The sequence below is a fragment of the Alphaproteobacteria bacterium genome (assembly GCA_033344895.1).
Lineage (GTDB): Bacteria > Pseudomonadota > Alphaproteobacteria > UBA8366 > Aestuariispiraceae > Pacificispira.
In genome coordinates this window covers 2,041,805-2,092,500 of record JAWPMN010000001.1, presented here as the reverse complement: position 1 = coordinate 2,092,500, position 50,696 = coordinate 2,041,805, and the positions used below count along the sequence as shown (strand labels likewise).

Here is a 50,696-nt window from a genome sequence, read left to right as displayed (position 1 = left end):
TTCGTGCGACGGCCCCGGGATCGACGGGTCCTTCATACGGGCAGCCCAGGACACAGGAGATGTAACCGCGGACGCGGACCCCTTCGTCCAGCGCCCGGGCGCAGACCGGTGTAAACCGCTCGAGAGACTCCGCGATCGAGCAGTTGATGTTCCGCTGCGAGAAGCTTTCTGACGCCGCACCGAAGATCGCAACCTCCTTGGCGCCATGGGAAAGGGCGGCGTCCAGCCCCTTCATGTTCGGCGTCAGAACTGGATAATCGACCGTCGGGCGTTTTTCCATCCGGTCGAAAACCTCACCGGAATCCGCCATCTGCGGCACCCATTTCGGGGACACGAAACTGCCGGCCTCGATTGCGGTGAGCCCGGCCTCCGCCAGCAGTTCGATCAGCCGGATCTTCTGATCCGTCGTGACCGCCGCCTTCTCGTTTTGCAGCCCGTCCCGGGGACCGACCTCGACGATCTTGACTCTATCCGACATGACGCACGTTCTCCCTTGTCCTTCCAGTTCGCGAACCGATTCCCAGGCTACGGCACCCCCGTCAATGTGGAGCGGCCGGCCCCGGCCGGCAACGCCCGTCTCTTGGCGAGTTCAGCCGTCAGGCGTCATCTTCAAAGGTAACCAGGACCGCGCCGTCGCCGACCTGATCGCCCTCGGCATAGGGCAGGGTCGCGATGACGCCGTCGGCGGGTGCCTTGATCGTATGCTCCATCTTCATGGCTTCGAGGATCATGAGCGAAGTGCCGGCCGAAACCGTGTCCCCCTGCTTCACGAAGACAGCCGTGACCTTCCCGGGCATTGGGGCGGTCAGAGCGTGATCCGACTGATCGGTCCCCGTCGCCGCCGCAAGCGGATCAACACGGTCCAGGACATAGGTGTGGTCCGCGCTGAACAGCGTGAAGCGGTCGCCGGTGCGGTCCAGGGCGAACTGCAGCAGCCGCCCGCCGATCCGGACCCGAAGGCCGCTCTCATCCAGGCCGCGCAGCACCGCCTCTACGGGCTCGCCGTTTTCAACCCGGCACTGCCAGGCGCCCTGTTCGAACCGGGCCGAAACAGTCCGCTCGCCGTCAAAGTCGCGGAACCGGATGTCGACCGGTCCGGAATCATTGAGCCGCCACCCCGTCGCCGTCGCCCAGGGCGAATGCGGATCGCCCGCCGCGATGGCATGGCGCCGCGCCGAGACAGCCTCGGAATCCAGCACCGCAAGCGTCGCCGCAATCAGCTCGGCATCCCCCGCCCGCGCGCGTCCGGGCAGCAGGCTGTCCTCCCGGGCGGCGATAAAGCCGGTATCCAGCGTGCCGGCCTGGAAATCGGGATCGGCCAGGACGCGGATTAGGAAGTCGCGGTTGGTGGCGATCCCCGCGGCCTCGGTCGACCGCAACGCCGCAATCAGTTTCCGGATCGCCTCCTTCCGGTCGTCACCATAGGCGATCAGCTTCGCGATCATCGGATCGTAATGGGGCGATACTTCATCGCCCTCCCGCACGCCGGTATCGACACGGATATCGCTGCCCTCCGGAAAGCGCAGCCGATGCAGCGTACCGATGGACGGCAGGAAACCGCCATCCGGATCTTCGGCATAGAGGCGGACCTCCACGGCATGACCGAAGGAGAAGATCTCCGCCTGATCCATCGGCAGGGGCTCGCCGGCCGCGACCCGAAGCTGCCATTCCACAAGATCCTGGCCGGTCACCAGTTCGGTGACCGGATGCTCGACCTGCAGGCGGGTATTCATTTCCATGAAGAAAAAATCACCCGGCGTGCCGTCCGGTTGGGTCTCCGCGATGAACTCGACGGTACCGGCCCCCCGATAGCCGACGGCCTTCGCCGCCGCGACGGCCGCCTCGCCCATGCGCTGCCGCAGCGCCTCCGGCATGCCGGGGGCCGTGGCTTCCTCTACGACCTTCTGATGGCGCCGCTGGATCGAGCAGTCGCGCTCGAAGAGGTGAACCGCATTGCCGTGCGAATCCGCAAAGACCTGCATCTCGATATGGCGGGGGCGTGTCACGAACCGCTCCACCAGGACCCGGTCGTCACCGAAACTGGCCGAAGCCTCGCGCCGGCAGGAGGCCAGAGCCTCCTCGAAATCTTCCGTTCGCTCGACCAGGCGCATCCCCTTCCCGCCGCCGCCGGCCGAAGCCTTGATCAGCACCGGATAGCCGATGCGGTCCGCCTCCGCTTTCAGATGGGCCGGATCCTGGTCGGCGCCGTGATAGCCGGGCGTCAGCGGGACACCGGCCTTGTCCATCAGGGCCTTGGCCTCGGATTTCGACCCCATGGCCCGGATCGCGTCGGCGGGCGGCCCGATGAACACCACGCCGGCCTTCTCGCAGGCCTCCGCGAAATCGGCATTCTCGGAAAGAAAACCGTAGCCCGGATGGATCGCTTCCGCGCCGGTATCCTTCGCGGCCTGCAAAATCAGATCGCCGCGCAGGTAGCTTTCCCGAGCCGGCGGCGGTCCGAGGCGCACTGCATGATCGGCCAGCGCGACATGCATCGCCTTCGCATCGGCGTCCGAATAGACGGCGACAGTCTCGACCCCCAGGCGCCGCGCTGTCTCGATGACCCGGCAGGCGATCTCACCACGGTTGGCGATCAGGATTCGTTTGAACATGGTCTTGCTTCCCGGTTGGGTTATTCCGCGGCACAAAGCCTGGCGCTGATATCCGGCATCTTCGCCATCCAGTTCCGCGCATTGGGAATGGCCGCCGAAAGGTTGCGCTCGCGCCACTCCTCGAAGGACCAGGGCTGGAAATCGATCCCGCCATGGACCCGGTGAATCGCGTCGACATCCGGCACGAAGGCCTGGGCAAGCCGGCCGTCCGACGTTTCGAACCGCGCCAGCTTGTATTCATCCCATTCATACCAGGCGACGCGCAGCTGTTCCTCATAGGTCAGCCCGTCAATCAGCAGGCATTGAAGATCGACATCATCATGCGTCGGGAAAATCCCCGGAAAGTCGTCGCCGGCAATAATCCGTGCCAATTCATGGCGGTGCAGGATGACCGGCTCCGCCGACACGTCCCGCATCGGACGGCCGATCACCAGTTCGAAGACCTCCGGCGCGCGCAGGGATCCGTAGAACAGGCTGGGAAGGCCCAACGAATGCTGGTCGTGGGCCATGAAACTGGCGCGTTCGCGTTCTATTTGGCTTTGTTCCACGACGCCCTCCGTTTCTCGAGAAATGCGGTCATGCCTTCCTGTGCCTCCTCGGTCGCCCGCAGGCGGGCAATCCGTTGAACCGTATCCTCGATCACGGTGTCACTGACACGGCCGTCGACCGCGAAGACGAGATCCTTGGCTTCCGCGGCCGCGACGGGGCCGACACCGAGGATCGCATTCAAAATCCCGTCAACCGTGGCATCGAGTTCGTCCTCCGGCACAACTTCGTGCAGCAGGCCGAGCCGCAAAGCCGTCGCGGCATCGAAGCGTTCCCCGGTCTGGAAATAGCGCCGTGCGGCACGGGCACCGATCGCATCGACGACATAGGGGCTGATCGCGGCGGGGATGATGCCGAGCTTGACCTCCGACAGGGAGAAGCCGGCACGCTCCGACCCGATGGCAATGTCGCAGCAGGCCACCAGACCGACGCCGCCACCAAAGGCCGCCCCCTGCACCCGCGCGATCACCGGCTTCGGCAGGAAGTTCAGCGTCTTCAGCATGCGGGCCAGGGCGCGGGCATCCGTCACATTCTCATCAAAGGAATATCCGGCGACCCGCTTCATCCAGTTCAGATCGGCCCCGGCGGAAAAGCTTCTGCCTTCGGCCTCCAGCACCACGGCCCGGACGTCGTCCTCCTTGCCCAGGCCGTCAAAGGCCTCGGTCAGGGCGACGATCAGCCCGTCGTCGAAAGCGTTGTGCCTGTCCGGGTTGGTCATTCGGACGCGGGCGATGCCGCCGTCACGCAGGATTTCAAGTTTCACATTATCGGTCATGGCTGCCTCACATCCGGAAGACGCCGAAGCGTGTCGGCTCGATCGGGGCATTCAGCGCGGCGGACAGGCCGAGGCCCAGCACCGTTCGCGTATCCCGCGGGTCGATGATCCCGTCATCCCACAGACGCGCAGTGGCATAGTAAGGATGCCCCTGATGTTCGTACTGCTGACGGATGGGGTCCATGAAGGAGTCCTTCTCCTCGGCGGACCATTTCTGACCCTGCTTGACCATGTTGTCTTCCTTCACGGTCGCAAGGACATTGGCCGCCTGTTCCCCGCCCATCACGGAGATTCGGGCGTTCGGCCACATCCAAAGGAAGCGGGGCGAATAGGCACGGCCGCACATGCCGTAGTTTCCGGCCCCGAAGCTGCCGCCCAGAATGACGGTGAATTTCGGTACCGACGTCGTTGCGACCGCAGTCACCAGTTTCGCGCCGTCCTTGGCAATGCCGCCGGATTCGTATTTCGAGCCGACCATGAAACCGGTGATGTTCTGCAGGAAAATCAGCGGAATGCCACGCTGGGAGCAGAGCTCGACGAAATGCGCGCCCTTCTGAGCAGATTCCGAGAACAGGATGCCGTTATTCGCGACAATCCCGACCGGGTAACCCCAGATATGGGCGAAGCCGCAGACCAGGGTCGTGCCATAAAGCTTCTTGAACTCGTCGAACTCAGACCCGTCGACGATGCGGCCGATCACCTCGCGCACGTCATAGGGCTTCTTCAGATCCGATGGGACGATGCCGTACAGGTCCTCTGGATCCAGCGCCGGGTCCTTCGGTTCCCGGATTTTCAGGCTGGCCGGCTTCACCCGGTTCAGGTTGCCGGCGATACGGCGCGCGATGGACAGCGCATGCGTGTCGTTTTCTGCCATGTGGTCGGTCACGCCCGAGACCCGGGAATGGACATCGGCGCCACCCAGGTCCTCCGCCGACACGACCTCACCCGTCGCCGCCTTTACCAGAGGCGGGCCACCCAGGAAGATCGTTCCCTGGTTGCGCACGATGATGCTTTCATCCGACATGGCCGGCACATAGGCGCCGCCCGCCGTGCAGGAACCCATGACCACCGCGATCTGCGCGATGCCGTCCGCCGACATGTTGGCCTGATGATAGAAGATGCGGCCGAAATGATCCCGGTCGGGAAAGACCTCGTCCTGGTTTGGCAGATTCGCCCCTCCGGAATCGACCAGATAGATGCAGGGCAAACGGTTCTGCCAGGCGATTTCCTGCGCCCGGATATGCTTCTTGACCGTCATGGGATAGTAGGTGCCGCCCTTCACCGTGGCGTCGTTCGCGACGATCATGCATTCCTGACCAGCAACGCGACCGATGCCGGTTATGACGCCGGCCGAGGGCACCTCATCGTCATACATACCGTAGGCCGCCAGCTGCGACAGTTCCAGGAAGGGGGCCCCGGGGTCCAGCAGGGTCCGGACGCGTTCTCGGGGCAACAGCTTGCCGCGCGACAAATGGCGTTCACGCGCGCGCTCGCCACCGCCGACCTTTACCGTCGCCAGGCGTGTCTTCAGATCGTCCACCAGGGTCTTCATGGCGTCGCGGTTCGCGGCGGCCTCCTCGGATCGCGGATCGTAGGTCGTGGTCAGTACGCTCATGGCCTGTCCCTCAAAGTTTCCAAGCTTCGCGCCAGCTTTGCAGCATCAGCACGTTCCAGAGTTCGAAATGCCAGTTCCGATACCCTTTCAGATGTTCTTCCCAGGCCGCCCGGATCGGTTCCGGATCCAGGAAACCGCCATCCTGCAGGCGGTCGGACGAAATCAGCGCCTGCGCCCAGTCGCGCAACGGGCCGCGCAGCCATTCTGCCAGCGGCGGTTCGAAGCCCTGTTTCGGACGGTCCATCAACTGGCGCGGTACATGCCGGTCCAGGACCTTGCGCAGCACATCCTTTCCCCTGCCGTTGCGGAACTTGAAACGGCTGGGCAGCCCCCAGGCAAAACGCACGATATCATGGTTCAACAAGGGCGCGCGGGTCTCAAGCGACGCCGCCATGCTGGCCCGGTCCACCTTCACCAGCAGGTCGTCCGGCAGATAGCTGACCGCATCGCACAGCATCAGGCGCAGGTAATCGTCCTCGATCCCGGGGCGGCGCGTTCCTTCGACAAAGTAGCCGACCTGCGGATCACCGGTCGGTCGCTCAAAGACGCGCCAGCGCGACATCTGGCCTTCGTACAGCATCTCGATTGAGGGTTTCGAGCGGTCGGACAGCTTGCGCCACAGCTTGTCCCCGAAGCGGCCGGGCTTGCCGACGCCGGAGGAAATGACATTCAGCGGTCCGAACGGGATCATGTTCAGCAGCCCGCGTGAAAACGGGCGATCCCGTTCCCATTGTGCGACGGTCTTTTCATATCGCGGATAACCGCCGAACAGTTCATCCCCGCCATCGCCGGTCAGGGCGGTCGTCACCTGCTCCCGTGCCAGATGGGACAGTAGCAGGGTCGGCAACTGACTGACATCGGCAAAGGGTTCGTCATAGACGAAGGGCATCCGCTCCACCATGCGCAGCGTGTCCTCCGGCGCGACCGTGACGGATGTATGATCAGTGCCCAGATGCTGCGCGATGGCCGCGGCCTGCGGCGCCTCGTCGAACCGGCGGTCCGTGAAACCGATCGTGAAACTGCGCACCGGCTTCTCCGCCAGCGTCTGCATCAGGGCGACCACCGTCGCGCTGTCGATCCCGCCGGACAGGAACGCTCCCAGAGGCACATCGGCCACCATGCGGCGCGATATGGAGCGCAGCATCAGGCGTTCCAGTTCCCGAACCGCGGAGGCCTCGTCACCGTCGAAGACCGGGGCGTTTTCGACCTCTTCGATCGGGTCCCAGTACCGGCCTCGCGAGACGGCGGAACCATCGAGCGACAGCGTCAGGGTCGCGCCGGGTTTGAGTTTCTCAATGCCCTCATAGATGCAGGCCGGCGCCGGAATGTAGGAGTAGCGCATCATCGCGTCGACGGCCCGGCGGTCGATACGCGGTTCGAAGTCAGGATGCCGGGCAATGGCTTTCAATTCGGAGGCGAAAACGAAGCTCTTCCCCGCCCACCCGAAATACAGCGGCTTTTCCCCCATCCGATCGCGCGCTAACGTGACCGTCCGGGCCTTCGCATCATAGAGAGCAAAAGCGAACATACCGTCGAACCGGTCCAGCGCCCCCTCCATCCCCCAGGCGTCAAAGGCCGCCAGCATGACCTCCGTGTCGGAATGACCGCGCCAGTTCCGACCGGTCTCCAACTCGCGGCGCAATTCCAGAAAGTTATAGATCTCGCCATTGAAAATGATGGTGAAGCGCCCGTCCGGGGACAACATCGGCTGGGCCCCGTCTTCGCTGAGATCCTGGATCGCCAGTCGCCGGAAACCCAGCGCCAGCCCGACCGACGCATCGCACCAGACGCCGTCATCGTCGGGGCCGCGATGCAGCATGCTGTCCGACATCGATTTTGCGATGGCGGCCAGCGCTTCGGCATTGCGCCCGCGCGTCGTGTCGATGAAGCCGGCGATCCCACACATGATCCGGTCAGAGCCCCCGCCTTGCCTTGCGCTTGGCAGCGGAGCGGGCAAAGGCCTTTCGCCCCTGCTTCAGCCAGCGCCCGAAAGAGGGATGGGCCAGCCGCTGCATCTGCTGTAATACTTCCGGATGGACCAGCGGGACCGGCGGCAGCCGGGTCTGCTCGGCCTCTGCCTTAAGCTTCGGGTTATCCGCCAGCGCCGCGTCCGATACGTACAGCATCAGGTTCTGCTTGTACCACCAGCAGACCGTCGGATCGTTCCAGACCGCCATGCGCAACGTATCGACCGGCCGGTACCCCCGCGCGGCAAAGAGATCCGCCCAATATTCCGGCCATTGTTCATTGACGTGGTGATGACCGCCCTGCCCCGGAATCGCAGCCGAGAACAGGACGACCGGCGCCAGCGCGCAGAGTTCGGAGACGAACCCGGCGGCGCGTTCCGGCGGCAGATGCTCGGCGACTTCCAGGCTCATTGCCAGATCGAACCGGTCGGACGGATCGGTTTCGATCCGCGCGTCAATGCGACAGCGCCGGAAGCTGTCCTGCGGGATTCTCAACTGCGCGACATCGACCCAGGGTCCGTCCAGGCCGAGAACACGATCCGCGCCGCTCTCCAGAATGACCGAAAGCCATGACCCGTCGCCGCAGCCCGCGTCCACGGCACTGCGGATCGGGAACCAGTCGCGCAGCATCGGAACGATGGTGCGGGCCGACGGCAGCGCCGTGTTCTCCAGATCGGCGTAGAAACCGTGGTCATAGCCCGGATTGTAATTGCTACTGCCCATGGACCCGCCCCTCTTTGGCTTGTGTCAGCGCGCTGACATCCGCCGATTCATAAACCCTGCCGCAGCGCTCGACGAAAGCGGCATGCCCCCCAAGGATCGGCAGCCAGGCCATCGCCTGGCGCCAGAACACCGGGCTGGTCGGCCAGAAGGCGCGATTGGCACGGCGATGATACTTCCACGCACGGTAGGCCATGCGCCGTGAGATGTACTGACGCAACGCCCAGGGCGTATCGGGATAGTCCTCCAGGAAGTACTGCACCGCCCGGGTGACACGCTGAAGCTGACGCCCCTGATTGTTGGACAGGCGGGCACCGACGACTTCCGGCCAATAGGCGATCACGGCATCCAGTTCAAGGAAGTCCCATTGCCGCGCCAACCGCATGGTCAGTGCATATTCCTGGCTGAACACGACCCGCTCGTCACAGCCGCCGACCGCGCGCAACGCCTCGGTGCGCGCCAGAAACTGGGTCGGATTGAACAGCGACCGTGAAATCGCAGCACGCAATGGGCGTGCATGCCGCACCGGCATCGGCGTTTCCAGCGCGCCGTCCAGATCGAGATCGGCCAGGTTTCGGAACACGCTGTACCCGCCGAAGGCGAGGCAGGCCCGGTGATCGCCGTGCAGCGCATCCAGCAGAATCCGCGTCGCATCCGCATGCAGCAGATCGTCGGCATCGACAAACTTCACATAGGGCATGTCGGCCAATGCGATACCGCGATTGGTCGCGGCCGCGGATCCGGCATTGGCCTGGCTCTCGATGACGACATTGTCCCAGCCGTCGGTCTTCCGCCGGACGATATCCAGCGAGTCATCCGTCGACCCGTCGTCGACAAAGACATATTGCCGGTCGAAGTCGCCGCGCTGCGCCGCGATCCGGTCGATCACCGCCGGAAGCCAATCCGCCTTGTTGAAGACGGGGACGACGAAGGAAACACCGCGATCCGACATGGTTCCTACCAGCCGCCCCGCGTGATCCAGGCGGCCATCATGTCCATCCGGTCGACGCCCCAGAACGGCTCCCCATCGACGATGAAAAAGGGCGACCCGAAGACACCGCGATCCAGTGCAGCCTCGTTCTCGTCCTTCAGGCGGGCCTTGATGTCCGGAGACACCATGCCGGCGCCAACCGCGCCCCGATCCAGACCGACAGACTGGGCCGATGCCAGGACCGCCTCCGCCTGCCCGATATCGGCGCCTTCCGCAAAGGCCTTCCGGTATATCGCCAGGATCAGGGGAACGGCTTTCTCCGGTGCATGTTCCTGCGTCCACAAGGTGGCCCGCGCGGCCGTCACCGTGAAGACCGGGAACTCCGGCGGCCATTGAAAGGGAAGACCGTAATAGGCGGTGGAACGTTCTATGTCCCGGCGCGAATACGGCCCTTTCATCGGATAGGAGACCAGCGATTGCGTGCCTTCCCGCTTGAAGGCTGCCCCCAGCAGGAACGGCTTCCAATTGACCGAACGGTCGTGTTTCTCGGCAAACGCCCCGATGCGTTCCGCCGCGATATATCCGAACGGGGAGGAGAATTCGAAATAGAAGTCGATCGCGCCCGACATCGTAACCTCCTAGGCCCAGCCGCCGGCGGCCGGGATGACATGGCCGGTCGTGAAACCCGCCTTGTCCGACAGCAGGAAGGCAATCAGGTCCGATACTTCCTGAGGCTTTCCGAAGCGGCCCATCGGAATCTGTGACAGGATCTTCGCCTTTGCCGCCTCATCGGTCAGCAGTTCCTCAGAGAAGTAGGACGGGTTCTCCACGAAATTCGGCGCGACGGCATTGACGGTAATGCCGGTCCTGGCAAGCTCGCGGGCCAAGGTCAGGACCATCGAATTCTGCGCGCCGCGGCCGGTGACATACATGCCGTAATTGGACAGGCCGCGATACGGGACCGCCGATGTGGCCAGCACGATCCGACCGCCGCCCTGGGCCTTCATATGCGGGACGGCCGCCCCGATCAGGCGGAACGGCTCGACGACCATGGCCTCCAGTCCGGCACGCATATCTTCGGGCTTCGCATCCTCGACCTTTGCACGGATCGCCGGGAACCCATCATTCGGGACCAGCCCGTCAATCCGGCCCTGGCCCGCGATCACGTCGGAAACCGCGGTGGCAAGGTCTTCGGTTCCAAGGGCAATCGCCCCGGGATGGGCGCCTTCGAAGGCGTTTTGTTCCGCTGTATCAACGAAGGATGCGTCCTGCGCCACCACGACGGCGCCCTCGGCGAGACAGCTGTCGACCACGGCCGCGCCGACGAATTCGGTCACCTTGGTGACCAGGATCACCTTCCCGTCCAGGATACCCATTGCCCGCTCCTTCACGCGGCCAGAGAACGGGCGATCAGCATGCGCTGAATGTCGCTGGTGCCTTCATAGATCTTGGTCACGCGGACGTCACGGGCCAGCCGCTCCAGCGGATAGTCCTTCATGTAACCGTAGCCGCCGAAGGTCTGCAGCGCATCGGACACGACCGTCTCGGCCGTTTCGGTCGCAAACAGCTTGGCCATGGACGCCTCTGTCAGGCAGGGCAGACCGGCATCCTTCATCGCAGCGGCATGCAGGATCAACTGACGCGCGGCCTCCAGCTTCGCGGCGGCATCGGCCAGTCGGAAGCCGACGGCCTGATGTTTCATGATCGGCTGCCCCATGGAGGTCCGTTCCTGGGCATACTCGACGGCGTAATCCAGTGCCGCCCGCGCGATGCCCAGCGCCTGCGCGGCAATGCCGATCCGACCGCCCTCCAGGTTGGAAAGGGCGATCTTGTAGCCCTGACCTTCCTCGCCCAGCATCATGTCCGGCGTCACTTCGACGCCGTCGAAGCGCAGGGCGCAGGTGTCCGACGCGTTCAGGCCCATCTTCTTCTCGACGCGCTCAACGATGTAGCCTTCGCTGTCGGTCGGGACCAGAAAGGCGGAGATTCCACGCTTTCCGGCATCCGGGTCGGTAACTGCGAACACAATCGCCAGACCGGCGGAGGATCCGTTCGTGATGAACTGCTTGGCGCCGTCGATCACCCATTTGTTGCCGTCCTTCCGGGCGGTCGTCTTCAGGGCCGACGCGTCGGAACCGGCCTGCGGTTCGGTCAGGCAGAAGCATCCGATCATTTCGCCGCGCGCGAAGGGCTTCAGATACTTTTCCTTCTGCTCGTCGGTGCCGTAACGCAGCACCGGCATGCAGCCGACGGAGTTATGAACGCTCATGATGGCGGAGACCGACCCGTCACCGGCGGCGATCTCCTCCAGCGCCATGGCGTAGGAGACACAATCCGTCCCGGCGCCGTCCCATTCAGGCGGCACCATCATGCCCAGCATGCCGAGCTGCGCCATCTCGTCCAGCGCCTCTTTCGGAAAACGCGCCTCGCGATCCCATTCCTCCGCATGGGGGACCAGACGCTCCTGCGCGAACTGGCGTGCCATGTCTCGGACCATCTGTTGTTCTTCATTCAGGATCATCGTTTCCTCCGTCCGTTCTGTTGACCGCGCAAGGTCAGGCGTCGATGGCGGTGTGGCCGTGCGGCTCCACCCGCTCGATGACGCTGAACTGTCCGGTGCGCGGGTCGTGTGCCAGCAGGTTTCCGGTCTGAATGTCGAACCACCAGCCATGCAGGCGCAGCTTCCCGGCCTTCACCCGTTCGGTGATCCAGGGGAAGGATTTCAGGTTCCGGATCGACAGCTTGATCGTCGCCATTTCGACCGAGGCACCGGAACTCGGATCATCGGCGCCATGCATGGAACAGGCTTCCTGGGCGAGCTTCATCCAGTCGCCGATGAACTCGTGGTCATCCTCCACCTCACCGGAGACGATGGAGCGCATCGCCTGGATGCCGCCGCATTTGTGGTGGCCGAGAATGATGATCTCCTCGACCTTCAGGTCCTTCACCGCATATTCGATCGCCGATGAGGTGCCGTGGTGCCCGCCGTCCGGCTCATAGGGCGGGACGAGCGCCGCGACGTTGCGCACGACGAAGATCTCGCCCGGATCCGCGTTGAACAGGATCGCCGGGTCGACGCGGCTGTCGGAGCAGGCGATCACAAGGATTGCCGGATGCTGCCCCTGTTCCGCCAACCGCAGGGTCATTTCCGCGCGCTTTTCATGGTACAGCGCCTTGTAGCTGCGGTAGCCCGCGAGCAGTCGGTTGATTGGCATTACCAGGGGAACTCCTTCCCGTCATAGTTCAGAAACTTGCCGGACTGGGATGGGTCCAGTTCCTCGACGATGGACTTCATGCCGGCAGCGGAGGTTTCGGCGTCGATATCCGCTGAGCCGCCGCCCATATCCGTCTGCACCCAGCCCGGATGCAGCAGAACGGTCTTGATCCCCTGCGACGCGACATCCCTGGTCAGAACCGAGACCGCCATGTTCAGCGCGGTCTTGGACGACCGATAGGCGTAGGCGCCGCCGGAGAGCTGGGCAATAGAGCCCATCCGGCTGCTCGTGAACGCCAGAACCTTGCGGTCGGAACGTGCGACATTGTCCATCAGCGCCCGCGCCAGCCTGATCGGCCCGATCGTATTGACGCGGAAGGTTTCCTCCCATTTTTCAAGATCGAGATCTTCCAGCGGCACATTCTTGTCCAGATAGACCCCGGCATTGTTCCACAGAACGTCGATGGGGCGTCCGGACAAGGTTTCCGCCGCCGCCGCCACGCTGGCATCGTCGGTCACGTCCAGGGCGATCTTCTCGCCTGGGGCGTTGCAGTTCGCCGGGTCGCGACTGGCCGCGATAACGGACCAGCCGTCCGCATCGTGCAGTTCCGCCAGGCGTTTGCCGATGCCGCGATTGGCGCCGGTGATCAGAATCGAGGGCATGGGATCGGGGGTCCTCCGGTCAGTGAATCCGCTTTACGGCCATGGCCGTGGCTTCGCCGCCACCAATGCACAGCGACGCGACGCCCGTCTCCATATCATATTTCTTCAGCGCGTTAAGGAGGGTGACGAGAATTCTCGCCCCCGAGGCGCCGATCGGATGCCCCAGCGCGCAGGCCCCGCCATGCACATTGACCTTGTCATGCGGCAGATCCAGATCGCGCATTGCCGCCATGGTGACGACGGCAAAGGCCTCGTTGACCTCGAACAGGTCGACCGATTTCGCGTCCCAGCCGGCCTTGTCCAGGCATTTGCGCATGGCATCGACCGGCGCGGTCGTGAACCAGGCAGGGGCCTGGGCATGGGTCGCGTGGGAAACGATTTCCGCAATCGGGGCCAGACCGCGCTTCTCCGCTTCCGAAAGACGCATCAGCACCAGCGCCGCCGCCCCGTCGGAAATCGACGACGAATTTGCCGGCGTCACCGTACCGTCCTTCGCAAAGGCCGGCTTCAGTGTCGGGATCTTGTCCGGATTGGCGGTACGCGGCTGCTCGTCCAGCGCCACCTCGACTTCGCCCTTTCGCGTTTTTACGGTGACCGGGACGATCTCGTCCGCGAACGTGCCGTCTTCCTGCGCCTTGCGCGCCCGGTTCAGACTTTCGATGGCGAAACTGTCCTGAGCATCGCGGGTGAACTGATAATGGGTCGCGGTTTCCTCCGCAAAGGTGCCCATCAGCCGGCCCCGGTCATAGGCGTCTTCCAGCCCGTCCAGGAACATGTGGTCGATGACCTGACCGTGACCCAGCCGCATCCCGCCCCGCGCCTTCGGCAGCAGGTAGGGCGCATTGGTCATGCTTTCCATGCCGCCCGACACCATGATGTCGGCGGTGCCGGCCTTCAGAAGGTCATGCGCCAGCATGGTCGCCTTCATGCCCGACCCGCACATCTTGTTGATCGTGGTGCAGCCGGTCGCGTCGGGAATGCCCGCGCCCTTGCTGGCCTGACGCGCAGGCGCCTGGCCCTGACCGGCGGGCAGGACATTGCCGAAGATCAGTTCCTCGACATCGCCGGCGGTAACACCGGCGCGGCCCAGCGCCGCCGCAATGGCGGCAGAGCCCAGCTGGGCGGCGGTCATGTCTTTCAGTTCGCCCTGAAACCCGCCCATGGGCGTCCGGGCGGCACCGACGATGACAATGGGATCGTGCGTGGTCATTGCTGCAATCTCCTGAAGTGGTCCTATCCGCGCAGTCGGGGACGCCGAAAGATTAGGCGGTTTCGTTGAACAGCTCGCGGCCGATCAGCATGCGGCGGATTTCCGACGTGCCGGCACCGATCTCGTAGAGCTTCGCATCGCGCAGCAGGCGGCCGGTCGGGCTTTCGTTGATATAGCCCATGCCGCCCAGCACCTGGATCGCCTCCAGCGCCATCCAGGTCGCCTTTTCACCGGCATACAGAATTGCGCCGGCGGCGTCCTTGCGGGTCGTCTGGCCCCGGTCGCAGGCCTTGGCCACGGCATAGACATAGGCCTTGGCCGCATTCATCACCGTATACATATCGGCGATCTTGCCCTGCATCAGCTGGAATTCGCCGATCGACTGGCCGAACTGCTTTCGTTCGTGAATGTAGGGAATGACGATGTCCATACAGGCATCCATGATGCCGATCGGCCCGGCCGCCAGCACCGCGCGCTCATAGTCCAGGCCGCTCATCAGGACGCGGACGCCCTTGTTGACTTCGCCTAGGACGTTCTCTTCCGGCACTTCGCAATCCTCGAAGACCAGTTCACCGGTATGCGACCCGCGCATGCCCAGCTTGTCGAGCTTCTGGGCGACGGAGAAGCCCTTGAACCCTTTCTCGACCAGGAAGGCGGTGATGCCTTTCGGCCCCGCGTCTACGTCGGTCTTGGCGTAGATCACCATCGTGTCGGCATCGGGGCCATTCGTGATCCACATCTTGCTGCCGTTCAGGATGTAGCGGTCGCCCTTCTTGTCGGCGCGCAGCTTCATCGACACGACATCGGACCCTGCACCCGGTTCGGACATGGCCAGCGCCCCGACATGGTCGCCGGAAATCAGCTTCGGCAGGTAGCGCTGCTTCTGATCTGCGGTGCCGTTGCGGCGGATCTGGTTTACGCAAAGGTTCGAATGCGCCCCGTAGCTGAGGCCGACCGAAGCGGAGGCGCGGCTGATTTCCTGCATGGCCACGGCGTGTTCCAGATAGCCCATGCCGGCCCCGCCGTATTCCTCTTCGACTGTGATGCCCAGAACGCCCAGATCGCCCATCTTCTTCCAAAGATCCATCGGGAACTGGTCCGTGCGATCGATTTCCGCGGCGCGCGGCGCAATCTCGTCGGACGAGAAAGTCTTCACGCTGTCGCGCAGCATCTCGGCAGTTTCGCCGAGGTCGAAGTCGAGGCTGGGGTAGCTGTTGGGAATCATGGTTTTCTCTCCGTTGGATCCGGCCTGCTCAGACGGCCTTGTCGTCCGACATGTCTTTCATGGTCATCAGGGTGCACAGCGCGGTGGCACACAGCTTACGCTCGCCCGCCGTTTCCGCATAAACCTTAACGTCACAGATCGTCAGCGTCCGCCCCGGCTTCAGCACCGTACCGACCGCGACCAGCGCCTCGCCGCGCCCGGGCGAGACGATGTTCATCTTGTACTCGACCGTCAGGATCGAATCTTCCGGCGCCATCAGCGTGAAGGCGGCATAACCGCCCGCATTGTCCGCCAGCGTCCCGATCACCCCGCCGTGGAAGAAGCCGTGCTGCTGGCCAAGCTCCGGACGATAGGGCAGGCGCATCTCGACGCGGCCCGGCGCGACCTCTGTCAATTCGGCACCGATCGTCCGCATGAAAGCCTGACGGCCGAAGCTGTCGCGGACACGGTCGGCGAAATCCGGGTTGCGGGGCTGCGGGGCGGTCATGGCGTCACCTCTTCGGGCAGGGGATCAAGCCGGGCGCGCACCTTCGCGGCAACGGCATCGGGAAACGACCGCGCCCTGTGCGCCGCCCGGTCGAGGCAGGCGGCTGTGTAGGTGCAGGTCGCGGCCAGGGTCTCTTCCTCGCCGTCCAGGATGTACATGCGGTGGTGGAAGGTCGCCGTCCGATCCCGCAACTTCAGAAAGCGGGAACGGATGATGTAGGTGTCGCCCGGGAACAGCTCTCGCTTGTAGGTGAAGTTGCTTTCCAGCGCGGCGAGGCCCGTTCCCTCCGCGGTCATGGCCTTATGGCTCATACCCGCCGTGACCCACAACGACCAGGTCGCCTCGTCGAATTTCTTCGTATAGGCCGCGACATTCATGTGTCCCATGTGATCGCAATGCTCGGGATAGACCGTTCCGCGGGCCGTTACCGGATCGAATTCCGGGGCGCTCATTCCGCCGCCTCCCGCCCATCGCGCGGGGACAATTCGGACAGGCGCGAGCGGCAGCTCTCCTCGACCTGCTGCAGTTCCTTGAGCGTCACCTCTATATCGCGCTGCTTCTGTTCCAGGTCGGCGCGGCGCTCCGCAATCTTGTCCAGGAAATGATAAAGCTGGGCGACCTCGCCCGGCGCGGAATCGTAGAGATCGATGATTTCGCGAATTTCGGCCAGCGAGAACCCCAGACGCTTGCCGCGCAGGATCAGCTTCAGGCGCACCCGGTCGCGCGGATGATAGAGGCGCTGCGTCCCGGCGCGTTCCGGCGACAACATGCCTTCCGCTTCATAGAAACGGATGGTCCGGGCAGTCACCCCGAATTCGCGCGTCAGATCTGCGATGGTTTTGACCGTCATATCGGTCACGCGGCCCTCCCATTCGAAACCTACCGGTTCATCCGGTTTTGATTGGGGAGATTTTTAGTTTACGTTTACGTTAACGTCAAGCACGAAACACTTTGCTGTCCGATCGTGCCGATGCCCTCTCAGGCTGGGTGACGGGGGGCCTCGACCGGTACCGTCGGTTCGACCGGCTTTTCGTCGGCGGACAGGATATCGAGCAACCTCTCGGCTTCCGGCGGGTTGCGGGCATCGACATCGGGCGGGTCCGGCAAGGCGGAAACCGGATTGTGCGGCGATCTGGCCGGGCGGCCGTGCCGGGTTTCGCGGTAGAGGATGTAGAGCCCGCTGCCGACGATTATCGAGGCGCCGGCCAGGGTCCAGCCCCCCGGGACTTCCCCCAGAAACAGCCAGCCGGCCATCACGCCCCACAGCACGCCGGTATATTCGAACGGTGCAACCAGCGACGGGGAGGAGACCGCATAGGCATTGGTCAGCAGCACGAACCCGACCGCGGCAATCACGCTGGTCACGACGATGAATCCATAATCCGTCCAGCCCGGAATCTGCCACGGACGCAGGAAGAACTGGATACTGGCATGCTGTCCGTCGTCAAAGAATGCGCCGTGACCAAGTGCCAGCCCCGCAATGCCGCTGAACACGACGAACAGGGCCATCTGATAGAAAGCGATCCCAGGCCCGGTCATGCCGTTGCGCAGGAAACGGGTCATGATGTTCTGCAATGCGTAGGTAACGGTGCCGCCCACGGCAAAGAGGACCGCCGGGTCATCGAATTTGCCGGTCGGACCGACCACGACGACGACGCCGGTGAAGCCGAAGAAAATCGCGCACCAACGGCGCCAGCCGACCGGCTCCTTCAGGACCAGCACGGCCAGAAGGGCGATCACGATTGGGCTGGCGAAGGTGATGGTGACGGTATCCGCCAGGGTCAGTTTCGCCAACGCCAGATAATAGAGTGTGAAGCAGGTGACGCCGATCAGACCACGCAACAGAACCAGCCACGGACGGCTGATGCGGAATCCGGCAGCGCCGTAGCGCCAGTAGACATAGAATCCCATCATCCAGATCGCCAGCGTCCCGCGCAGGAAGATCAGTTGATGTACAGGATACCCGCCGCTCAATTCGCGGACGATCACATCCTGGAACGAGAAAATCAGCAGCCCCGTCGCCAGGAGCCAGACCCCCAGCATCGAACCGCTGTCTTCGTCCCGGGTTTCCGAAATTGTCTGGATGGCCATGACCACACTCCGAACCGCAATATCGCGGCCAAGCTATGCCTGTTTCGCCATCGCGTATAACGAATTAACTTTGACCTCAGATCGTATAATTCGATTTGATTTTATCGCTGGATCGCACAGGGCCCGACCGCACGGTTCTCGTAAAAGTCGATTCAAAATACACTAAATGCTGGATTATTTTTAATTATAGCGCCTTATGCGGAACATTTCTCTTCCCAAGTGCTCGCTCAGGGTGTTAGATTTTTTTTGTGAACGCCTTCGACTTGTGTTCACACATTCCCTCCCCGCCCCGCCGCCGTCCGAGACCCACTCGGGCGGCGGCGACATTTTGGGCAAAAGGGAAAATTTTCCGGATCAGTTTCGGGAAAACAGCGAGATCGCCGAGGGCGGCAGGCTGATCATGTCGATCGCCGCACCAAAAGGGCCTGTTCCGCTGCGATTCCGGTCCCGATGATCCCGCGACGAGTCGAATTGGGCATAGAGGTTCTGTTCGATCTGCAGCTGACGCAATTGTGCGAGCACGTTTCGCGCGCCACGAATGGCCTTTGGATCGGCCTCGTTCTGGGTCAGATAGCGCAACTGCTCTTCCTGCTGGGCGATCAGATCCGTCGTTCGGTTCTCCCCGCGCGCGCTCGACAACTGGCGCACGAACTGGGCGACCGGCGAAGTCGAAAAGACGGAATCCCCGGCATAGGGCAGGCTGTCCAAACGATATCCCATCAGGTCGCCGTCCTGCCGGTCCAGTCGGCCGGCGCCGCTCAGCCTGTCGGCGAGTCCCTGAGTGCGCGCGACGGTCATGGCCCGAAGATTGAAATAATCGCTGACCGGATTGCCGGTCGCCGTCAAACCGGACGGGGCGTTGTCGGATGCGTCAAAGATCGATCCCGGCAGGCCATACCGGCCGGCCAGCGCGTCATAGAACCGTGCCCGGCCCAGGGATTTCGCCGCCTCGGCCGCATCCGGGGACACAGTCCGCGTTTCCTTGGACGCCTCATAGGCCGTGGCGACGCGAAAAATGTCAGAACTGAACGCTTGTGACATGGCCTGGCTCCGGATCGGCGGTGGTTCCACCGATCAGAAGCAAGAGTCGTGCCTGACCTAGAGCAGTACCCAGCTGGCCAGTCCCAGGAAGACGAAGAATCCCACCACATCGGTCACCGTGGTCAGGAAGACCGTCGACGCAATCGCCGGGTCCTGCCCCACTTTTTCGATGCCGAGCGGGATCAGCACGCCGCACAATCCGGCGATGACGAGATTGGCGATCATGGCGATGGCAATCACGCCGCCCAACAGCGGGTCGCTGAACCACAGCCAGGCGATGATCCCCATGATCACCGCAAACAGAATGCCGTTGGCACTGCCAACCAGCACCTCCTTGATCAGAATTCGAAACGCATTCTTGGTCGTCAGTTCATTGGTTGCCAGCGCACGCACGGCAACCGTCAGCGTCTGTGTCCCGGCATTGCCGCCCATCGAGGCAACGATCGGCATCAGCACCGCCAGCGCCACGACCTTGGCAAGCGCCTCTTCGAACAGGGCGATGACCAGAGAGGCGACAATGGCGGTCGCCAGATTGACCAGCAGCCATGAGAACCGCAGCCGCGTTGTCTCCAGAAAGTCGGAATAGAAGTCATCCTCGCTGACCCCACCGAGTTTCAGGATGTCGTCCTCGTGCTCCTCGTCCATGACGTCGACGATGTCGTCGATGGTCAGGACCCCGACCAGGCGTCCGTCCGCATCGACGACCGGCGCCTCGACCAACCCGTACTGCCGGAAAAGGAACGCCACGTCTTCTTGATCCATGTCGGCCGGCATGACCTTGTTGTCGGTCTCCATCACGGCCGAAACCGGGACCACACGCTTCGTTCGCAGCAATTTCGAAAGCTGCACCAGCCCGACCGGTTTGTGGGCAGGCGTCACGACGATCAGATTGTAGAAATCATCCGGAAGGTTCGTATCCTCGCCACGCATGAAGTCGATGGTCTGGCCGACGGTCCAGAATTCCGGAATCGTCACCGTCTCCCGCCGCATCAGGCGGCCGGCGGAATACTCCGGGAAGCTCAGGCTCTGTTCGTAAAGAGCGCGATCTTCGGCCGAGACACTGTCCAGGATCTCGCGCTGATCCTCCTCGTCCAGATCTTCCAGGAAATCAACGACATCGTCCGATTCCAGATCACGAACAATGTTGGCCAGAACGGCGTTGGGCAGTTCGTCGACGATGCTCTCTCGCACCGAATCGTCGAGATAGGAAAAGACGTCGGAATCCAGTTCCTCGCCCAGCGCATGGACGACGGCCAGACGGTCGTCCTTGGTCAGGCGTTCCAGAAGGTCGGCAAGGTCGGCGGCATGAAGCGGGATGACGAGCGCGCGGATCGCACTCGGCGACTCGCCTTCGTCGACGGCAGTCTCGACGGCCTCTACGGTCTCGTCGCTGAGGCCGTAGAGTTCGTCGAACGCGTCAGTGTCCTGCGATTCCGTCTCTTCCAGCGTCTCCGACATGACGTGGCCCGCCTGTTTCCAGCCTGTGCGCCGGTCCGGCTACTCCGCGGACCGTGCTTCCATTTGTGCGTCGACCACGGCAACCGCGGTCATGTTGACGATCCCCCGCGCCGTCAGCGATGTCGTCAATACATGAACCGGCCGCGACGCGCCGACCATGATCGGCCCCACCGACAGTCCGTCCCCCAGCATCTTGACCGCATTGTATGCGATATTTGCGGCATCCAGGGTCGGCATGATCAGCAGGTTTGCCGCGCCGGTCAGCTTGTTGTCCGGCAGCAGCGTCGCCCGCAGCGTTTCGTCCAGCGCGGTATCGGCATGCATTTCGCCTTCCACCTCAAGATCGGTCTCGCGCTGCAGAATGGCAACCGCCTCACGCATCTTGATTGACGTCGGCGAGTCCGAACTGCCGAAATTCGCATGCGACAGCAGCGCGATCTTGGGTTCGATCCCGAAGCGCTTCACCTCGTCCGCCGCCAGAACCGCCATTTCGGCCACCTCTTCGGCGGTCGGATCGAAGCTGACATGGGTATCGGCAAAGAAGAAGATACCCTTGTTCAGGATCAGCATGTTGAGCGTCGAGAGGTCCCGTGCCCCGTCGCGTACCCCGATGACCCGGCGGACATGCTTGAGGTGATCCCGGAACCGCCCGATCGTCCCGCAGATCAGGGCATCGGCCTGCCCCAGTCGCACCATCAGCGCCCCGATCACCGTGGTTCGGGTGCGCACCACTTCCCGCGCCAGTTCCGGCGACACGCCCTTTCGGCCGGTCAGTTCGTGGTATTCGGTCCAGTAATCCTTGTAGCGCGGGTCGTCCTCCGGGTCGCAGAGTTCGAAATCCCGGTCGATGGTGAGACGCAGCCCCAGCTTCTCGATACGACTGGTCACGACTTTTCGCCGCCCGATCAGGATCGGGCGCGCGATACCGTCATCCACGACGACCTGAACGGCGCGCAGAACGCGCTCCTCCTCGCCCTCGGCATAGACCACGCGTTTCGGGTCGGCGATGGCCCGGTCGAAGATCGGCTTCATCACCGTGCCGGAACGATAGACGAAGCTTTCCAGGCGCGCGTTATAGGCCTCGAAATCCTCGATCGGACGGGTCGCCACGCCGGATTCCATCGCCGCCTTGGCGACGGCCGGGGCAATCTCCAGGATCAGGCGTGGATCGAAGGGTTTCGGAATCAGATGCTCCTTCCCGAAACCGCCGGTCTTGCCATAAGCCTTGGCGACCACTTCCGAGACTTCCCGCCTGGCCAGGGCGGCGATCGCCTTGACGGCCGCGACCTTCATTTCCTCGTTGATCGTCGTCGCGCCGACATCCAGCGCCCCACGGAAGATGAACGGGAAGCACAGGACGTTGTTGACCTGGTTCGGATAGTCGGACCGGCCGGTCGCCACCACCGCCTCCGGACGGACTTCCAGCACGTCCTCGGGCAGGATCTCCGGATTCGGATTGGCCAGCGCCATGATGACCGGTGCCTTGCCCATGCGCTTCACCATGTCCGGCTTCAGGACATTGGGGGCGGACAGGCCCAGGAAGACATCCGCGCCGTCAATCACGTCATTCAGGGTCCGCAGGTCCGACTTCTGCGCATAGATCCCCTTGTAGGGGTCCATCTGCTCTCGGCCCTCATAGACCAGCCCGTCGATATCGGTGACCCAGATGTTCTCACGCTTCGCGCCCATCGCCTCCAGCATCGCCAGACAGGCCAGCGCGGCGGCGCCGGCACCGGATGCGACGATCTTGATGTCCTCGAACTTCTTGTCGACCAGTTCCAACGCGTTGAACACGGCCGCCGATACGATGATCGCCGTACCGTGCTGATCGTCATGGAAGACGGGAATGTTCATCCGCTCACGCAGGCGGCGTTCGATTTCAAAGCATTCCGGCGCCTTGATGTCTTCCAGATTGATCCCGCCGAAGGTCGGCTCCAGCGCCGCGACCACATCGCAGAACCGATCGACATCCTTCTCGTCGACCTCAATGTCGAAAACGTCGATCCCGGCAAATTTCTTGAACAGGACCGCCTTGCCCTCCATCACCGGCTTGGCGGCCAGCGGACCGATGGACCCCAGCCCCAGAACCGCGGTCCCGTTGGAGATGACGCCGACCAGATTGCCGCGCGCGGTCAGGGTCGCGGCCTCGCCCGGATCGCGTTCGATCTCGCGGCAGGCGGCGGCGACGCCGGGGGAATAGGCGAGGCTGAGATCGCGCTGGTTGGCCAGCGGTTTGGTCGCGACGACGCTCAGTTTTCCGTAAGGAGGCAGCCGATGATAGTACAGCGCCTCCTGGTCGAAATTCTTCGCCATGCGTGGATATCCCCCGATTGAATGATAACCCGGCGCGGACTCGCGGCCGACCGATGCTGCGCCATCATCTTAGCGGATTTGCCGGTGGGGGAAAGGGCCTCCCTTCAGCGCTTTACGCCTATCGGGAGCAGGCAAATGGTGCGGTCGAGAAGACTCGAACTTCCACCCTGTTTCCAGGACAGCGACCTCAACGCTGCGCGTCTACCAATTCCGCCACGACCGCACAATCATGCCGGGCCGAGGGGTTTCGCCCCCGGAAGGCCGATGGTATAGCCAATCGAACGCCCCCGATCAAGCGGGCGAAACACTGGAAAGCCAGGAAATCGACGGAACGATGAGCGAGACGGCAACAGCCTGTGAATCGGCGCGGCGCAGCGAGACGGCGCGGCCGGAATGGCGCATCTCCGACGGGCTGACGGACTATGAAACCGCGCTGTCGGAAATGGAGGCCCGTGCCGCCGCGATCCGGGCCGAGGGCGCGCCGGAGCAGGTCTGGCTTCTGGAACACCCGCCGCTGTATACCGCCGGCACCAGTTCAAGGGCCGAAGACCTGCTGACGCCAGACCGCTTCCCGGTCTATCAGACCGGTCGCGGCGGGCAGTATACCTATCACGGCCCGGGCCAGCGCGTCGCCTATGCCATGCTGGACCTGAAGGACCGCGGCGCCGATGTGCGCTGCTACGTCCATGATCTGGAGGAATGGGTGATCCGGGCGCTGGCACGCTTCAATGTTGTCGGCGAACGGCGCGAGGGCCGGGTCGGAATCTGGGTCGCCAGAACGGACCCTGGGGGGAACGGGCGCGAGGACAAGATTGCCGCGATCGGTGTGCGGGTCCGGCGCTGGGTCACGTTCCACGGCATCGCGATCAATGTCGAACCCGACCTGTCGCATTTCAGCGGGATTGTGCCCTGCGGCATCGGCGATGCGAATCTGGGTGTGACGTCGCTGGTGGATCTCGGCCTGCCGGCCACGATGCACGATCTGGACATCGCACTGGAATCCGCCTTCGCGGAAGTATTCGGGCCGATCGGCCGGAGGATCTGACCCCCCGTCGCTCGGCGGGTCAGTCGGTCGGATGAGGGCCCTTCAACGGGTGGTCCTGATTCCGTTCCTTTTCGTCAATCTTCATATCGACCTTCCAGGGTTTTGGTCTTATGTCGCTGACCGGCGATATCAGGATACACGATATGCCACCGATCATTAAGCCTATCGCAAGATCGAGGCCAAATTAGCGAAAAACCGACCTTCAATTAGACGAAAACGTCGAATTTGGCGGTTTTTACTTGATGTGGATTGTCGCGTCCGGGCGAAAAGCGTGAAACGCAAAGGCGAAATCTACGAAATACGGCACATCCTGCCCGTCCTTTGACGCGATGACTGTTCCGACGTCCCGACCTGCTTCGATCCGGTAGGTATCCAGGGCGGAACTCTGACCCGGCGTCCAGGTCAGCACGACCCCGTCCGCCGTTTCGATCCGCCCCTTTTCCCGCAGCAGCGACAGGGCCCAGGCCTCCCGTTTGTCCGCCAGGGAAACCACGCGGTCGAGCGGCGCTATGCCGTCCGGCACGTCCCCGTCATACAGAAACGGGAAGGACGCACTGTCATATCCCTCATAGGGATTTGCTCCATAGGATCTGAGGTTGGAATTGGCCGGAATCAAGACCCGGGCGGATGCGGGTGCGCGTTCGACAAACTGCGCGAAGCTTTCCAGCCGCGCCGGCAGGATATCCAGTTCCGACCCGACCAGCTCGCCGACAATGGCGGTACCCGTGAATTGCTGCCACCAGGTTTCTGTCTGCCGGTCATACATGATCAGGTCGGAATGCCGCAGGCGACCCGTGGTGCCGAAATCCAGAACGCGGCCGTCGAGCCGACGGTCGAACACGATCACCGCGTTGCACAGGGGACAGAAGGTTGCCGCCACCGGCACGCCGCCGATCGTGTCGTTGGCGATCTCATGCCACATCAGGACGCGCAACGGATAGGCCCGCCATTCCCCGTTGATATGCAGCCCGACCACCGGCTCGTTCGGGGCAATGTCGTCAATGTCGCCGACCGACACGAAGACCGGGTCGTCGATTGCCGGAATGCCGTCCTTCGGCGGTCCGCCGGAACGGATCTCGCCAAGGTCGATCGCGGCCCGGGAGAAATCCGTGGAGAACTCGGCCCTGGCCTGCGACAGACAGAACCTGCCAATCCGCTCGGCACAGCCGAAGGTCAGCCCCTGGGCCAGGGCTTGGGGCGAGGCACCCCCCTGCACCGCGAGTCCGAGCATCAGGGCGATCATGAGATGGGACGACTTCATGCCCACAGTCTGCACCGAGGCGGCGACCCCGCGGAATCAAGCCTTCGTGACCCGAATTTGACCGTCCTGTCCCGACCTAGGGCGCGCCGTCGCGGCGGACCTCGAAACCGTTGACGGCGGGCGCGTCGCAATCGGCGGCCTCAACCCTGGAGACGCGGGCCAGAGGCGGACCCTCGCGACAGGCCGCCAGCATGGAATCGACAGCCGAAGACAGGCCGCTGAAGACCGCTTCGACGGAACCGTCGGCACAGTTGCGGACCCAGCCCGTCAGGCCGTGCTCCCTGGCGGTCTGCTCCGTCCAGGCCCGATACCAGACACCCTGGACCTTGCCGCTGATTCGGACATGCACATGACGGTCGGTCACGATCTTGCCTCCTGTCCACTGCTCTCGGTCAGGCTAACCGGATCGACGCGGCGGGTCACCCTTCCTGGGACAGGGCGGACAGCGATCGGATGGCATCCACGAAACGCTGCAGAGTGTCCGAAATGGCACCACGCGGCAGCATGACCTCGATTAGTTGAAAGCAGCTTTCGTCCGCATGAGCCGCCTCGAACGCCTGCGCCAGTTCCGCGCGGGTCGTGGCGCGATGGCCGCGTCCACCCAGATTGTCGGCCAGGGCGGCAAATTTCCAATCGGGCAGGTCGTGATAGCCCGGCCCCGGCTGAAACACGCGCAGCATCTCCCAACTGGCGTTGTTGAACAGCACGACAATCGGATTCCAGCCGTATTTCCGGCAGTTCCCCAATTCCCATCCGGTCATCTGAAAGGCGCCGTCGCCGACCAGAATCATTGGCCGGCGCCCGGTCGCAGCCTGAACGCCGAGCCCGCCCGGAACGCCGAAACCCATACTGGCGTAGTAGCCGGGCGCGGCCAGTTCCGAATTGTCGATATCCATGGCGGTAAACAGGCAGTCGCCCATGTCGGAGGTCATCGGCATGGGTCCGTAGCGGTCGAACAGGTCGTTGATGCCGCGCGCGATATCCATCGGGTGAATGGTCTGGTCGTCGGCTTCCAACGGGCCGAGCCTCGTCTTGCGCTTCCCGGACTCCGCCGCGCCCAGCGCCTCGGCCTCCGCCAGCAGGGCATCCACGAAGGCACCCAGCAGGACCTCCGGATAGTAGTGCAGCCCGACCCGGACCTGACCGTCGAAGGCATGAACCGCATGGCGCATGTCGACCTTGCCGCCGGACACCCCGAAATTCGTATCGCACAGGATGACACCCAGCATCAGCAGGCAATCCGACTGCTCGACGACGGCGCTGACCTCCGGCTTGCCCGCCGCCCCCAGATAAGTGCCGGCAAACGGAATGTTCTTTCCGGCCATCAGGCCGCGGCCCATGAAACTGGTTGTGACGGGAATCTTCAGTGCCCGTGCAAGCTCCGCCACCCGCTCTTCAATGCCATAGCGGCGGGCCTCGACGCCTACCATCATCGCCGGGCGGGCCGCGGCCTTCAGGCGGGCCAGGACTTCTCGCGCCGCCGACTGCGCCGCTTCGGCGTGGCCCTGCGGCGGCTTGTAATCCGGCACGGGGGCGATGTCCGCCGCAACCAGATCACGTGGAATTTCGAGATAGACCGGACGGGATTCGTGCAGGCAGCGATCCAGCACCCGGGCGATCTGGGCCGGGGCGGTTGCCGGGTCGTCCAGCCGTGCCCGATCGCAGGTCAGTTCCTTGAAGATCTCCCACTGCGAATCCAGACGCTTTACCTGATGGTGCAGCAGCAGGCCGCGCGTTCCTTCCCCCGCCCCCGGCGCACCGGAAATCACCACCATCGGCGTCTTTTCGGCATAGGCCTGGGCCACCGGATTGATCATGTTAAGCGCCCCGGCCCCATAGGTGACACAGGCGACAGACAAGCGGCTGGTAAAGCGCGCCGCGCCGTCGGCGGCGAAACCGACACCCGGCTCGTGGCTCAATGTATAAAGCGGCAGGATCGCACTGGATTCCACGATCTTGAAAAACGGCAGGGCAAAGTCGCCCGGAATGCCAAACACTTCCCCCGCGCCCCGCGCTTTGAGGGCGGTCAGTACCGCCTCGGCCAGTCCCGGCATCACATTGTCCCCCGTTCGGTCTCACCGTTGATTTCATCACTATGACCAGTGAAAATTTTTGGCGCAATCGGGCCCGACAAATACGCAACAGACGGTATGCAATCCGCAAAATCCATGAAACGGTACGGGGCGAATCCACAGAATAACGGCAATGCCGTTACCCTGAATTTTGGGAGCGCACTGAATGAAAATCGGCTTTATCGGACTGGGCAATGTCGGCGGCAAACTGGCAGGCAGCCTGCTGCGCAACGGGGTGGACCTGACGGTGCGCGACCTGAATCGGGAGACTGCCCAGCGTTTCCTGGATGGCGGCGCGAAATGGGCCGATAGCCCGAAGGCGATGGCGGAGGCTTGCGACATCGTCATCACCTGCCTGCCGTCACCCGCCGCCAGCGCCGCCGTCATGGACGCAGAAGACGGAATTCTTGCCGGTCTTTCCGACGGCAAGATCTGGGCCGAGATGAGCACGACCGACAGTGCCGAGGTCACGCGGCTGGGCCGGCTGGTCGAAGCCAAGGGCGCGGCGCCGGTGGATTGCCCCGTATCCGGTGGATGCCATCGTGCCGACACCGGCAACATCGCAATCTTCGCCGGCTGCGAGCGGGCGACCTTCGAGCGCCTGTTGCCGGTCCTGACCGTACTGGGCCGGCGTGTGCTGCATACCGGCCCATTGGGCAGCGCCTCGGTGCTGAAAGTCATCACCAACTATCTGGCGACCGCCAATCTGGTCAGTGTCTGCGAGGCGCTGATGGTCGCCGGAAAGTCCGGCCTGGACCTCGGCATGGCTTTCGAAGGCATCAAGATCTCGTCCGGCAATTCCTTTGTCCACGAGACGGAAAGTCAGGTTATCCTGAACGGCAGCCGCGACATCAGCTTCACGATGGATCTGGTATTGAAGGATATCGGCCTGTTTCAGAGCGTCGCGGACAAGGTTGGCGTACCGTTGGAACTGAATCCGCTGCTGATCAAGATCTTCGAAGACGGTCAGGATCGCTACGGGCCGCGCGAATGGTCCTCCAACATCATCCGCCGCCTGGAGGATGCCTGCGGCACGCAGATCGTGGCACCCGGCTTCCCGGCGCAGCTTGTCGACGACGAACCGGAAGAACCGGGATATGAGGTAACCGCCCGACGTGCCTGACCCCGCCCCGACAAAGCCGCAAGACGGTGTCGCCCGAACCGGCGACTATCTGGCTTTTCACGCGGCCCTTCGTCCGCGGGCCACGGCACTGGTCGGGAAGGACAGGTCGCTGACTTTCGCCGAGTTGCAGGAACGGGTTCGCATTGCGGCCGGCGCCCTGGCCGAATCCGGCCTCCAGCCGGGCGATCTCGCCTGTGTCGAGTGGACGGGCTTGATCGATCACATGTCCCTGCTCCTGGCCTTGGAGCGGCTGGGTGTGGCGAGCGCAACCTTCCTGCCGGATGCCCAGCAGCAGGATCACGCGGAGATGCTGTCGCATGCCGATCTGATCCTGGTCGACCGGTTCGCAGCGGACAAGACACGCCCGTCGCGGCGCATCGAGGGAATCTGGGCCGCGCGGTCCGATGACGTCGCCCCTCCGGAAACGCCGGCTGACCCGCAGGCGGTCTATCGCATGGTGACGAGTTCCGGGACCACCGGCGCGCCCAAGGTGATTGCCATCACCCAGGGCCAGACCGAACCGCGCCTGGATGTGATCCAGTGGATGGTCGGTTTTTCAACCGGCTCCCGCTTCGTGCACAGCATGCCCTATACGTTCCAGGGCGCCCAGTTTCAGGCTTCAGCCTGTCTCAGGGCCGGTGGGACCAGCATTCATGTGGACCTGGGCGGGTTCTGGGACAATCTGTCGGTTCTGGAAGCAACCCATACGGCGGTTCTGCCGTTTCACTTCACGACCCTTCAGGCGGAAAAGACGATACGTGCACTACCGCAGGGGCTGACGGTCACCTCCTACGGCGGCGCGATCCCCGACCCGATACGCGCGCGGCTCCTGGAACTGCGACCGGATATCCGGCTGTTCGAGACCTATGCCACGAACGAGCTTGGCACCATTGCTGTTCGTCTGCCGGATGGCAGCCATTGCTGCTGCCCCGGATCGGAGGTTCAGATCGTCGACGCCGATCACACGCCTCTTCCTGTGGGAGAGGAAGGGACGGTCCGTATCCGCAAGACCGGGATGGTCGCCGGCTACATCTACAATCCGCAGGCCACCACCGAGAAGTTTCACGATGGCTGGTTCTATCCCGGAGACATTGGTGTCCAGCCGGAAGCGGGCCGTTTCCGGATTCTCGGACGGGATGATTCCCTGCTCAATGTCGGTGGCCTGAAATTCCCGGCGGAGGAATACGAAAGGAAGCTTACCGCCCTGGCGGAGTTCGAGGATGCCTGTGTCCTTGCCCGCCCCAACGCCCAGGGGGAGAACGAGGCCTGGGTTGCCCTGGTCAGCGAGGCGGACCTGCCCTTCGACGCGGTGGCCGAGCTCGTCTCTTCGACGCTTCCCGAATTGATCGGGAGAATCAACATCTTCACGACCCGGAAAATTCCCCGGACAGCGAGCGGCAAGATCCAGCGCCAGAAGGTACTGGACGCCCTGAACCGGCGGGACCGGGCGCAGTAGACACGGGGAGCGCAGCCGCTCCCTGCATGTCATCCCGTCATTCGAATTCCAGGATCGGCTGGTCGACGGCCAGACTGTCGCCCTCGGCCGCGTGAGCCTTGAGGACGGTTCCACCGCTGGTCGCGCGCAGAACGTTCTCCATCTTCATCGCCTCGACAACCGCCAGTTCCTTGCCGGCTTCGACCGTATCGCCTTCCTGAACCATCAGGCGAACCAGCAGGCCCGGCATCGGCGACAGCAGGAATTTCGACATGTCGGGCGGCGGCTTGTAGGGCATCAGGCGACGCAGCTTCGCGTGCCGGCTTTCCAGCACCAGCGCCCGGATCCGCGCGCCGTCATGGCTCAGCACGAATCCGGCACCGTCCCGATCGATCTGGAACAGTCGTTCGACATCGTCGACCGCCCCCCGGAAGATCGGGAAACCCGGCTTCCAGGAACTTTCGACATAGATTTCGCGGCCGTCGACCGTCAGGCGCGTCCCGTCGCTCAAACGTTCCAGATGCAGGGAAACCTCGACCAGATCCTTGTCGCCCAGGAAGACCGTGTAGTCCGTCGGCAGATCCGGCGCCCGGTTCTCCTCCTGTCCGGTCAACCGACGTTCCCGTGCTTCGACCCGATCCTGAATCACCGCCGCGACCGCTGCAAACAGGCTCGGGTCCTCCGGTTTCAGGTGTTCTTCGGTCAGGCCGTCGGGATATTCCTCGGCAATGAAATTCGTCGTGATCTGCCCTTCGGCGAAACGCGGGTGTTTCGCCAGATTGGCCAGAAATGGCATGTTGTGGCTGAGGCCGCGCACATGATAGCCGTCGATGGCCCGGCGCATCTCCTGGATGGCTTCGGCCCGGTCCTTCCCGCCGACGATCAGTTTCGAGATCATCGGATCGTAGAACATGGAAATCTCGGCGCCCTCATAGCACCCGCTATCGACGCGCACGCGATTGTCCATGGCGCCCGGTTCGATATAGCGGGTCAGGCGGCCGGTGGACGGCAGGAAGCCGCGCTCGGCATCTTCGGCATAGAGACGTGCCTCAATGGCCCAGCCCTTCAGCTTCACATCCTTCTGGGTGAAAGGCAGCTTTTCGCCGTTGGTGACCCGGATCATCAATTCGACCAGGTCGAAACCGGTCACGAATTCCGTCACCGGATGTTCGACCTGTAGACGGGTGTTCATTTCGAGGAAATAGAAGTTCCGGTTCTTGTCGACGATGAATTCGACGGTCCCGGCAGTCCGGTAGTTCACCTGTTTCGACAGGGCGACGGCCTGTTCACCCATCGCTTTCCGGGTCGCCTCGTCCAGGAAGGGAGACGGCGCTTCCTCGATGACTTTCTGATGGCGGCGCTGAATGGAGCATTCACGCTCACCCAGATAGACGCAATTGCCATGACCGTCTGCCATGATCTGAATTTCGATATGGCGCGGTTCCTCGATGAACTTTTCGATGAAGACGCGGTCGTCGCCGAAGCTGTTACGCCCCTCGTTCATGGCGGAGACCAGGCCGGAGCGCGCTTCGTCGTCGTTCCAGGCCAGTCGCATGCCCTTACCGCCGCCGCCCGCCGAGGCCTTCAGCATCACGGGATAGCCGATCTCCTTTGAGATGCGAACCGCTTCTTCGGGATCGGTGACGGCTTCCAGATGGCCGGGCACCGTGTTGACCCCTGCGGCCTGGGCGATCTTCTTGGATTCGATCTTGTCGCCCATCGCCTCGATCGCGCCGACCGGCGGACCGATGAAGGCAATGCCTTCCTTCTCCAGGCGCAGCGCGAAATTCTTGTTCTCGCTCAGAAAGCCATAGCCCGGATGCACCGCCTCGGCGCCCGTCTGCTTGCAGGCCTCCACAATGCGGTCGATGACCAGATAGCTTTCCGACGACGCGGCCGGACCGACCGGCACTGCCTCTCCGCCCAGCGCCAGCGCCGTCTTTACATGCAGCGCGTCGGCATCGGCTTCCGAATAGACCGCGACGGGGGCAATCCCCATCTTATGCGCCGTGCGCATCACGCGGCAGGCGATTTCGCCCCGGTTGGCGATCAGGATCTTCTTGAACATGGTTTTCGCCTCCCCTTAGAGCGGAATGTTCCCGTGTTTCTTCCACGGGTTCTTCAGGTCTTTGGTGCGCAGCATGGACAGCGCCCGGGCCACGCGGCGGCGGGTGTTGTGGGGCATGATGACGTCGTCGATGAAGCCGTGCTTTCCGGCGACGAAGGGATTGGCGAACTTGCTGCGGTATTCCGCCTCTTTCTCCGCCAGTTTCTCCGGATCGTCGCGGTCGCCGCGGAAGATGATCTCCACAGCACCTTTCGGGCCCATGACCGCGATTTCGGCGGACGGCCAGGCATAGTTCACATCGCCGCGCAGATGCTTGGACGCCATGACGTCATAGGCGCCGCCATAGGCCTTGCGGGTGATGACCGTCACCTTCGGCACCGTCGCCTCGGCATAGGCGTAAAGCAGTTTGGCGCCGTGCTTGATGATGCCGCCGTATTCCTGGGCCGTACCGGGCAGGAAACCGGGGACGTCGACCAGGGTTACGATGGGGATGTTGAACGCATCGCAGAAGCGCACGAAGCGGCCGGCCTTGATCGAGCTGGCGATATCCAGACAGCCGGCCAGAACCATCGGCTGGTTGGCGACGATGCCGACCGGATGGCCTTCGATCCGCGCAAAGCCGACGACGATGTTCGCCGCATTGTTCGGCTGCAACTCGAAGAAATCGCCCTCGTCGGAAATCTTATGGATCAGTTCCTTGATATCGTAGGGCTTGTTCGGATTTGGCGGGACCAGCGTATCCAGCGACATATCCGGCCGGTCGATCGGGTCGTCCGTCGGGCGGTGCGGGGGCCGTTCCTTGTTGTTCAGCGGCAGGAAGCCCATGAAACGGCGAAGCTGCAGGATCGCCTCGACATCGTTTTCGAAGGCCAGATCCGCGACGCCGGATTTCGACGTATGGGTCGACGCGCCGCCCAGTTCCTCGGCGGTCACGGTCTCGTTCGTGACGGTCTTAACGACTTCCGGCCCGGTCACGAACATGTAGGAACTGTCCTGGACCATGAAGATGAAGTCCGTCATGGCCGGCGAATAGACCGCGCCGCCGGCGCATGGACCCATGATCATGGAAATCTGCGGCACGACCCCCGACGCCAGAACGTTGCGCTGGAACACGTCGGCATAGCCCGCCAGGGAGGCGACGCCTTCCTGGATCCGTGCGCCGCCGGAATCGTTGAGGCCGATAACCGGCACGCCGACCTTCATTGCCTGGTCCATGACCTTGCAGATCTTGCGGGCATGAGCTGCGGAAAGCGATCCGCCGAAGACCGTGAAGTCCTGGGAAAAGACAAAGACTCGGCGGCCGTTGACCAGCCCGTGCCCGGTGACCACGCCATCCCCCGGCACGCGGTTTTCGTCCATCCCGAAATCGGTGCAGTCATGTTCGACGAACATGTCCCATTCTTCGAAGGACCCCTCGTCCAGCAGCAGTTCCAGGCGCTCACGCGCGGTCAGCTTGCCCTTTCCGTGCTGGGCGTCGATCCTGGCCTGGCCGCCGCCCATCCGGGCCCCGGCGCGCATATCCTCCAGGCGTTGAAGAATGTCCTGCATGGGAATCCCCCCGCTCGAATGTTTGTTCGTCTTGTTTCGATCCAGTGTTTTACAGGGCGGTTACGGCCCTGACCAGCGGTACGATTACGCAGGTGCGAGAAGGGTCAGGAAGCGGTGCGCCTGGTCGATTTCCCGCGCCAGCCGGTCGCGCCGCGCCGCCGCCTCCTCATCAACGCCCCACAGTTCCTCCTGATAGGTCTCATCGATCCGGGACAGGGCAAAAGCGGAAGCCGGTTCGCAATGGCCTTCGACCACCGCAAGCGCCAACAGGAACGATCCGGTCGCCGTGGTCATGACATGGACCGCCGTCAGGTGATGGGCATCGAACGATTCCGCAACCGCCCGAAAGCGCGCGCGGGTTTCCTCCGGCTGGTCAACCGGCATGATGCCGGCAGTCGTGTTGAACTGAACGTCGTAACGCTCTCCAGCCCAGGCCAGCACCGGATCCCAGCCCTCCGCCTGGCGCTGGGCCAGTTCGATCGGCGTTTCGGCGCGGTAGCACAGAAGATCCGACCCGGCATAGCCCGCAGCATCTGCGGCGACGTCCCCCCGCGCGGCGGCGACGCGATCGATGGCCGTCGCGGCCAGGGTCATCATCGGCATGGAATCCGGAACGACCTTGTCCCCCTGTTCCGCCCATTCCGAAGACACCGCCTCCGCAAGCGCCCGCGTCGGCAGTACAAGCGCCGCCTTGGCCGGCGTACGAACGGTCTTGCCGTCGAGCAGCACCGTGAAGCCGCCTTCGACCTCTCCGACACTGCTTTCCTTGTAGAAACGTTTCATTTCGCCCTTCCGGTCCTGAAAGAAAAAGCCCCGGCTGCTTAGGGCAGCCGGGGCCAATGCTCAAGTCCGCAACCGGATCAGTCCCCAAACAGGCTCTTCACGGCGCCGCCAATGCCTTCTTCGATGGCCTTGGCCGGGTTTTCGACCGGATTGGTCGCGGCACCGCCGGTATCCTCCGGCTGGTTCTGCAACTGCTCCTGGCTTTCGGCGATTTCCTTGCGGCACGGGTGATCTTCCGGCAGGTCGCCGACCACCGCCAGCAGGGCCGGGGCAATGCCGCCGGTCAACACACCGGTCAGGATGCCGATCCCGACAGTGGTCGGGTCCGGGATGACGGACGGGCTGGCGAAGGTTCCGGTAACCTGAAGCGGCAACGTCGCAATCCCCGCACCACGCGGCTTGACCGCAAGGTCGAGTTCTTCGGTGCCGAGATTTATCTGCCCGCGGGTCGCCACGGTGACCGGCCCGGAGGCGGTGTAACCCGCCTTGGTTTCCGCCAGCCCCTTCGACAGGTCATAGTCGAAGACGGCACAATCCAGGACGATCCAGCCGCCTTCCGATGCCAGCATGTCGGCGATGAGACTCCCGAATGCATCCTCGAACGCCTTTTTCAGAACGCGGCTGTCATAGACGCTCATCTGGAACTTGCCGTCCAGAGACGCGGCAATGGCCCGCGGATTGTTACCGGCCCCCTTGAGGTCGATCGACACATCCAACGGCCCTTCAATCTTGTCGCGCATGTCGACACCGGCAAGCAGGGCACTCAGCGCCATCTTCTCGCCGGTCATCCGAACGGCGATCGGCGCAGCCTGCTGACTGGCATCCAGGGCGATCGTCCCGTCGATACTGCCGCTGCCGATCCCCGCCTTGAAGGGCGAAATCGACAGGTTGCCGTTCTGCAGGCTGATGGCGATTTCAAGATCCGTCATCTCCGAGACCGCAACCAGAGTTCCGGCCTTGTACTGGACCTCAGCGTTGACCGAGGACAGCAGTTCCAGCGGCAGCGGGTCCTTGGGGATCAGTTTCCCGTCGCCCGCGGCTGAACCGCCGCCCGATGCCGTGCCGCCCCCGGAAGATTGCTGCCCCCCTTCGGACGGCGGAGAGACGTCCTTGAGGTCGAAGCGGTTCGACGACAGATTGGCGACGAGGCTGGGCACGTCACCGGTCCCGTCAAATGTCAGGGTGCCGGAAATGTCGCTGTCGCCGATCTTGGCGGCAAACGGGTCCAGCGAGACCGGTTCCCCGGCATCGCCCTTGATCTGGCCGGAGATATCGACCGGACCGATGGACGGCACGGCCGTGCCCGCGGCGTCCGACAGAACCGAAAGATCCGGAGAGACAATTTTGAAGCCCAGATCGGCGCCGGACAGTTTCACCAGATCCTCGACCGTACCATTGGCTTCGACCAGCAGGGTTTCCGCCTTGCCCAGGGCCAGGGCCAGTTCGCTCAACGACATCGTGCCGCTGGCATCCCCGGCAACGCGCAGGGACATGTCCAACGGGCCCAGGGCAGGAACCGCCGCATCGCTAAAGGCCTCGACCAGCGGCGAAAGATTGCCAACCTCCGGCGAGACCGCCTTGACGGTCAGATCGACGCCGGTCTGTTCCATCAGGTTCGCAACCGCGCCATTGGCCTGCACCTTGATGGTTTCAGGACGTCCGAAATCGACCGTCATGTCACTCAGACCCAGCCCGGATCCCATCCCGCCGGAAACCTTGGCGGTCATGTTCATCGGACCGATATCGGGGATCGGTTGACCGGAATAGGCCTCTGCAATGTCGGAAAGGTTTCCGAGCTCGGGCGATTTCGCGGCGATGTCCAGGGCAATGCCTTCCTGCTTCAGCAGGTCGGCCACGCCACCGGTAACGGAGAGCAGAAGCGTGTCGGCACCGCCAAGGGACAGGTCCAGGCCCTCCGCGGCCAGACCATCCGTCATGCCACCATTGACCGCGACCTTGAGGCTGAGCGGCCCGAGCGGCGGGATGCTCTGATCCGGGCCGGCGACCGTTTGCACCACCGGGGTCAAGGACCCGATCTGCGGCGACGTCACATCGATATTGAGGGCGATGCCCTTCTGCCGGGCGACATCCTCGATGTCCCCCGCGGCGTTGATCAGAATGAGGTCTTCCTTACCGAGCGTCGCATTCAGGCCTGACACCTTCAGCCCGTCGGCGACCCCGCCGAGGACCTGCAGCTTGACGTCCAAGGGACCCAGCGCCGGCACGTCCTGTCCGGCAAAGGCCTGGGTGATCGGCGAAAGATTACCGACTTCGTCACTTTTCAGGGCGACGGACAGATCAATGCCGTCCTGTCCCAGCGCGTCGGCAATCCTGCCGTTGACCGTCGTGTGAATGACATCCGCCTTGCCAATGTCCACAACAAGCGGGTCGACGGACAGCGCATCGCCGCTGCCTTTCAGGGTCGCGTCGACCTTGAACCCGCCAAGGCTGGGAACCTGAATTCCGGCAATCTTGGCCGCGTCGGCCAGTTCCTGACCGAGGGCGCTGACCGTGACATCGATTCCCTGCTGCCCGGCCAGGTCCTGAATTTGGCCGATGATCGAGACGTCGATGCCCGCGAGATTGCCGACGAAATCCACCGGAGTCGGCTGCGCGGCGTCGGTCATCGACTGAAGCGAGCCCATTTCCCCGGCCATGATGAGCGCCAGATCGTCGAAAGCCGCATCGAGATTGAGCGCCAGCGGCGCGTCGGCGGAGTCGCTGCCCAGCGTCAGTTCGGTCAGTTGGAAGGTCTTTTCGGTGTTCTGGACACCGTCCTTCATCACGACTTCGACGTCGGCGATGCGAAGGTCGCGAATGATCGGCAGAACCAGATCCGCGTCTCCGCCGGGCGCCTGAACCTCCGTGTCCTCCGGTTTCCGGCCGAAATCGGTATTGCTCATGCCCTGCGCGTTTGTTTCGACGATCGCGCGAACCTTGTCGACATGGACCCGGGTAATGTCCGGGGTATCGCCCAGCAGCGAAAACAGTTTGAAGGCGACGTCAACCGAGCCGACCTCCACCATCTGGGGACGGCTGCCCCAGTCGGCGTTGGTCAGGGAAATGTCGGTTGCCTTCAGATAGGTGTCGGAGCCGAGTTCAAACTCGATGGGACCATTGATCACCAGAAGCCGGCCGGTTGATTCCTGCACCGCTTCCTGAATCTCGGGTTTCCACGCGTTGAGGTCGACATTCAGGATGTAGACAACCGCGCCGACCACGAGGATGACCACACCGGCCAGAATTCCGCCTACAATTTTCAGAAATCGACGCATTACTCATCGCTCCATATCGTTTGCAGAAGACCGGGAATGTCAGCAAAGCGCTCGGCGACGGCGCGCGCGCCCGCTTTTCGCAACTCGGATGGCGGATGATACCCCCAGGAAACGCCGATTGCATGAGCGCCGGCCCGGACCGCCATCGTCACATCGAATACCGTATCGCCGATCATTGCCGTGTGCCAAGGCTTAACACCTAACTCTTCCATGGCATCAATCAAGATGTCGGGGTTCGGTTTCCCCGGCCCGTCATCAGCCGTCTTCAGAACCGTGAAGTGGTGCCCAATGCCATGGCGTGCCAGCGTATGCCCCAATCCCCGGCGCCCCTTACCCGTTGCCACGCCCAGAAGATAGGTTTCCTGACCGGCCAGTGTCTCTAGGACTGTCGCGCAATCTTCATACAAGGGTTCTTCATGCGCGCCGACCTCACGGCCGCCGACGAACACCGACTTGTAATTCTCTGCCAGTTTTTCGTGCAGGGCGTTTCCTGCTGATGGTGCCAGATTGGCGATCGCCTGAACCAGTGGCAGGCCGATCTGATGACGCATGGCATCTGCGTCCGGCGGCTCCAGCCCCTCTGCCCGCCATGCGGCGGACAGGGTCGACACGATGATATGCCCGCTATCCACCAAGGTCCCGTCGCAATCGAAAACGATGAGCCGCGGTGTTCTCATGGTCACTCCATCAGGTCAGCAAAGGGATCGTCGAAATCCGGACCGGCGGTCTCGAATTCGAACAGGGACAGCGTCTTTCGGAAATGCGGGGGCGGTTGCGCGACGATGCGGGCGCCAGCCCCCGGCACACCGGCCGGCAGGGTCAGCGATCGCGCATGCAGATGCAGTCCCTTCGGCAATTCATCGCCCGGCGGGAACGCGGCCTTTCCGCCATACTTGCCATCCCCCAGGATCGGCGTGCCAATTGCGGCGAGATGCGCGCGGATCTGATGCGTGCGCCCGGTTCTGGGCCACAGGGCGACCAGCGCGGCCTTGTTCGCCGCCCGTTCCATTACACGAAACTCGGTGACGGCGGATTGCCCCTCCTCCGGATCGGCGACGACGCGTTCGCCCCCCGCACCGCCCTGCTTCGAAAGCGGGATACGGATCGTGCCTTCGTCAGGGTCCGGCACGCCGGCCGTGATCGCCCAATAGATCTTCTGCATCTGGCGGCCCTTCAGGGCTCGTCCCAGGTCAGTGGCGGTCGTTCGGTCGCGCGCCAGCAGCATCACGCCGCTGGTATCCTTGTCCAACCGGTGAACCAGACGCGGCTTATCCTCGGCATCGAAGGTCAGGAATTCCAGCATGCCGTCCAGATGCCGGTCGGTCTTGCTGCCGCCCTGAACCGCAAGACCCGGCGGTTTGTCGATCGCCAGAATGCCGGCATTGCGAAAGATCACCAGCTTTCGGACAAAAGCCTCGTCCCGGGGATCCGGCCCCTTCGGCGCGCGCTGTCCGGGCGGCGGTGCCGCCTCATAGGGTGGGATTCGCACCGTCTGTCCGGCAGCAACCCGCGAATCCGTCTTTGCCCGTCCGCCGTCCAGCCGGATCTCGCCCTTGCGCAGGGCCTTCTGCATGCGCCCGTGGGGCATGTCCGGGCAGCGCGTCCGGATCCAGCGATCCAGACGCATCCCGTCCTCGTCCGGGCGAACCTCCAGGGTCTGAACGCCGCTCATCCCATCACCATCCTGGCCAGCGCCATGCCGGCAATCAGTCCCAACACCGCCAGAACCGCAGAGCCGACGGCATATCCCGCGGCAAGGGCTACCTGCCCGCGTTCGATCAGCAGCACGATATCCAACGCATAGGTGGAAAAGGTCGTGAAAGCGCCCAGGAAGCCGACGGTCAGAAAGGCCTTGAGGCCCGGCATCGGTTCCGACAGGTGCGTCAGGGCGTGAATCACGATCCCCATCAGAAAACTGCCCAGAATATTGGCCGCGAAAATTCCCCAGGGGAATCCGCCCGCCGTCCAGCGCATGATCTGCGCGGCGAAGTAATGGCGGGCCAGCGCCCCCAGGGCACCACCGGCCGCAATGGCAAGAACCGTTTTCATGGTTTGAGGTTATGCGTCCGGGCAGGGTCCTATGCAAGCACCGCCAAGCGACCGGATTCAAAGCTACCCAAGCGCGAAGAGTTGGAGTAGCATCTCGTCGTCGCCAGAATGGCGCTTCATTTTCGCGGTTTTCCGCGACTTCCGCGCAACCAATCCGATCCATTGTTTGGGAAGTTCATGGTCCGAAGCAATCACATCGGCAATCTGCATCCCATTGTCCAGGAGGCATTCGCCTACTGGAACCAGAAGCGTGGCAACCGCACGATGCCGCGCCGCGAGGACATCGATCCCATCGATATCCCCAGCGTCATCCCGCATATCATTCTGATCGATGTCGACCACGACCCTTTGGATTTCCGATTTCGCCTGATCGGCACCTATGTCGACCGCCATGTCAGCGGCTCCTATACGGGCCTGCGGCATCGCGACATCCCGAGAAAGGGACCGGGGTCGGACATTTGGAATGCGCTGGAAAATGTCGCCCGAACGGGGGAACCGCATGTCGACTATATGGGATACCACGGCCCGGTGCCGGAAGTCCGAGGGGTTGAAGAAGCAATTCTGCCGCTGGGCCATGACGGCCGGATCACGATGATGATGAATGTTCTGGTCTTCATCGCCGATCGCAATCCGATGGTCGACCTGACCGCGCGCTACCGGCAGGACTGGCCGATCGGCAATGCCGAAGCGGAGCTTTTCCGGATATCGATCAACGACTGATCGACAACAAGACCGTCAGCCCTGTAGCCCGCTTTTCTCCGTCCGAATACGCCGGGCCCGGCGTGCCGCCATGTTCAGAACCTCCACCAGGCCGGAAAATGCCATTGCGGCATAGACGTAGCCTTTCGGCACATGGGCGCCAAATCCCTCCGCGATCAGCAGCATCCCGATCATCAGCAGGAAACTGAGCGCCAGCATGACGACGGTCGGGTTGCGGTCAATGAAGCGGGCCAGCGGGCCGCTGGCGAACAGCATCACCAGGACGGAGACGACCACGGCGCAGATCATGATCGGCAGATGCGGCGTCATGCCGACGGCGGTCAGGATGCTGTCGACGGAAAAGACCATGTCGAGCAGCAAGATCTGCATGATCGCGATCCCGAAACCGATCTTGCCGGCTGTATTCTTTTCTTCCTCTTCTTCCCCGGGGTCGACGTGGTGATGAATTTCGGTGGTCGCCTTCCAGACCAGGAACAGGCCGCCGGCGATCAGGATCAGATCGCGCCACGAGAAATCCACTTCGAACACGGTCACAACCGGCTGTGTCAGACCGACCAGAACGAACAGCAGGCTCAACAGGCAAAGCCGCATGATCAGCGCCGCGCCGATGCCCAACTGGCGGGCCCGGGGTCGATCCGCCTCCGGCAGCTTGTTGGTCAGGATCGAAATGAAGACAAGGTTGTCGATCCCCAGAACAACTTCCATCACAATCAAGGTCACCAGGGCGACCCACGCCTCCGGGCTGGCCACAAGCGTCGCGATATCCATTTTCTGCGCCCCCTAATCCTCAATCTCGGCCTGTCGCCGCTTTCGTCTCAACCCGTCCCAGTAGTCCAGGCGTTTCTTGATCTCGCGTTCGAATCCGCGCTCCACCGGCTGGTACAGCTTGGCGCGCGACATGGTGTCCGGGAAGTAGTTCTGCCCAGAGAAGCCGTCCGGCGCGTCGTGGTCATAGGCATAGTTCTTACCGTAGCCCTGATCTTTCATCATTCGGGTCGGGGCATTCAGGATATGTTTCGGCGGCATCAGGGAACCGGTCTCCTTCGCCGCCCGGCGCGCCGACTTGTAGGCGCCGTAGGCGGCATTGGATTTCGGGGCCGTCGCCAGATAGATGACGGCCTGCGCCAGGGCCAGCTCTCCTTCCGGGCTGCCCAGCCGCTCATAGGTGTCCCACGCCATCAGCGCCTGATGGGCCGCCTGGGGGTCGGCCAGACCAATATCCTCATAGGCGAACCGGACGAGGCGCCGCGCGACATAGAGCGGGTCTTCCCCGCCTTCCAGCATGCGGCCGAACCAGTAGAGCGCCGCATCACAATCAGAACCTCGCAGGGATTTGTGCAGCGCGCTGATCAGGTTGAAGTGACTGTCCTGATGCTTGTCATAGACCGGCAGCCGCCGCTGAACCGCCGCGGCCAGTCCGGCCGGGTTCATCTTTTCCGTCGTGCCGAGCGCGAACAACGCCTCCGCCATGTTCAGCAGATAACGGCCGTCCCCATCCGCCATGGCGATCACCGCAACCCGCGCATCCTCGTCAAGCGGCAGGGCGCGCCCTTCGGCTTCCTCCGCCCGCTCAAGCATCCGGGCCAGCGCGACCTCGTCGAGCCGGTTCAGAACGAAGACCTGACAGCGTGAGAGCAGGGCCGCGTTCAGCTCGAAACTGGGATTCTCCGTCGTCGCCCCGATCAGCACGACCGTCCCATCCTCGACCACTGGCAGGAAACCGTCCTGCTGGGCCCGGTTGAACCTGTGAATCTCGTCCACGAACAACAGCGTGCCCTCGCCTGCCTGCCGGCGGGACGCGGCGCGCTCGAAGACCTTGCGCAGATCTGCAACCCCGGAGAACACCGCCGATAGCGGCTCGAAGGTCAGGCCACTCTGTTCCGCCAGAAGCCGCGCGAGGGTGGTCTTACCGCAGCCCGGTCCGCCCCACAGAATCAGGGATGTCAGGCGCCCGTTGTCGAGCATCCGACGCAGCGAGCCCTCCGGTCCGATCAGATGATCCTGCCCGACGACCTGCTCCAGCGATTTCGGTCGCAGCCGGTCGGCAAGCGGTCTCGGCGCCTCGGCTTCAAAGAGTCCCGGAACGGGGCCGGAGGCAGCGGGCGCCATGATCTAGCGGACCTCAACCGTTTTTCGATCGCCGTTCCGGTCGATGACCAAACGCCAGACACTAGGCGGATCGTTCATCACCCGTGCGAGATCCTTGGTGGTTTCGATCTCGAACCCGTTGACCGAACGCAGGATATCGCCGGGCTTCAGGCCGAGCCTTGCTGCCGGGGATCCATTCGCGATCTCAACCGCCATCACGCCGTCGCGGTCGCGTTGCAGGCCAAGTTCCTCTGTGACCGCAGGAGAAAGGTTGATAAACACCGCGCCGGCAAAGGGCGCATTGCGTCTGATCGTGATCGGATCCCGCGGCGGGTCTTCCGGGGGGGCGATCAGGGCAAAACTCCGGTTCAACGTCTTGCCATCGCGGATCACGGTCAGTTGGACGGTCTCTCCGACGCCTTTGGTTGCCGCGCGGAACCGCAGATTCTTGATGTCCTCAACCGGCTTGCCGTCGACTTCGGTCACGATGTCTCCGGCGCGCAGATCAGCTGCCGCCGCCGGCCCGCCCGCGCGGATCTGTTCGACGATGACACCGTGGGGACGCTCCATGCCAAGGGCTGCGGCAATATCCCAGTCAACGGCGCGGCCGGAGAAGCCCAGCCAGGGGCGGACCAGCGTTTCGCCCGATGCGGCGCTGCGCAGCACGGCCGCCACCATGTTGGACGGAATTGCGAAGCCGATGCCATGCGATCCGCCGCTGCCGGAGAAGATCGCGGTATTGATTCCGATCAGCTTGCCGTCCATCGCGACCAGGGCACCACCCGAATTGCCGGGGTTGATCGCCGCATCGGTCTGAATGAAGGACTGATAGTCCGAAATGTCCACGGATGTCCGGGCAAGTCCCGACACGATACCGCTGGTGACCGTCTGCCCCACGCCGAACGGGTTGCCGATGGCAAGCACCAGATCGCCGACGGAAACGGAATCCGAATCGCCCAGCGTGACGACGGGCAGGTTCCCCTGCGGGTTCTTCAGCTTCAGAACCGCCAGGTCCGTACGCTCGTCCGACAGGATCAGTTCGGCCTGGAACTCTCGGCGATCGCGCAGGATGACCTGAATGTCGTCCGCATCGGCAATGACGTGATGATTGGTGACCACCAGCCCATCCTGCGAGGCGATCACCCCGGAGCCGAGCGAATTTTCCGACCGGCGTCGCGTGCCGCCGAAATTGTCACCGAAAAAGCGCTGAAAGAACGGGTCGTTGAACAACGGACTACGGAACCGCGCCGCTTCCACCACCTTGGTCGCATAGATGTTCACCACCGCCGGCGCGACCTGCTCCACCAGGGGCGCATAGCTGAGCGTGATCTGTTCACGGCTCTGCGGCACCTGCTGGGCGGCCGCCGGACCGGCCAGGGCGAAGACAGAAAGAAGGGTGAGCCCAAAGGCGGAAAGGGAGCGTATCATCATCCCCTTAGTGTAGGAAGCGACGCCCCGGTTTGAAAGATGTCTCCACAAGGCAATGCAGCCATCCAGTACATGGAGCAAAGGCACGAAAAAGGCGGCGCCTATGGGGCGCCGCCTTTGCCGTAACGTTCCGTCGCGTCGCGGATTATTCTTCCGCGGCGGCTTCGACTTCCTGCGTCGGGCCGCTGTCCTGACCCTTGGCGCTTTCGTCGCGCTCGACCAGTTCGATGACTGCCATCGGGGCGCTGTCGCCATAGCGGTAGCCGGCCTTCAGGACGCGGGTGTAGCCACCCGGGCGGGCTTCGTAGCGCGGGCCCAGGACGTCGAACAGCTTCTTGACCATCGCATCGTCGCGCAGCTGCGAGTAGGCCTGGCGGCGACGGTGCAGCCCGCCCTTCTTGCCCAGCGTGATCAGCTTGTCGGCAACGCGCTTCAGCTCTTTCGCCTTCGGCAGCGTGGTCACGATCTGCTCGTGCTTGATCAGCGCGTTGGCCATGTTCGAGAACATCGCCTTGCGGTGTTCGGCGGTACGGTTGAGCTTACGCCCCTTGTTCAAATGCCGCATGATACTCGTCCTTCCATAGGTAACAGTGGTTTCTGAGGCGTCTCCGCCGGTCGCTCAAGGCTACAGCCGGCGGGGGACGAAACGCGTATTCAACTCTCGGTTCCAGCCGTCAAATCAGAACGGCTCTTCCAGTTTCTTGGCCAGGTCCTCGATGTTGTCGGGCGGCCAATTGGTGATTTCCATGCCGAGCGACAGGCCCATCTGACCGAGAACTTCCTTGATCTCGTTCAGCGACTTGCGGCCGAAGTTCGGCGTGCGCAGCATTTCGGATTCCGTCTTCTGAACCAGATCGCCGATATAGACGATGTTGTCGTTCTTCAGGCAGTTCGCCGAGCGGACGGACAGTTCCAGTTCGTCCACCTTGCGCAGCAGGTTCTTGTTGAACGGCAGTTCCGACGGGCGGTCTTCCTCGGTGCGGACTTCCGGCTCCTCGAAATTGATGAAGATCTGGAGCTGGTCCTGAAGGACGCGGGCGGCGAGCGCCACGGCGTCTTCCGGGGTCACCGCACCGTTGGTTTCCAGGGACATGGACAGCTTGTCATAGTCCGTGACCTGACCGACGCGGGTGTTTTCGACCTTGTAGGAGACCTTGCGCACCGGGCTGAAGACCGAGTCGACCGGGATCAGGCCGATCGGGGCGTCTTCCGGACGATTCTGGGTCGCCGGGACGTAGCCCATGCCGTTGTCGACCGTGAACTCGATGTTCAGCTTCGCGCCGCTGTCCAGCGTGCACAGGACGAGATCCGGGTTCATGACTTCGATGTCATGGCCGGTCTCGATCATGCCTGCGGTCGCTTCGCAGGGGCCTTCGCAGGACAGGCGCATCTTCTTCGGGCCTTCGCCATGCATGCGCAGGGCCAGCGCCTTCACGTTCAGGACGATGTCGGTGACGTCTTCGCGGACACCCGGGATCGACGAGAATTCGTGCAGCACGCCGTCAATCTGAATCGAGGTCACGGCCGCTCCCTGCAGCGAGCTCAGCAGAACCCGGCGCAGCGCGTTGCCAAGCGTCAGGCCAAAACCACGCTCCAGCGGCTCGGCGACGACATTGGCGATCCGGCGCGGATCGTAGCCGGGGCTGACTTCCAGCTTCTTCGGCTTAATCAGGGCCTGCCAGTTTTTCTGGGCGTTCGCGGCAATATCACTCATTTGGTTCTCGCCTCATAGCTCAAGTAAAGCGTGGGACCCGGCGTGGATAACGGTGCGGAAATGGCACCGCTCGCCCTGGTCGCTGGCGGCGGGCCGTCGGTGAAACCGGACGGCCGCCCCGAGAAATCGGTCAGACCCGACGGCGTTTGCGCGGACGGCAGCCGTTGTGCGGAATCGGGGTCACGTCGCGAATGGCAGTGATCTGGAAACCGACCGACTGCAGCGCACGCAGAGCCGATTCACGTCCCGACCCCGGGCCCTTGACGTTGACTTCCAGCGTCTTCACGCCGTGATCCTGCGCCTTCGCACCAGCTTCTTCGGCCGCCATCTGCGCCGCGAACGGCGTGGACTTCCGGCTTCCCTTGAAGCCCTTCGAGCCGGCCGAAGACCAGGAAATCGCGTTCCCCTGGACGTCGGTAATGGTGATCATCGTGTTGTTGAACGTCGAATTCACGTGGGCGATGCCCGACGCGATGTTCTTCCGTTCCTTACGCTTGCGAACAGGAGCCTTAGCCATTGTCTCTTTCGTCCTTCATCTTGGCGCGCGAAACACCGCCGCGCGCCGGACCGCCCGCGCAGGGCGATCGGAATTACTTCTTCTTACCGGCAATCGCCTTGGCCGGGCCCTTGCGGGTGCGCGCATTGGTATGCGTACGCTGGCCACGGACCGGCAGGCCCTTGCGGTGACGCAGACCGCGGTAGCAACCAAGGTCCATCAGGCGCTTGATGTTCATCGCGACTTCGCGGCGCAGGTCCCCTTCGACCGTATGGTCGCGGTCGATGACCTCGCGAATGCGAGCCAGCTCGTCTTCACCCAGCTCGTTGACGCGCGTCGTCGGCTCGACGTTGCACGCGGCCAGGATTTCCTGGGATTTGGTGCGACCGATCCCCGTGATGTAGGTCAGCGCGACCAGCACCCGCTTGTTGGTCGGAATGTTAACGCCGGCGATACGTGCCACGTCGCGTACTCCTTCAAACGTGTTTAGGAGACGCCATTGACGTCTCCGTCCATCGATCCATCTCGTTTCGGTCGGATCGGTTTCGCCTCGGAATATCCTCTGGGATATCCCCATGCGGCTCAATCGATCCGTAACTGGGACTGGTATTGAAGCGCCAACCCCGAAGTCGCTTATATTTCAAGCGCTTCCGCCTGCTCCGCCCTGCGAAGCGCGCGGAGTATAGGCAAAAGCATCAGCTTGTCAACGCAACAGAAGCCGGAAAACGCCCGGAATCTGTGTTTTTTCGCCCGAACGGCGCAAGTCGCCCGGCTCAGCCGAGCGCGGCCTCGATCTGGCGGGTCACTTCATCGATCTCCGCCATGCCGTCGACCTTCTTGAGCATCCCCTTGTCCCGGTAATAGGGCAGGATCGGCGCGGTCTGTTCATGATAGGCGGCGAGGCGCGACGTCACCGTCTCTGCATTGTCGTCCGCGCGGCGCTTGAACTCGGTCGCGCCACACTTGTCGCAGACGCCTTCCTTTGCCGGCTTCTGGAACGAGTCGTGATAGCCTTGGCCGCATTCGGCGCAGGTATATCGCCCGGTAATGCGTTCCGTCAGCGCCGCGTCGTCGACTTCCATTTCGATAACCGCGTCGAGCTTCAGACCCTTTTCGGCGAGCATGGTATCCAGTGCTTCGGCCTGGGCCACGGTTCGGGGGAATCCGTCGAGGATGAAACCGTTCTTGCAATCGGGCTGATCGATGCGGTTCGCGATAATCCCGATCACCAGTGCATCCGACACCAACTGCCCGGCTTCCATCACCGCCTTCGCTTCCCGGCCGAGCGGACTGCCGCTCTGCACCTCGGCGCGCAGCATGTCACCCGTCGAAAGCTGGACCAGACCGCGAGAGTCCTCCAGGCGTTTTGCCTGGGTCCCCTTCCCGGCGCCCGGCGGGCCGAGCAGAATGATGTTCATCGCTTCTTCCCCCTCAATTTGGCCTTCTTGATCAGCCCTTCATACTGGTGGGCGATCAGATGGCTCTGAATTTGCGTGACGGTATCCATCGTCACCGTCACGACAATCAGAAGCGTCGTACCGCCGAGATAGAATGGAACGGCGAACTGACTGATCAGCAACTCGGGCAACAGACAGACCAGGGCCAAATAGGCCGCGCCGACCACAGTCAGACGTGTCAGGACGTAATCCAGGTAGTCGGCCGTATTCTTGCCGGGGCGGATGCCCGGAACGAAACCGCCGTTGCGCTTCAGATTGTCCGCGGTGTCCTGCGGATTGAAGACGACCGCCGTGTAGAAGAAGGCGAAGAAGACGATCATGCCGATATACATCGCCAGATACAGCGGCTGCCCCCGCCCCAGATAGGAGGAGATTTCCGCCAGCAGGCCGCCATCCGCGCCCGCCGGGCCGGAGAAGTTCGCCACCGTCAGCGGCATCAGCAGGATCGAGCTGGCGAAGATCGGCGGAATGACCCCGGCCGTATTGATCTTCAGCGGCAGGTGGGACGTGTCCCCGCCGTACATCTTGTTGCCCATCTGGCGCTTCGGATACTGCACGAGAATCCGGCGCTGGGCGCGCTCGACAAAGACGATGAACACGATGACGCCGATCGCCAGCATCAGGAAGCCGAGCAGGATCGGGGTGGACAGCTGACCGCTGCGGCCCAGCTCGAACGTCGCGGCCAGCGCGGCGGGGAATTCCGCAACGATACCGGCGAAGATGATCAGCGAGATCCCGTTGCCGACGCCGCGCTGCGTGATCTGCTCACCCAGCCACATCAGGAAGACCGTGCCCCCGACCAGCGTGATCACCGCGGTCGCGCGGAAATACCAGCCAGGCTCGATCACGGCGCTGGAACCCGCTGAGGTGTTCAGGCCCTCCAGACCGACAGCAATACCATAACCCTGCACCGCCGCGAGGATGACTGTCAGGTAGCGGGTATACTGGTTGATCTTTTTGCGGCCGCTTTCGCCTTCCTTCTTCAGCTGCTCCAGCGTCGGGAATACCGCCGTCAGGAGCTGCATGATGATCGACGCCGAGATATACGGCATGATGTTCAAGGCAAAGATCGCCATGCGCCCAATGGCGCCCCCGGCGAAGGCGTTGACCATGTCCAGCACGCCGCCGCGCTGCTGTTCGAAGATGTCGGACAGGATGACCGGGTCGATCCCGGGCAGCGGGATATAGGTCCCGATACGGTAAACGATCAGCGCGCCCAGGGTGAACCAGATCCGCTGCTTCAGTTCCGTCGCCTTGGCGATCGAGCCGAAGTTGAAGTTCGCTGCCAGTTGTTCCGCGGCTGATGCCATGGGTCCGTCCTGTCCTCAGCGCCGGGACCCGCAGGGTCCGGCCGGTCTATTAAGATGGTCTTATATAGGAAACGCGCGGGAGGGGCGAAAGGACAGAATGTCGCTTGTCGCCCCTACCCGCGCGCTTAACTCTCCGACCCGGTTCGGTCGGTCACGCGATCACTCGCCGGCCAGGCGGGCGGCACGCTTCTCTGCCGCTTCCTTGCGGCGGGCGGCGCGCTTGCCTTCAACCTTTTCGACCGGCTCCGGCAGGGTCACCGAACCGCCGGCCTTCTCGACGGCTTCGATGGCAGCCTTGGAGGCGCCAGCGACCGAGAAGGAAACCTTGGCGGAAAGCTCACCCTTGGCCAGCAGGCGCACACCATCGCGCACCCGGCTGATCACACCCGCCGCCACCAGGGCCTCGCTGTCGACGGTCTTGCCGGCGTCCAGCTTCTTCGCGTCGATCGCCTTCTGGACACGGCCCAGATTGACCTCGACGAATTCCTTGCGGGTCGGATTGTTGAAGCCGCGCTTCGGCAGGCGACGGTACAGCGGCATCTGGCCGCCCTCGAAGCCTGCGATCGACACGCCGGTCCGGGACTTCTGACCTTTCACGCCGCGGCCGCCGGTCTTGCCTTTGCCGGATCCGGCACCACGGCCGACTCGGGTGCGATCCTTGCGGGCACCGTCCTTGTCGGCGAGTTCGTTGAGTTTCATAGCACTCATCCTCAAACGATTGAGAGAAGCGGGAAGGCCGCCGGCATAAGCCGCGGTTACTTCGACTCCTCGACGATTTCCACCATGTGATGGACCTTGCGGATCATCCCGCGAACCGCCGGCGTATCTTCCAGCGTGCGGACGCGGCCCATCTTGTTCAAACCCAGACCGATCAGCGTGTCGCGCTGCTCTTTCGGGCGGCGGATCGGGCTACCGGTCTGCCGAATGGTGACGGTCTTCTTATCAGCCATTGCTCAGGGCCTCCTGGGCGCTGTTGTCGACGCCGTCGTCGCGGCGGCCGACCAGCTCGGCAACCTTCAGACCCCGGCGCGACGCGACCATGCGCGGCGAGCTGGTGGCCTTCAAGCCTTCGAACGCGGCTTTGATCATGTTGTACGGGTTCGACGTGCCGACCGACTTCGCGACGACGTCCTGAACGCCAAGCGCCTCGAACACCGCACGGGTCGGACCACCCGCGATGATACCTGTGCCCGGAGGGGCGGCGCGCATCAGCACCCGGCCGGCGCCGAAGCGGCCCCGGATGTCGTGGTGCAGCGTGCGACCCTCGCGCAGCGGAACCCGGATCATCGTCTTGCGGGCCTGATCGGTCGCCTTGCGGATGGCTTCCGGCACTTCACGTGCCTTGCCCGATCCGAAGCCGACGCGGCCGCGGCCGTCACCGACGATCACCAGAGCCGCAAAGCCGAAGCGACGGCCACCCTTCACGACCTTGGCGACGCGATTGATCGCGACCAGCTTTTCGGTCAGTTCCGGTTCGTTGCTGTCCCGGTTGTCACGGTCGCGACCTCGGCCGCCCCGCTCTTCTCTCGGTCCTCGTGCCATATCAGCGGCTCCCGACTTAGAACGTCAGACCGGATTCACGCGCGGCATCCGCCAGCGCCTTTACCCGGCCGTGAAATTTGTACCCGCCGCGGTCGAAGACTACCACTTCGACACCGGCATCCTTCGCCCGAGCGGCGAGCAGCTTGCCGACTTCCACCGCGGCTTCCACCGTGGCACCCGTCTTCAGCTTACCCTTCAGGTCCTTGTCGACCGACGAGGCGGCAGCCAGCGTCCGGCCGGCCCGATCGTCGATGATCTGAGCGTAGATCTGCTTGGACGAGCGGAAGACCGACAGGCGCGGACGGCCGTTCGCCAGCTTGCGGACCTTGAACCGGGTCCGCTCCTTGCGACGTGCGAAAAGATCTTTCGTCTTGAGCATCTGTCCGGTTCCTTACTTCTTCTTGCCTTCCTTAC

The 50,696-nt window shown here is 63.2% G+C and carries 50 protein-coding genes and 1 tRNA gene (2 of these 51 running past the window's edge); 4 read left to right on the top strand and 47 right to left on the bottom strand.

The window, feature by feature from the left end; translation table 11 throughout:
• The 23 genes from R8L07_10250 to R8L07_10140 all read right to left on the bottom strand — a co-directional run.
• On the bottom strand, positions 1–478 hold the 5' portion of the coding sequence (locus R8L07_10250) for a hydroxymethylglutaryl-CoA lyase (protein MDW3205914.1). 425 nt of this gene lie to the left of the window's left edge; only the first 478 of its 903 coding nucleotides appear in the window; it begins with the start codon at positions 476–478; its stop codon lies off the left edge, out of view.
• A 118-nt stretch (positions 479–596) separates the two neighbouring features.
• Positions 597–2,612, bottom strand: coding sequence for an acetyl/propionyl/methylcrotonyl-CoA carboxylase subunit alpha (locus tag R8L07_10245; protein ID MDW3205913.1), 2,016 nt, complete (start codon positions 2,610–2,612; stop codon positions 597–599).
• A 20-nt stretch (positions 2,613–2,632) separates the two neighbouring features.
• Positions 2,633–3,160, bottom strand: coding sequence for a hypothetical protein (locus tag R8L07_10240; protein MDW3205912.1), 528 nt, complete (start codon positions 3,158–3,160; stop codon positions 2,633–2,635).
• Positions 3,142–3,933: an enoyl-CoA hydratase/isomerase family protein gene (locus R8L07_10235; GenBank protein ID MDW3205911.1), complete on the bottom strand. Its 792-nt coding sequence runs from the start codon at positions 3,931–3,933 to the stop codon at positions 3,142–3,144. Before R8L07_10235 ends, R8L07_10240 begins: the two co-directional genes overlap by 19 nt.
• Positions 3,934–3,940: 7 nt before the next feature.
• Entirely contained in the window at positions 3,941–5,548 is a 1,608-nt protein-coding gene (locus tag R8L07_10230) for a carboxyl transferase domain-containing protein (GenBank protein ID MDW3205910.1), read from the bottom strand.
• A 10-nt stretch (positions 5,549–5,558) separates the two neighbouring features.
• Positions 5,559–7,454, bottom strand: a complete 1,896-nt coding sequence (asnB, locus tag R8L07_10225; protein MDW3205909.1) for an asparagine synthase (glutamine-hydrolyzing) — start codon at positions 7,452–7,454, stop codon at positions 5,559–5,561.
• A gap of 7 nt (positions 7,455–7,461) precedes the next feature.
• Positions 7,462–8,238 (bottom strand): class I SAM-dependent methyltransferase, encoded by a 777-nt coding sequence (locus R8L07_10220; protein MDW3205908.1) that lies wholly within the window; start codon positions 8,236–8,238, stop codon positions 7,462–7,464.
• The gene (locus R8L07_10215) at positions 8,228–9,187 is read right to left on the bottom strand and encodes a glycosyltransferase family 2 protein (protein MDW3205907.1); all 960 of its coding nucleotides are present in this window, start codon (positions 9,185–9,187) and stop codon (positions 8,228–8,230) included. The genes R8L07_10220 and R8L07_10215 overlap by 11 nt, the downstream gene beginning before the upstream one ends.
• A 5-nt stretch (positions 9,188–9,192) precedes the next feature.
• Positions 9,193–9,795: a 2-hydroxychromene-2-carboxylate isomerase gene (locus R8L07_10210; protein MDW3205906.1), complete on the bottom strand. Its 603-nt coding sequence runs from the start codon at positions 9,793–9,795 to the stop codon at positions 9,193–9,195.
• A gap of 9 nt (positions 9,796–9,804) precedes the next feature.
• A complete protein-coding gene (locus R8L07_10205; protein ID MDW3205905.1) occupies positions 9,805–10,542 on the bottom strand; it encodes an SDR family oxidoreductase in 738 nt (245 codons plus the stop codon).
• A gap of 11 nt (positions 10,543–10,553) precedes the next feature.
• A complete protein-coding gene (locus R8L07_10200) occupies positions 10,554–11,687 on the bottom strand; it encodes an acyl-CoA dehydrogenase family protein (GenBank protein MDW3205904.1) in 1,134 nt (377 codons plus the stop codon).
• A gap of 34 nt (positions 11,688–11,721) precedes the next feature.
• Positions 11,722–12,381: a carbonic anhydrase gene (locus R8L07_10195; protein MDW3205903.1), complete on the bottom strand. Its 660-nt coding sequence runs from the start codon at positions 12,379–12,381 to the stop codon at positions 11,722–11,724.
• Entirely contained in the window at positions 12,381–13,043 is a 663-nt protein-coding gene (locus R8L07_10190) for an SDR family oxidoreductase (GenBank protein MDW3205902.1), read from the bottom strand. The genes R8L07_10195 and R8L07_10190 overlap by 1 nt, the downstream gene beginning before the upstream one ends.
• A 19-nt stretch (positions 13,044–13,062) precedes the next feature.
• Positions 13,063–14,253 carry an acetyl-CoA C-acyltransferase gene (locus tag R8L07_10185; GenBank protein MDW3205901.1) on the bottom strand — a complete coding sequence of 397 codons (1,191 nt, stop codon included), beginning with the start codon at positions 14,251–14,253 and terminating at the stop codon, positions 13,063–13,065.
• A 52-nt stretch (positions 14,254–14,305) separates the two neighbouring features.
• A complete protein-coding gene (locus tag R8L07_10180; GenBank protein ID MDW3205900.1) occupies positions 14,306–15,478 on the bottom strand; it encodes an isovaleryl-CoA dehydrogenase in 1,173 nt (390 codons plus the stop codon).
• Between the two features lie 28 nt (positions 15,479–15,506).
• On the bottom strand, positions 15,507–15,965 hold the full coding sequence (locus R8L07_10175) for a PaaI family thioesterase (protein MDW3205899.1): 459 nt from the start codon (positions 15,963–15,965) through the stop codon (positions 15,507–15,509).
• On the bottom strand, positions 15,962–16,417 hold the full coding sequence (locus R8L07_10170; GenBank protein ID MDW3205898.1) for a thioesterase family protein: 456 nt from the start codon (positions 16,415–16,417) through the stop codon (positions 15,962–15,964). Before R8L07_10170 ends, R8L07_10175 begins: the two co-directional genes overlap by 4 nt.
• Entirely contained in the window at positions 16,414–16,815 is a 402-nt protein-coding gene (locus tag R8L07_10165) for a MerR family DNA-binding transcriptional regulator (GenBank protein ID MDW3205897.1), read from the bottom strand. The genes R8L07_10170 and R8L07_10165 overlap by 4 nt, the downstream gene beginning before the upstream one ends.
• Positions 16,816–16,943: 128 nt before the next feature.
• Complete coding sequence (locus tag R8L07_10160; protein ID MDW3205896.1) at positions 16,944–18,056, bottom strand: DMT family transporter; 1,113 nt, start codon at positions 18,054–18,056, stop codon at positions 16,944–16,946.
• Between the two features lie 354 nt (positions 18,057–18,410).
• Complete coding sequence (locus tag R8L07_10155) at positions 18,411–19,097, bottom strand: hypothetical protein (GenBank protein ID MDW3205895.1); 687 nt, start codon at positions 19,095–19,097, stop codon at positions 18,411–18,413.
• Positions 19,098–19,154: 57 nt separating this feature from the next.
• On the bottom strand, positions 19,155–20,555 hold the full coding sequence (mgtE, locus tag R8L07_10150; protein MDW3205894.1) for a magnesium transporter: 1,401 nt from the start codon (positions 20,553–20,555) through the stop codon (positions 19,155–19,157).
• A gap of 39 nt (positions 20,556–20,594) precedes the next feature.
• Positions 20,595–22,868, bottom strand: coding sequence for an NADP-dependent malic enzyme (locus tag R8L07_10145; GenBank protein ID MDW3205893.1), 2,274 nt, complete (start codon positions 22,866–22,868; stop codon positions 20,595–20,597).
• A gap of 136 nt (positions 22,869–23,004) precedes the next feature.
• Positions 23,005–23,091: transfer RNA gene (locus R8L07_10140), tRNA-Leu, on the bottom strand.
• A 111-nt stretch (positions 23,092–23,202) separates the two neighbouring features.
• On the opposite strand from R8L07_10140, the gene lipB reads away from it, so the two are divergent.
• Positions 23,203–23,913, top strand: a complete 711-nt coding sequence (gene lipB, locus R8L07_10135; GenBank protein MDW3205892.1) for a lipoyl(octanoyl) transferase LipB — start codon at positions 23,203–23,205, stop codon at positions 23,911–23,913.
• 235 nt (positions 23,914–24,148) lie between these two features.
• On the opposite strand, the gene R8L07_10130 is transcribed toward lipB, so the two are convergent.
• The 3 genes from R8L07_10130 to ipdC form a co-directional block, all read right to left on the bottom strand.
• Entirely contained in the window at positions 24,149–25,174 is a 1,026-nt protein-coding gene (locus R8L07_10130; protein ID MDW3205891.1) for a DUF3179 domain-containing protein, read from the bottom strand.
• 76 nt (positions 25,175–25,250) lie between these two features.
• A complete protein-coding gene (locus R8L07_10125) occupies positions 25,251–25,538 on the bottom strand; it encodes an acylphosphatase (protein MDW3205890.1) in 288 nt (95 codons plus the stop codon).
• Between the two features lie 55 nt (positions 25,539–25,593).
• Positions 25,594–27,228, bottom strand: coding sequence for an indolepyruvate/phenylpyruvate decarboxylase (gene ipdC, locus R8L07_10120; GenBank protein ID MDW3205889.1), 1,635 nt, complete (start codon positions 27,226–27,228; stop codon positions 25,594–25,596).
• Between the two features lie 184 nt (positions 27,229–27,412).
• On the opposite strand from ipdC, the gene R8L07_10115 reads away from it, so the two are divergent.
• Positions 27,413–28,369, top strand: a complete 957-nt coding sequence (locus R8L07_10115) for an NAD(P)-dependent oxidoreductase (protein ID MDW3205888.1) — start codon at positions 27,413–27,415, stop codon at positions 28,367–28,369.
• Complete coding sequence (locus R8L07_10110; GenBank protein MDW3205887.1) at positions 28,362–29,825, top strand: AMP-binding protein; 1,464 nt, start codon at positions 28,362–28,364, stop codon at positions 29,823–29,825. Before R8L07_10115 ends, R8L07_10110 begins: the two co-directional genes overlap by 8 nt.
• A 37-nt stretch (positions 29,826–29,862) precedes the next feature.
• Here the strand turns inward: R8L07_10110 and R8L07_10105 are convergent, their stop codons facing one another.
• The 7 genes from R8L07_10105 to crcB form a co-directional block, all read right to left on the bottom strand.
• Positions 29,863–31,872: an acetyl/propionyl/methylcrotonyl-CoA carboxylase subunit alpha gene (locus R8L07_10105; GenBank protein ID MDW3205886.1), complete on the bottom strand. Its 2,010-nt coding sequence runs from the start codon at positions 31,870–31,872 to the stop codon at positions 29,863–29,865.
• Between the two features lie 15 nt (positions 31,873–31,887).
• Positions 31,888–33,420: an acyl-CoA carboxylase subunit beta gene (locus tag R8L07_10100; GenBank protein ID MDW3205885.1), complete on the bottom strand. Its 1,533-nt coding sequence runs from the start codon at positions 33,418–33,420 to the stop codon at positions 31,888–31,890.
• Positions 33,421–33,504: 84 nt separating this feature from the next.
• A complete protein-coding gene (locus tag R8L07_10095; GenBank protein MDW3205884.1) occupies positions 33,505–34,203 on the bottom strand; it encodes an ATP12 family protein in 699 nt (232 codons plus the stop codon).
• A 77-nt stretch (positions 34,204–34,280) separates the two neighbouring features.
• Entirely contained in the window at positions 34,281–37,478 is a 3,198-nt protein-coding gene (locus tag R8L07_10090; GenBank protein ID MDW3205883.1) for an AsmA family protein, read from the bottom strand.
• Complete coding sequence (locus R8L07_10085) at positions 37,478–38,155, bottom strand: HAD-IA family hydrolase (protein MDW3205882.1); 678 nt, start codon at positions 38,153–38,155, stop codon at positions 37,478–37,480. Before R8L07_10085 ends, R8L07_10090 begins: the two co-directional genes overlap by 1 nt.
• Before the next feature lie 2 nt (positions 38,156–38,157).
• Complete coding sequence (locus R8L07_10080) at positions 38,158–39,150, bottom strand: RluA family pseudouridine synthase (GenBank protein ID MDW3205881.1); 993 nt, start codon at positions 39,148–39,150, stop codon at positions 38,158–38,160.
• Positions 39,147–39,527 carry a fluoride efflux transporter CrcB gene (crcB, locus tag R8L07_10075; GenBank protein MDW3205880.1) on the bottom strand — a complete coding sequence of 127 codons (381 nt, stop codon included), beginning with the start codon at positions 39,525–39,527 and terminating at the stop codon, positions 39,147–39,149. Before crcB ends, R8L07_10080 begins: the two co-directional genes overlap by 4 nt.
• A gap of 177 nt (positions 39,528–39,704) precedes the next feature.
• Here crcB and R8L07_10070 point away from each other — a divergent pair, with 177 nt between their 5' ends.
• A complete protein-coding gene (locus R8L07_10070) occupies positions 39,705–40,247 on the top strand; it encodes a PAS domain-containing protein (GenBank protein MDW3205879.1) in 543 nt (180 codons plus the stop codon).
• 15 nt (positions 40,248–40,262) lie between these two features.
• Here the strand turns inward: R8L07_10070 and R8L07_10065 are convergent, their stop codons facing one another.
• The 14 genes from R8L07_10065 to rplF form a co-directional block, all read right to left on the bottom strand.
• Positions 40,263–41,015 carry a TerC family protein gene (locus R8L07_10065; protein MDW3205878.1) on the bottom strand — a complete coding sequence of 251 codons (753 nt, stop codon included), beginning with the start codon at positions 41,013–41,015 and terminating at the stop codon, positions 40,263–40,265.
• 12 nt (positions 41,016–41,027) lie between these two features.
• Positions 41,028–42,356, bottom strand: a complete 1,329-nt coding sequence (locus R8L07_10060) for a replication-associated recombination protein A (protein MDW3205877.1) — start codon at positions 42,354–42,356, stop codon at positions 41,028–41,030.
• Between the two features lie 3 nt (positions 42,357–42,359).
• Complete coding sequence (locus R8L07_10055) at positions 42,360–43,766, bottom strand: Do family serine endopeptidase (protein MDW3205876.1); 1,407 nt, start codon at positions 43,764–43,766, stop codon at positions 42,360–42,362.
• Between the two features lie 142 nt (positions 43,767–43,908).
• A complete protein-coding gene (rplQ, locus tag R8L07_10050; GenBank protein ID MDW3205875.1) occupies positions 43,909–44,328 on the bottom strand; it encodes a 50S ribosomal protein L17 in 420 nt (139 codons plus the stop codon).
• Between the two features lie 114 nt (positions 44,329–44,442).
• Complete coding sequence (locus tag R8L07_10045; GenBank protein MDW3205874.1) at positions 44,443–45,477, bottom strand: DNA-directed RNA polymerase subunit alpha; 1,035 nt, start codon at positions 45,475–45,477, stop codon at positions 44,443–44,445.
• A gap of 130 nt (positions 45,478–45,607) precedes the next feature.
• Positions 45,608–45,994: a 30S ribosomal protein S11 gene (gene rpsK, locus R8L07_10040; GenBank protein MDW3205873.1), complete on the bottom strand. Its 387-nt coding sequence runs from the start codon at positions 45,992–45,994 to the stop codon at positions 45,608–45,610.
• 73 nt (positions 45,995–46,067) lie between these two features.
• Entirely contained in the window at positions 46,068–46,436 is a 369-nt protein-coding gene (gene rpsM, locus R8L07_10035; protein MDW3205872.1) for a 30S ribosomal protein S13, read from the bottom strand.
• A 310-nt stretch (positions 46,437–46,746) separates the two neighbouring features.
• Entirely contained in the window at positions 46,747–47,391 is a 645-nt protein-coding gene (locus R8L07_10030) for an adenylate kinase (GenBank protein MDW3205871.1), read from the bottom strand.
• Complete coding sequence (secY, locus tag R8L07_10025; GenBank protein MDW3205870.1) at positions 47,388–48,740, bottom strand: preprotein translocase subunit SecY; 1,353 nt, start codon at positions 48,738–48,740, stop codon at positions 47,388–47,390. Before secY ends, R8L07_10030 begins: the two co-directional genes overlap by 4 nt.
• A 159-nt stretch (positions 48,741–48,899) precedes the next feature.
• On the bottom strand, positions 48,900–49,439 hold the full coding sequence (gene rplO / locus R8L07_10020; GenBank protein ID MDW3205869.1) for a 50S ribosomal protein L15: 540 nt from the start codon (positions 49,437–49,439) through the stop codon (positions 48,900–48,902).
• 56 nt (positions 49,440–49,495) lie between these two features.
• Entirely contained in the window at positions 49,496–49,690 is a 195-nt protein-coding gene (gene rpmD / locus R8L07_10015; protein MDW3205868.1) for a 50S ribosomal protein L30, read from the bottom strand.
• Positions 49,683–50,282, bottom strand: coding sequence for a 30S ribosomal protein S5 (gene rpsE / locus R8L07_10010; GenBank protein MDW3205867.1), 600 nt, complete (start codon positions 50,280–50,282; stop codon positions 49,683–49,685). Before rpsE ends, rpmD begins: the two co-directional genes overlap by 8 nt.
• Positions 50,283–50,298: 16 nt before the next feature.
• On the bottom strand, positions 50,299–50,661 hold the full coding sequence (gene rplR / locus R8L07_10005) for a 50S ribosomal protein L18 (protein MDW3205866.1): 363 nt from the start codon (positions 50,659–50,661) through the stop codon (positions 50,299–50,301).
• Between the two features lie 12 nt (positions 50,662–50,673).
• On the bottom strand, positions 50,674–50,696 hold the 3' portion of the coding sequence (rplF, locus tag R8L07_10000; GenBank protein ID MDW3205865.1) for a 50S ribosomal protein L6. The gene runs 517 nt beyond the window's last position; the window shows 23 of its 540 coding nt (coding positions 518–540); its start codon lies off the right edge, out of view; the stop codon is at positions 50,674–50,676.

Excerpts from the sequence above, each read along its gene's own strand:
- R8L07_10165 (MDW3205897.1), bottom strand. The coding sequence starts at position 16,815 with ATGACGGTCAAAACCATCGCAGATCTGACGCGCGAATTCGGGGTGACT.
- mgtE (MDW3205894.1), bottom strand. The coding sequence starts at position 20,555 with ATGTCGGAGACGCTGGAAGAGACGGAATCGCAGGACACTGACGCGTTC.
- R8L07_10130 (MDW3205891.1), bottom strand. The coding sequence starts at position 25,174 with ATGAAGTCGTCCCATCTCATGATCGCCCTGATGCTCGGACTCGCGGTG.
- R8L07_10245 (MDW3205913.1), bottom strand. The coding sequence starts at position 2,612 with ATGTTCAAACGAATCCTGATCGCCAACCGTGGTGAGATCGCCTGCCGG.
- R8L07_10065 (MDW3205878.1), bottom strand. The coding sequence starts at position 41,015 with ATGGATATCGCGACGCTTGTGGCCAGCCCGGAGGCGTGGGTCGCCCTG.
- R8L07_10200 (MDW3205904.1), bottom strand. The coding sequence starts at position 11,687 with ATGATCCTGAATGAAGAACAACAGATGGTCCGAGACATGGCACGCCAG.
- ipdC (MDW3205889.1), bottom strand. The coding sequence starts at position 27,228 with ATGCCGGGACTGGCCGAGGCGGTACTGACCGCCCTCAAAGCGCGGGGC.
- secY (MDW3205870.1), bottom strand. The coding sequence starts at position 48,740 with ATGGCATCAGCCGCGGAACAACTGGCAGCGAACTTCAACTTCGGCTCG.
- rplQ (MDW3205875.1), bottom strand. The coding sequence starts at position 44,328 with ATGCGGCATTTGAACAAGGGGCGTAAGCTCAACCGTACCGCCGAACAC.
- rpsE (MDW3205867.1), bottom strand. The coding sequence starts at position 50,282 with ATGGCACGAGGACCGAGAGAAGAGCGGGGCGGCCGAGGTCGCGACCGT.
- R8L07_10045 (MDW3205874.1), bottom strand. The coding sequence starts at position 45,477 with ATGAGTGATATTGCCGCGAACGCCCAGAAAAACTGGCAGGCCCTGATT.
- R8L07_10105 (MDW3205886.1), bottom strand. The coding sequence starts at position 31,872 with ATGTTCAAGAAGATCCTGATCGCCAACCGGGGCGAAATCGCCTGCCGC.
- rpsK (MDW3205873.1), bottom strand. The coding sequence starts at position 45,994 with ATGGCTAAGGCTCCTGTTCGCAAGCGTAAGGAACGGAAGAACATCGCG.
- lipB (MDW3205892.1), top strand. The coding sequence starts at position 23,203 with ATGAGCGAGACGGCAACAGCCTGTGAATCGGCGCGGCGCAGCGAGACG.
- R8L07_10085 (MDW3205882.1), bottom strand. The coding sequence starts at position 38,155 with ATGAGAACACCGCGGCTCATCGTTTTCGATTGCGACGGGACCTTGGTG.
- R8L07_10115 (MDW3205888.1), top strand. The coding sequence starts at position 27,413 with ATGAAAATCGGCTTTATCGGACTGGGCAATGTCGGCGGCAAACTGGCA.
- R8L07_10030 (MDW3205871.1), bottom strand. The coding sequence starts at position 47,391 with ATGAACATCATTCTGCTCGGCCCGCCGGGCGCCGGGAAGGGGACCCAG.
- R8L07_10215 (MDW3205907.1), bottom strand. The coding sequence starts at position 9,187 with ATGTCGGATCGCGGTGTTTCCTTCGTCGTCCCCGTCTTCAACAAGGCG.
- rplR (MDW3205866.1), bottom strand. The coding sequence starts at position 50,661 with ATGCTCAAGACGAAAGATCTTTTCGCACGTCGCAAGGAGCGGACCCGG.
- R8L07_10210 (MDW3205906.1), bottom strand. The coding sequence starts at position 9,795 with ATGTCGGGCGCGATCGACTTCTATTTCGAATTCTCCTCCCCGTTCGGA.
- rplO (MDW3205869.1), bottom strand. The coding sequence starts at position 49,439 with ATGAAACTCAACGAACTCGCCGACAAGGACGGTGCCCGCAAGGATCGC.
- R8L07_10175 (MDW3205899.1), bottom strand. The coding sequence starts at position 15,965 with ATGACCGCCCCGCAGCCCCGCAACCCGGATTTCGCCGACCGTGTCCGC.
- R8L07_10195 (MDW3205903.1), bottom strand. The coding sequence starts at position 12,381 with ATGCCAATCAACCGACTGCTCGCGGGCTACCGCAGCTACAAGGCGCTG.
- R8L07_10070 (MDW3205879.1), top strand. The coding sequence starts at position 39,705 with ATGGTCCGAAGCAATCACATCGGCAATCTGCATCCCATTGTCCAGGAG.
- R8L07_10170 (MDW3205898.1), bottom strand. The coding sequence starts at position 16,417 with ATGAGCGCCCCGGAATTCGATCCGGTAACGGCCCGCGGAACGGTCTAT.
- R8L07_10220 (MDW3205908.1), bottom strand. The coding sequence starts at position 8,238 with ATGGGCAGTAGCAATTACAATCCGGGCTATGACCACGGTTTCTACGCC.
- R8L07_10100 (MDW3205885.1), bottom strand. The coding sequence starts at position 33,420 with ATGCAGGACATTCTTCAACGCCTGGAGGATATGCGCGCCGGGGCCCGG.
- R8L07_10190 (MDW3205902.1), bottom strand. The coding sequence starts at position 13,043 with ATGCCCTCGATTCTGATCACCGGCGCCAATCGCGGCATCGGCAAACGC.
- R8L07_10185 (MDW3205901.1), bottom strand. The coding sequence starts at position 14,253 with ATGACCACGCACGATCCCATTGTCATCGTCGGTGCCGCCCGGACGCCC.
- R8L07_10145 (MDW3205893.1), bottom strand. The coding sequence starts at position 22,868 with ATGGCGAAGAATTTCGACCAGGAGGCGCTGTACTATCATCGGCTGCCT.
- asnB (MDW3205909.1), bottom strand. The coding sequence starts at position 7,454 with ATGTGTGGGATCGCCGGCTTCATCGACACGACGCGCGGGCGCAATGCC.
- R8L07_10160 (MDW3205896.1), bottom strand. The coding sequence starts at position 18,056 with ATGGCCATCCAGACAATTTCGGAAACCCGGGACGAAGACAGCGGTTCG.
- R8L07_10080 (MDW3205881.1), bottom strand. The coding sequence starts at position 39,150 with ATGAGCGGCGTTCAGACCCTGGAGGTTCGCCCGGACGAGGACGGGATG.
- R8L07_10090 (MDW3205883.1), bottom strand. The coding sequence starts at position 37,478 with ATGCGTCGATTTCTGAAAATTGTAGGCGGAATTCTGGCCGGTGTGGTC.
- R8L07_10230 (MDW3205910.1), bottom strand. The coding sequence starts at position 5,548 with ATGAGCGTACTGACCACGACCTACGATCCGCGATCCGAGGAGGCCGCC.
- R8L07_10155 (MDW3205895.1), bottom strand. The coding sequence starts at position 19,097 with ATGTCACAAGCGTTCAGTTCTGACATTTTTCGCGTCGCCACGGCCTAT.
- crcB (MDW3205880.1), bottom strand. The coding sequence starts at position 39,527 with ATGAAAACGGTTCTTGCCATTGCGGCCGGTGGTGCCCTGGGGGCGCTG.
- R8L07_10205 (MDW3205905.1), bottom strand. The coding sequence starts at position 10,542 with ATGGGTATCCTGGACGGGAAGGTGATCCTGGTCACCAAGGTGACCGAA.
- R8L07_10095 (MDW3205884.1), bottom strand. The coding sequence starts at position 34,203 with ATGAAACGTTTCTACAAGGAAAGCAGTGTCGGAGAGGTCGAAGGCGGC.
- R8L07_10180 (MDW3205900.1), bottom strand. The coding sequence starts at position 15,478 with ATGATTCCCAACAGCTACCCCAGCCTCGACTTCGACCTCGGCGAAACT.
- R8L07_10060 (MDW3205877.1), bottom strand. The coding sequence starts at position 42,356 with ATGGCGCCCGCTGCCTCCGGCCCCGTTCCGGGACTCTTTGAAGCCGAG.
- rpmD (MDW3205868.1), bottom strand. The coding sequence starts at position 49,690 with ATGGCTGATAAGAAGACCGTCACCATTCGGCAGACCGGTAGCCCGATC.
- R8L07_10235 (MDW3205911.1), bottom strand. The coding sequence starts at position 3,933 with ATGACCGATAATGTGAAACTTGAAATCCTGCGTGACGGCGGCATCGCC.
- R8L07_10055 (MDW3205876.1), bottom strand. The coding sequence starts at position 43,766 with ATGATGATACGCTCCCTTTCCGCCTTTGGGCTCACCCTTCTTTCTGTC.